The organism is Pseudomonas sp. UBA6323, assembly GCF_002439135.1.
Lineage (GTDB): Bacteria > Pseudomonadota > Gammaproteobacteria > Pseudomonadales > Pseudomonadaceae > Aquipseudomonas.
Map to the genome: position 1 here is coordinate 1 of NZ_DJSX01000075.1, position 55,296 is coordinate 55,296.

Sequence of the window (55,296 nt, forward strand, 5' to 3'; positions counted from 1 at the left end):
AATCAAGGTGGGTGTAGATCTGCGTGGTGGCGATGTCGGCGTGGCCGAGCAACTCCTGCACGGCGCGCAGGTCCTGCGAGGACTCCAGCATATGGCTGGCAAAGCTGTGGCGCAGCATGTGCGGATGCAGGTGTTGGCCCAGCTCGCGTACACCCGCCTGGCGTACGCGCAGCTGCACCGCGCGCGGCCCGAGGCGTCGGCCCTGCTGGCTGATGAACACTGCCCCGTCGCCGGGGTTGGCCAGCTTGCGCAGGGGCAGCCACTGCTCCAGCGCCTGGCGCGCCAGGCTGCCGACCGGCAGTTCGCGCACCTTGTTGCCTTTGCCGCGTACGCGCACCAGGCCGGCCGGCAGGTCCAGGCCATCGAGATCGAGCCCGACCAGTTCGGACAGGCGCAGCCCGGAGGAATAGAACAGCTCGAGCATGGCCTGATCGCGGCGAGCGATGAAGTCATCCTCGACCGCGCCGTCGAGCAGCTGCGCGCTGCGATCGGCGTCCAGCGTGCGCGGCAGGCGGCGTTCGCGTTTCGGCGGGCTGAGGCCGGTGGCCGGGTCGTGGCGGCACAGGCCTTCACGCAACAGATATTGATAGAGGCCGCGGGTGGCCGAGAGCAGGCGTGCCAGGCTGCGGCTGGACAGGCCCTGCTGATGCAGGCGGGCAACCAGGCGGCGCAGATTGCGCGTGTCCAGCTCGGCCCAGTCACTCAGGCCTTCGGCTTCGCAGAATGCCTGGACCTTGCCGAGGTCACGGCGATAGCCGTCAAGGGTATGCACCGACACCTGGCGCTCGCGGCGCAGGTGTTCGAGGTAGGCATCGAGAGCAGCGGCAAGCTTCAAGCTTCAAGCTCCAAGTAAAAGCGTTCGGTCTGCCTGTTCTTGCGGCTTGTAGCTTGAAGCTTGTAGCTGCTTCTAACGTACCGACCGCAGCGGCGTGGCGAAGCTGGGCAGTACACGGGCAAGAACTTCGGCGATATAGCCGAGGAACAGCGTACCGAGCGAGCTCTTGTAGTGCTGCGGATCGGCGCTGCCGATGGCGAGAACGCCGTGCAGGCCCTGATGGGTGAGGCTGACCACGGCCGCGGAACCGACTTGCGCCGCGTCCTCCTTGCCGAACAGGAACTCCAGCTCGTGCGGGCGCAGCACGCCGCAGATGGTCTTGCCGCCGCTGAGCAGGCCGCCGACCTGTTGATGCGCTTCGGCCGAGCTGACCGAGCGACCGACCGGCAGCTTGTTGTCGCTGAACAGGATCAGGCCGACGAAGGGCACCTGGAACTCGTGGCGCAGGCTGTCTTCGACCACGCCGACCACTTCCTCGAGGCTGCCGGCATCGAGCAGATCCAGCACCAGGCGGCGGGTCTTGTCGAACAGGCGGTCGTTGTCGCGGGCTACGTCCATCAGCTGGCCGAGGCGGTGGCGCATCTCGATGTTGCGCTCGCGCAGCAGCTTGACCTGACGTTCGACCAGCGACACGGCATTGCCGGGCTGGTGCGGAATGCGCAGTTCGGGGATCAGTTCTTCATGGTCGATGAAGAACTCCGGGTGCAGGCGCAGATAGGCTGCGACCGTTTCCGAATCGAGCGGTTTGGGCGAATCCTGCTGGTCGGTCATAGGCGAACCTGTCCTTCGTATACGCGGGCAGCGGGCCCGGTCATCATAACCGGCTGACCTTCGCCTGCCCATTCGATGGACAGTTTGCCGCCCGGCAGCTCCAGTTGCACGGGCGAATCCATCCAGCCCTGGCGAATCGCCGCGACGGCCGCGGCGCAGGCGCCGGTGCCGCAGGCCTGGGTCTCCCCGGCGCCGCGCTCCCACACGCGCAGGCGCGCATGCTTGCGGTCGAGCACCTGGAGGAAGCCGACATTGACCCGCTGCGGGAAACGCGGGTGATGTTCCAGCTTCGGCCCGAGCGTATGCACCGGGGCGTTGTCGACGCTGTCGACGCGCAGCACGGCGTGCGGGTTGCCCATCGACAGCGCGGCCAGCTCGACGCTCTGGCCGTCGACGTCGACGCGATAGTTCAGCGCGGCCTGTTCGGCCTGGAACGGTACCTGTTCCGGCTGCAGGCGCGGGGCGCCCATGTCGACGCAGACCTGCCCGTCGCTTTGCACGCGCAGCTCGATGATGCCGCTCTTGGTCTCAACGCGAATGATCTTCTTGGTGGTCAGGCGCTTGTCCAGCACGAAGCGGGCGAAGCAGCGCGCACCGTTGCCGCATTGCTCCACTTCCGAACCGTCGGAATTGAAAATGCGGTAGCGGAAGTCGATATCCGGGTGGTTCGGTGGCTCGACGATTAAAAGCTGATCGAAACCGACGCCGGTGTGGCGATCGCCCCACTGCTTGGCGTGCTTGGGCTGCACGTGGGCATGCTGACTGATCAGGTCGAGGACCATGAAGTCATTACCCAGCCCGTGCATCTTGGTAAAGCGCAATAGCATGGCGTCGCCCTCAGGCCGGCAGCAGGCTTTCGCCGGCATAGAGCTCTTGGACGGTTTCGCGACGACGCACCTCGAAGGCCTGCTCGCCGTCCACCAGCACCTCGGCGGCGCGGCCGCGGGTGTTGTAGTTGGAGCTCATGACGAAACCGTAGGCACCGGCCGAGCGCACGGCCAGCAGGTCGCCTTCTTCCAGCACCAGCTGACGATCCTTGGCCAGGAAGTCGCCAGTCTCGCAGATCGGCCCGACCAGGTCGTAATTGCGCGCCTGGCCGTCACGCGGCTGTACCGGCGACACGTCCATCCAGGCCTGGTACAGCGCCGGGCGGATCAGGTCGTTCATCGCCGCATCGACGATGGCGAAGTCCTTGTGCTCGGTGTGCTTGAGGTATTCCACCTGGGTCAGCAGTACGCCGGCGTTGGCGACGATGAAGCGGCCCGGCTCGAACACCAGCGACAGGTCGCGACCTGCCAGGCGCTTGCGCACGGCGGCGATGTAGTCGCCGGCCAACGGAGGTTGCTCGTCGCGGTATTGCACGCCGAGGCCGCCGCCCAGATCCAGATGCTTGATGACGATGCCGCGCGCGGCCAGCTTGTCGACCAGCAGCAGCAGGCGATCAAGCGCATCGAGGAAGGGCTCGAGGGTGGTCAGCTGCGAGCCGATATGGCAATCGACGCCGATCACTTCCAGGTTCGGCAGCTCGGCGGCGCGGGCGTAGACCGCCTCGGCCTGCTCGATGTCGATGCCGAACTTGTTTTCCTTGAGGCCGGTGGAAATGTACGGGTGAGTGCCGGCGTCCACGTCCGGGTTGACCCGCAGCGACACCGGCGCCTTGACGCCCAGTTCGGCGGCGACCTTCTGCAGGCGCTCCAGCTCGACGCTGGACTCGACGTTGAAGCAGTGCACGCCGACTTCCAGCGCGCGGCGCATGTCATCGCGGCTCTTGCCGACGCCGGAGAAGACGATACGGCTCGGCTCGCCACCGGCGGCCAGCACGCGCTCCAGCTCACCGCTGGAAACGATGTCGAAGCCGGCACCGAGACGCGCCAGCACGTTGAGCACGCCGAGGTTGGAGTTGGCCTTGACCGCGAAGCAGACCAGGTGCGGCATGCCCGCCAGGGCGTCGGCATAGGCGCGGTACTGCCTTTCGATATGGGCGCGCGAATAGACGTAGGTGGGCGTGCCGAAGCGCTGGGCCAGCGCAGACAAGGCAACGCCTTCCGCGAACAGCTCGCCGTCGCGGTAGTTGAAGGCTTCCATGGGGCAGCTCCTGTCAGAGTTCGAAACGGTCTCGGCTGTTGCCAGCGTTTTCGTCGCCCGGCAGGTACAGCGGGCCTTTCTGACCGCAGCCGGCCAGCAGGCATACGGCGGCGAGGAGCGCGAGGGTCAGTCGCTTCATGGGACGGTCCTTGAAAATAAGCATGATTGCGCCGGAGTATACCGACCCCCCGCCACCTTGCCTATGCGCCCGGCGCCCGCCTGGCGGGGCGCCGGCTCGATTTGCGTATGCATCTGGCGCGTGCGCCGAAGGCATTCGCGCCGGCTTGGGTTAGCATGCGCTGAGCAACGAGGAGCCAAGATGGACAATCCCGCGATTCTGGCCGGCTCGGTCTCGGTCGCCTACCTGCAAGGCCTGATCGAACACCTGCAACGACAAGGGGTGGCCACCGAGGCGCTGCTCGCCCATGTCCAGCTCGGCCCTGAAGCCTTGAGCCAGCGCGATCAACGCATCGCTGCCAGTGCCTATCTGACCTTGCTGGGTGAGGGTGTGCGCCTGACCGGCGATCAATATCTGGGCCTGCACCTGGGCGAGTCGGTGCGCCCGGGCTATTACGGCGTGCTCGGCTCCCTGATCATGAGCTGCGCCACCCTGGCCGACGCCCTGCACCGCCAGGCACGCTACGCTTCGCTGGTCGGCAGTCTGGGGCGGGTCATACTCGATGACGAGCCCGTACGGCCCAATGGCGAAGCGCTGGTCGCCCATCGCTGGGAGCCGTTGCTGGCGCAGCAGCAGCGTCAACTGAGTGAGGAAACCCTGGCCGGCTGGGTGAGCTTCGGGCGCTGGATCAGCGGCCTGGATATCTCCCCAACCGAGGTGCGCTTCCAGCATTCGGCACCCGCCGATACCTCGGAGCACGCGCGTATATTCCGTTGCCCGGTGCTCTTCGATCAGCCCGACAATGCCCTGATCTTTCCCAGGCGTCTGCTGAGCGTGCCGCTGAACCAGGCGGATGCGCAGGTGCGCGGGATGCTCGATGCCTACGCCGATCGTCTGCTCGCCGAACTCAACCAGGGCAGCAGCGTGCTCGACCGCGCGCGCCTGGAGCTGGCGCGTCAGCTGCCGGAGCAGGGGCCGGATCTGGAGGCCATCGCTGCCGCCCTGGCCTTGAGCCCGCGGACCTTGCAACGGCGTCTGCGTGAGGGCGGGCTGTCGTTCAGCCAACTGGTCGACGAGACGCGCCAGCAACTGGTGCTGCACTACCTGCGTGACCCTGCGCTGGAACTGGCGGAAATCGCCTTTCTGGTCGGCTTCAGCGAGCCGGGCTCGCTGGCACGTGCATTTCGTCGCTGGACGGGAACGAGTCCGGGCGAGTACCGTCGCCACCTTTGTGCCCAGGCCGGTTAACCTGGCCTGGCATCTACCGCTAATTTCCATGCAGTCGCTGCATCTAGTGAGGACACCCCGATGAGCCTGAGCGAAGCCCGCTTTCACGACCTGGTCGATGCCACCCAGCAGGCGGTGGAGGACATCTTCGACGACAGCGGTCTGGACGTTGACCTGGAGAACAGCGCCGGTGTGCTGACGGTGCGTTTCGACAACGGCAGCCAGCTGATCTTCAGCCGCCAGGAGCCGATTCGTCAGCTGTGGCTGGCGGCCCGTTCCGGTGGTTTCCACTTCGATTACGACGAAGCCGAGGGTCGCTGGATCTGTGACACCAGCGACGAGCAGTTGGGCGAGATGCTGGTGCGCATCACCCTCGAGCAGTGCGGCACTGAGCTGGAGTTCGATGAGCTCTGAGCCGAGCGAGGCGCCGCTGGCCTCGCCGTGCCGGCGCCAGTGCTGCCTGGACGAGCGCGACCAGTGTATGGGCTGCGGTCGCACCCTGCAGGAGATTCTCGACTGGGGCGCGGCCGATAATGCGCGGCGCCGCTCGATCTGCCAGGCCGCGCAGCAGCGTTTGCAACAGCGCCAGCAAGGCCATTGACCCGCCAGTCTTGTTTATTTGTCCGGCTGTGTTAGGGTCGGTAAGACATTCAGTCGAACCCTGCCTTCGGGCGGGGTTTTGCTTTTTTATGGCTTACGCGAGGAGACCGCCCGGCATCATGAACAGCGCACCTACCATCACCATTACCCGTCTCGATCTGCAGCGTCTGGAGCGCCTGCTCGACAGCCTGGACGAGTTCGGGCCGGGCGCCGAGGCGCTGCAGGCCGAGCTGGATCGTGCCGAAGTGGTGGGGCACGACGAGGTGCCGGCAGGAGTGGTGACCATGAATTCGCGCGTGCACTGCCGCGAAGAGAGCAGTGGCAAGGATTACCACCTGACCCTGGTCTACCCGCAGGACGCCGGCGGCGATGGCAAGGTCAGCATCCTCGCACCGGTCGGCAGCGCCCTGCTCGGCCTGTCTGTCGGCCAGCACATCGACTGGCCGGTTCCGGGCGGCAAGCAACTCAAGCTGACCCTGCTCGAAGTCGAGTACCAGCCGGAAGCGGCCGGCGAATACGACCGCTAAACGGCCGTTCAGGCCGGCAGCGGCTCAGTTTTTGCCGGCCGGCATGCCGCTCCGCATTCCTGCAGATCAATGCTGCGCTCGAACAGGCGCTGCACCGCCGGTTGGTGGCTGACCGCGATTAGTGTGCAGTTCGGCAGGCGTTGGCGCAGCCGTTCGAGCAGTTGGCAGGCGGCCTTGTCATCGAGCTGGTTGGTGGCCTCGTCGAGGTAAAGCGTATCGGGCCGGTAGAGCAGGGCGCGGGCCAGCGCCAGGCGCTGCTGTTCGCCACCGGAGAGTTTCCGGCCCCATTCGGCTTCCCTATCGAGCTTGTCGATCAGATGCTCGAGACCCACATCCTTCAACACGCCGATCAGCTCGAGGCTGTTCGGGACCTGCGCTGCCGGATAGGCCAGCGCCTCGTCCAGACGGCCACTAGCCAGGTACGGCTTCTGCGGCAGCAACAGGCTGCGCCCTCCCGGTAACTGCCAGGTGCCACGGTGATGAGGCCAAAGGCCCATCAAAGTGCGAAGCAGCGTGGATTTGCCCAGCCCGCTGGCGCCGGCCAGGCGCAGCCATTCGCCGGGTTGCGCGTGCAGCGTCAGGCCGCACAGCAGCGCTTCGCCATTGGGGCGTAGGACGTCCAGGCCGCAGGTGTTGAGCGTGTCGCCATGGCTGAGTTCGACGGGTTCGAGCCGCTCCATGGCCTGCTGGAACTGGCCAAGGCGCTCCACCGTGGCGCTCCATTCCATCAGCGTGCGGTAGGAGAAGATGAACCAGCTCAGCGATTCGTATACCGCGCCGAAGGCCGTGCGGATCTGCATCAGCCCGCCAAGGGTGATGGTCTTGGCGAGAAAGGCCGGCAGCGCGATGAACACCGGAACGATCAATCTGACGCGTTCGTAGCCGACTGTGAATGTGCCGAGCTTCAGCTCCCGTTGCATCAGGCTCCGCCAGTTGTTGGCAATGGCGGAGAAACGCAGCCGCAGACCTTGCTGCTCGGCTTCCTCACCGCCATACAGGGCGATCTGTTCGGCATGGTCGCGCTTTCGCAGCAGATCGGTACGAAAGGCGGCTTCGCTGCGCTGTCGTTCATAGTTGAGACCATGCAGCGGATGGCCCAGCCAGTGCGTGACCAAGGTGCCAATCAGGGTGTAGATCACCACGGCCCAGACCAGGTAGCCATCGAGGGTCACGCTGTAATCGCCAAGCGTGAAGGTCTGCGTGCCGGAAAGCTGCCAGAGAACGCTGACGAACGCGCCGATCTGCATGGTGTTGATGAACAGCGAGACGACCAGGCCGACAGTCTTGTCCGACAGCAGATACGCGTCTTCGGCGATGCGCTGATCGGGGTGGTCCGGTTCGCCGCTGAGGCCCAGACGGTAGTAGCGGCGCTCACCGAGCCAGCGCTCGAGCAGGTAGTCGTTGAGGTGCTGACGCCAGCGCAGGATGAGCGCTTTGGTGAGCCAGTTCTTCGAAACGATGACGGCGATCAGCGCCGCGATGGCCAGTGAGTAATCACCCATCAGGGTGAGCAAAGCGCCGCCATCGAAAGTCGCCAGGGTGTCGTAGAAACGCTTGCTCCAGGCGTTGATGTAGACATTGACCTGGACGATGCCGATGCCCATGGCGAACACCAGGCCAAGCAGCGCCCAGCCCGGCCAGCCGGCGCGGCTGCCCCAGAATGGCCTGGCCAGCATGAAGAACATCCGAAGGGTTTTCACGAGTCGGCATCCTTGGGCAGCACCTGCATGCGCACTTCATTGGCCCGCGGGAACAGCTGGCGCGCCAGACGCTGCATGGGTTCGGGCTCCAGCGCGGCAGGCAATTGCCCTTGCTCGCTGAGGTAGCGCGGATCGCCCCAGGCGCGTTCGCTGAGAATCAGGCGGTGCAACTGGGTGGCGGGGTCTTTGCGGCGTTCGGCTTCCTTGCGCGCCAGGTCGTTGCGCAGGCCGGCAACGCGTTGCGCGGTTACCGCCTCCGGCAATGTGGCCAGGGTTTCCTGTGCCAGTTGCCAGAGTTCATCGGCTCGTTGTGGCGAGCTGCTGAAGTGCAGTTCGCTGTCGATGCGCTGATGATCGGCGCTCAATTCGGCCTCGAAGCGCAGGCGATAAATGCCGGTAGCGTCGCCGCGCAGGCGCTGCTTGAGCTGGGCATTGGCGATTTCACGCAGGGCTTTGATGCGCGCGGCATCGGCCGGGTTCCAGGCGTGGGGTTGGAAGCTGCTGGCATAGAGGGCCGCACGCGGCTCCATCGCGATGGCCAGCGTGGCCTGGCGCCGGCCCGGCTGGCGGGGAAGACTGGCATCGGGCAGCGGTTCGCCGCGCGGAATCGCGGCCAGGTACTGGCTGACCAGGGCGGTTAGTTCGGCTTCGCTCAGCTCGCCCATCAGATAGTAGGTGACCGGGGCTGCAGCCTGACGCTGCCAGTCCGCTTCCACCTGCTCGCGTTTGAGCGTGGCCAGGGCCTGCGCGGTTGGCTGCTGCCAGTCGTTCTCACCTTGCTTGAGACGACGCCAGGTGGCGTCCTGCTCGCTGCGCACATGGTCGCGCTGGCGTGACAGTTGGTCCCGCAGCGCCTCGATGCTTTCGCCATAGGCCTGGTCATCCAGGCTGCTGCGAACCTGACGTGCCTGATACAGCGCCAGCAGGCTGCGCACGTTTTTCACCTCGGCGCTGCCCTGGGCTTCAAGGCGGCTGGCGCCTTGCGCGAAGGACAGTTGCACACCCTCGCGTTTTTGCCAGGCGCTGAACTGTTCGTCGCTCCAGCTCTGCGGCGGGGTCTGCAACGCCAGCTGGTTGGCGATCTGCGCACGCCAGGGCACGGCGCCCTCGTGCAGGAAGCCGGCAGTGGAGTCGACCCGCAGTTGTACCTTGCCGTCTGCGCCTGGGTGGCGCAACCACACCAGGCGGTCACCGTTGCTCAACTGCCAGTGCTCCACCTGCTCGGCGGCGAAGCTGCGCCGCTGCAGCACACGGCCGGCCGGCAGATCGCTGGACAGCCGCGGAATTTCCACCTCGGCCTGAGCGACAGGCGGCAGCGGTGCAGCCAACTCCGCGCGCGCCATGGCCTGCCATTGCTGCAGCACAGTATCGGCGGTGGGCAAGTTCAGCTCCGTACCGCCAGGCGCACTGAGTTGCAACACTCGGTCCGGGCTGGCCAGCCAGCTGCGGATGCGCTGCTGCAGATCGTTCGCGCTGATGCTGTCCAGGCTGTCCAGGGCATTGCGGGCGATCACCGCGGGGTCCTGCAACACCCGTTCGGCAATGGTTGCATCGTTGAGTTGGCGTACCCAGCCATCGAAATCACGCGGGGCGGGATCATTCAGCATGCGTTCGGCGATCTGGCGAACGTCGTCCTTAGCCGTCTGCACATCTTGCTCATGCAGGGCGTGACGGTTGATCCGCTGCAGTTCACGCAGCAGGGTTTCCAGCGCTTGCGGGTGATGCTGGCCCTTGACCGAGGCGGCCACGGCCAGCACGCCGGTGCGCCGGCCGATTTGGGTCTTCACGGCGGTGAGGCTGCTGGCGGTATTCTCGTCCAACGGCTGGCGGCGCAACTGGCGCGACAGCACGCTGAGGGCCAGGCGATCGATCAGGCGCTCATGGCCGCCGGCCACGGTCTGCTCGCGGCTGTCGAGTTGCTGGAAGCGAAACAGCAGGGCCACCTGGTTGCTGCCGCTCTGGCTGTCCTGCACGCGAAACACCTTGAGCTTGTCGTCCAGCGGCAGTTCCAGATGCTCGCGGCTCGGCACCTGGCCGCGCTGAGGCTTGGCGAAAGCCTGTTCGATCTGCGCGATGATCTGCTGCGGCTCGAAGTCGCCGACCACGTTAAGCACCATGTTGTTGGGCAGGTACCAGCGTTGCTGGAAAGCCTGCAACGCGCTCAGCTGCGCCTGCTCGATGGCCTGGCGGTTGCCGATGGTGCGGTGCGCCGGGTAACGCGAGCCGGTGCGTTGGGCCGCGGTGCGCTTGGCGTTCATACGCTGCGCCACGCCGAGGCCGCCGCGCCATTCCTCGATGACGATGGGGCGCTCGCGCTGCAGATCATCCGCTGTGAAGTCGGCGGCGAAAGCCATGGTCGCCAGGGTCTGCAGTGCCAGCTCCGTACTCTTGACGCCATTGGGCGGGCTGAGCAGGTACTGGGTGCGCTCGTAACTGGTCACCGCATTGAAGTGACGGCCTTGCTGCCACCCCGCCTTCAACAGGCGCTGGCGCGCGTCCAGCGTGTCGCCGCCATGGCTGTAGAACGCCAGGTGTTCGAGCATGTGGGCGACGCCGACCTGGTCGTCGGCCTCGTCCACCGAGCCGGCATGTACCGTCAGGCGTACATCCAGACGGCCCTTTTGTTCATCGAGGCGTATCAGGTTGTAGCGCAGGCCGTTGGGCAGCTCGCCGCGCGTGACGATCGGATGCCATTGCAGCGGCGCGTCGCCGTCGGGCAGGGAGGTGCAGGCACCGAGCAGCAGCGCTGCCAGTGCCGTGATCCCNNGGATTTTCACGGGATGCATGGGCGCGAGCCTTATTAGAATTGATAGCCGACTTCGAGCCAGTACTGGCGGCCGGTCTCGTAGCTGGTGGTGCCGGCTCTGTCGCTGACGATGGTGTTGATCTTGTCGGTGACGTTGGTGATGTCCACCGCGACATAGGTCGACTGGGTGCCGCCAAGCGGCAGTGTCCACTTGATTCTGGTATCCCAGGTTGGCGCGGCGGGTACGCTGCCGACTTCGTAGTTCTCGTAGTCGGCGCCATCGATGGTGATGGTATCCGGGCTGGCGCGGAAAATCTGATCGTAGGGGCCGCGGTAGCGCAGGAAGTTGGTCCAGGTCAGGTTCAGCGCCGGGATGCTGGTCACCGTATTCAGGCGCACGGTCCACGGGCGGTTGAAGTTGTCGGCCGGCAGTTCGCTATAAGGCATGAGGCTGCCGTCGAAATAGACGTCGTCGTCCGCCAGGCGGCTTTCGTTGAGAGTGTTCTCGTAGCTGTTCTGCGCGCTGCGTGTGCGGTTCCAGTCCAGGCCCAACAGAAAGCTGGTCTGGGTGCCTGCGAACCTCAGGTTTTGCAGCGGGTTGACCGTCAGGGTGACGGTCTCGTTGCGGCTTTTTCCGGCATTGGTGTAGGTGTAATAGTCGGCAATGCTGCTCACGCCGTCACCCTCTTCCAGTCCCAGGTAGCGAGCGCGGCTGCGCACGACCTGATCCTTGCCGTCGCGGTGCACGTACTTGAGTTCGAATTGCATGCCCAGCGCTTGCTGGGCGAAGCCGATCATCCATTCGTCGTCGTAGGGAATGTCGATCTTGCGGAAGCTGCTTTGATCGACGCCAAAGTTGGTCCAGGGGCCGAAGTCGAGGATGGTGTCGGTATTGGAATTCAGGCGCGTGGCCCGCCAGCGCAGAGACTCGCGGCCATCGGCGAGGCGATATTTGAACAGGTTGCGCCCGTAGTAACGGTTGGCGCCGACGGTCAGCACGCTGCGCTCGTCGCCGAAGAAGTCGTAGCTGGCCGCGAAGCGCGGCGCGATGGTCTTCTTGTCCATGTAGTTATCGGCGTCGAAGCGTACGCCAGGGAGCAGTTTGAGATTGCCGATCTCGATGTCGTCCTGCAGGTAGAGCGCATAGTCGATCTGTTCGGCTTCCACCTTTCCCGCTCTGACGTTGTTCAGCAGGCCAAAGTACTGGCGCTCGGGCTTGCCGGTGGCATCGACACTGACCGAGCAGTACTCCGTATCGAGCGTGCCACTGGCGGTGACGCAGCTGGTGCCAGCGGTCGCCGTGGTGCGCCTGAGCACCGAAGCGCCAAAGGCATCTTCCATCACTTCGTAAGATGCCTTCTGCCTGCGTACTTCCAGGCCAAACCCCAGCGTATGGGTCGCGGCCGCGAAGTTGAACGGATTGGCTATTATGTCCAGGTTGTACTCGAAGCCGGTTTGCCGCTGTTCGAGATCGCCCATGCCGCCTTCGACACTCGTGGAGCCAGCACCGCGCAGCGGGTTGCCCCAGTTCTTGTCCTGCGACCAGCGCCACTGCTTGTGAACGTTGCTGTCGGTGTCGCGCGAGCTTTGCACCATCTTGTAGGCGAGCTGATGGGTGTAGGTGAAGGTGTCGCCCGTCCAGACGGTTTTGAGGGCAGCGGTCTGGCCTCCCTGGTCGATTCGAAAACCGGAGTTTTTCTGGTTGTTCTTGAAAAAGGTGTTTTCAGCCGGCGCATCGACCAGGGTCAACGTCATGTCCAGACGGTCATGGGGCGTCCAGAATGCCTTGATCATCTTGTTGTCGATGTTGCGCTTCTGGTCCTTCTTGACCTGGTCGCCCGTGCTTTCAAAGCCTCCGTCGTAGGTATACAGCGGAATCTCGGAGTTCTTGCGCACGAAGCTGCCGAGCAGCCCGAAGTTATCGGTGACATGGCCTTCGAGCAGAACTCGGGTGGTGAGCTTCCTGAATTCCGGCTGGTTGGAGTAAGTGCTGGACTTGGCGAATTCCTCTTCGCTCATCTCGTCATGGTTGATGTGGTATTCGGTCCAGTCGGACTTGGTCATCTGCGCGGAAATCTTGCCATGGAAGTCGTGCGTCGGTCGGCGGGTGATCGCGTCGATGACGCCGCCGTTGAAGCGCCCGTACTTGGCCGAGACGTTGGAGTCGTAGACCCGCACCTCTTCAAGCAGGTCGGCGTCAAGAGCGATGCCGAAGGCGTTGCTGGGCAGGCCATAAGCGTTGTTTATGTCGTTACGCGAGCCACTGCTTGCCCCTGGGTCGAGGTCATTGTTGATGCTGACGCCATCGACCATGAAGTTGTTCTGATAGAACTTGGCGCCGTTGATGCTGATGTCCGCCGGGTTGATTTCGCCGGGTGTATTGGAGCTCTGCTGGGTGGTATCGAAGCGCACGCTGGGGTGCATCTTGAGCATGGTGGTCATGTCGCCATTGGCACCGGCGAAGTTCTCGATGGCGCGGCGGTCGATCACGGCTTCGCCCTGGTAGGCACTGTCCGATCTGCCCATCACCACCGAGTTGCTCAGTTCCAGCACATCGCTTTGTCTGTCGAGCTGATGGAAGGTCAGCAGCCCTTGCTCAAAGCTCCAGCCGATGTTGCTGCCGGTAAGCATTCGTTGCAGGGCCTGCTCAGCGCTCATCTGCCCTTTGACCTGGTTGCCATGCCGGCGTGCGAGCAGGTAAGGGTCGGCACTGATCTGAATGCCACTTTGCTGGGCGAAGGCGATCAGCGCGTCGCCCAGGGGTTGGGCGGAAATGTCGAAGTCATGCTGTTGTTGCAGCTGGGCGCTCACGCTGTCATTGGCTAGCGCGTGGCTGGTCGCGATAGGCAGGGCGCCACACTGGACCAGAATGCCCAGGCTGATGGCCCGAACCAGTTTCTGGCGATGGATGGCGGGAGTTCCTTGCCGCTGCAACTGCTTGTCCATGTTTTCCCCGAACGGGCCAAAGGCCCAAATGAAAGCTAATGCGAATCCGTATCGATTCGAGTTCGAGGCAATGACGTTCCGGCGCGATAAATTTTCAGAAATTTTTCAATTATTTTCGTATGAACGAAAAAGACGCCGCACGGAGCGGCTCAGGGCTGGTCTTCGACGATGCGCAACCAGCCGGTCCAGGTGCTGACCCGGCCCTGATAGGGTTGCACCACGGCGCGCAGGGCCGCGTCCGGATCGTTCAGGTCGTAGACGCCGGTAATGCGTTTCTCGCCGAGGGTTTCGTTGCGCAGAACCAGCGTGCCGGGTAGGTGAGGGCGCAGTTCGTCGAGCACGTCGGCAATCCGTGCATCGCGCGCTACCAGCTTGCCGTGCTGCCAGGCGGCGATCTGGCTGACCGGGAGCTTGTCGAGGCTCACCTCGTCATCGCTGCGCCAGCGTAACCGCTGCCCCGACTGCAGCGATTCCGCTATCAGGCTATCGCCCTGCGCGACGCGCACCGAACCGTGCTGCACCGCCACGGCCAACTTACCGGGACGGATGGCGACGTTGAAGGCGGTGCCGGTGACGGTGATCTGCAACTGATCGGCATCGACGGTGAAGGGGCGGCTCTTGTCCGGCGCCACTTCGAAGAACGCCTGGCCGCTGAGCAGGCGGACTTCACGTCGATTGCCGTCGAACTCGACGGCAATCGCCGATTGGCTGTCCAGTCGTATGCGGCTGCCGTCGTCCAGCTCGATGCTGCGCTGCTCGCCGAGACCGGTGCGGTAGTCGCTGTGGTAACTCAGGTAGGCGTCCGGCGCGATGAATACCACCATGCAAGCAGCCAGCGAACCTGCGAGCAGGGCGGGCCAGCGGCGGCGACGGGATCGCAGCGGGCGTGCTGCCAGCGGGATTGCCGTCACTGGGGGCGCGACATCGGCAGGCGCTTCAGTGGCTGCAGACTGGGCCATGCCGGTCAGCCGCCAGACCCGTTCGGCCTTGCGGTAGGCCTCGACATGGTTGGCATCGCTGGCCAGCCAGGCGGCCAGCTCGCTGCGCAACGCGGCATCCTCCGGGCGCTGCTGGATGCGCAGCAGCCAGTCCAGAGCGATGTGTCTGAGGTTGCCGGTCATGGTCGTTCCGGGGTGTCCTGAAAAGTGGGCAAGGGTCGCACAGTGGCGGCCATACGAGCAAAAGACGGATCAGCGCAGCGGATTTTCAGATCAGCCATTGGCCTGCTCCAGGCGGTCGGCGCAATGACACAGCGCCTGGTGCACCAACTGATGCGCCAGGCCGACTGAAATGTTCAGTGTCGCGGCGATATGCTGCAAGGTGTGGCCTTCCAGGCGGTGCATTTCGAAGGCGCGCCGCACGCGTTCCGGCAGTTCGGCCAGGGCCGCATTGACGATGCGCAGCTCGTCGCTGCTGGCAGCCTGCTGCTCCGGCCCGGGCTTGTGGTCTGACAGTTCTTCGAGCAGGCGTTCGCCATCGGCCTGCTGGCGCTCGCTGGACACCCGGCGGATCAGGTCGAAGGCGAGATTGCGAACGATGCGATAGAGATAGCCGACCGGCTGATTGATCGTTGCCTCTTCGTCGGCGCGGCCGTTGAAGCGCAGCCAGGCTTCCTGAACGACATCTTCGGCCTGGGCGCGGCAGCCGAGTATGGGGGCGGCGTAGTCTACCAATGCATTGCGATGGGCGAGGTAGAGGTCGAGTTTCGAGTTGGGTGATGAGGACACGATACGGGCTGCCGGCGGCTGCGGACATTGGGAGCGTCACAGCGAGCCGGCATCATATCTATAATGAGAATCTTTATCAAAAATACGTCTAAAGGGTTCGCAGCGCCTGGTTCAGAGCTTCTTCCAGGCTGGTCTTGAAGCGTAGGTAGTTCACCATCGAGGGGTGGCGGTCGCCTTGTACAGCGGACAGATCGAGGTCGGTGATGTAGCACGGGTAGCGCTCTTCGTCGCGGCGCTGGGCAAGGATATGGCGTGCCACGCTGGCGAACAGCGAGTCGCCGTATTCCAGTTCGGAAAACTCGCGATGGTTGCAGTACAGCGTGACATGGCGCTGGCGGCCGTCGCCCGGCTCGACGATGGCCTGCACATCGTAGAACGGATGGCTGACCTGGGACTCCGGCGCCGGCCTGCGCTCGAGGCGCTGGGCGCGCAACGGCGCAGCCGGTAGCAACTGATAGTAGAGGATTTCCAGTGCCGGCTGATTGTCGCTGCCATCGAGCGGCAGCATGGCGTTGCGCCGATACAGCAGCGACTGCAGAAAGCGCTGCAGCGGCGTGAGCAGGCTTTGCTCGTCACGAAACGGCAGGCGTCGGCGCCACAGGGCGTTGTGCTCGTCGAGCAGGGTCAGCTCGGCTTCGCCGCTGGTTTCGTGCAGGCGGTAGAACACCTGGATGCACTGTGGCCGCCCCATGGGCAGGATCAGCGCCAGGTCGTCGCCATCGAGTGCATGGCGGTCCAGGCGCAGCGGGCTGTAGATGTCCTGTTCGGCGCCGAGGTGATCGAGCAGTGCGGGCAGATCGCCCAGCGCGGCATGGCTGACCTGGCCGGGCTTCAGTTGCAGCACGTGGTAATGCTGACGCACCTGCACCAGGTAGCGCGACTGGCGACCTTCGGCGTAGCTTTCGAGCAGATCGCGCAGCAGCTCTTCGACCCGCTCGGCGATGGCCTGGGCACGATTGCGGCAATAGCAGCGCACGACCACCTTGGGTTGCGGGCCGCCCAGCGGCAGGCTGTTGAGCAGGTCGCGCAGGCAGTCGAGCAGCGCGTCCTGGCCGTCGTAGCGGCTGACCTGCAACTCGTTCCAGCTGTTGAGCACGATCTGGTCGAGGGTCAGCACCAGGTTCTCGCGGACTCCGGAATATCCCAGCGCGTCGGTGCGCCCGGTGGTCATGTGCACGTTCATCTGGCTGTGCTGTTTGAGCGGGTCGACGCCGACATTGACCAGCAACAGCACTTCGCCGGGGACGCTGGCGCGCAGCAGGGCCGCCTCCTCCACGCTAGGCAGGGGCAACGGGAAGCTCTGCTGCAGGCTGCCGATCAGGTTGGACAGCTCGTACTCGGTGAGGTCGCTGGTGCCCGGGTGCAGCGACAGGCGCGTGCTGCTGTCGATCACGCCGTTGCGATGGCACCAGGCAAGCAGCTCGATCAGTTCGCGCGAGCGCTTCAGCGGCGCGAAGTCGGCCCACTCCTGAGCGCCCAGGCTGCCATTGAACAGCGCCCAGAGGTTTTCGTTCGGCGCCTCGGGGCTGGGATACTGGACCAGGGTCAGGGTGTCTTCGGCCAGGTCCGGGGCGATGCCGGGGTTGATGAACTCCACCTTGCCGGCCTTGCGCTCGAATGCGGCGTACAGACGTCTGCCCAGTACATTCAGGTCGCGGTTGTTCAGCGAGCTGCCGGCCTGGGCGCTGCGGGCGAACTGCGAGAGGAAGCGGTAGCTGTAGGTCAGCTCGTTGACCAGCACACGCCGTTCGGCGGCGACCTGGCGCACCTTCCACTGGCTGCGGCTGTCGAGCACGCTGAGCTGGCGAGTCTGCCAGCCCCACTCGTCGGTCAGGCGTTCCAGTAACAGGCGCTGCCAGCTCTTGGTGCGACCGCGGGTCGGCGGGCGGCTGATCTTCTTGTTCACCTTGAGGTACAGGCAGCGGCGGATCAGCTCGAGCCTTTCCCGGTCGTCCCGTGCGCTGAGATATTCCTCCAGGCGGCGGTAGACGACGATATAGGGGTCGAGTTCGTCGAGGTCCAGGCGGCCTTCGAACACCGCCTGCTTGAAGCGCAGCGCCAGGCATTCGACCTTCGGGTGTTCGCTGGCGTAGACCTCGGTGAGCAGCAGCTTGAGCGCGGACTTGTAGGGCGACTCGATGCCCTTGTACAACTGCCACATGCCCGCGCCGATGAATTCTTCCGGCGGGATGTGCGCCAGATGGCCGAGGTCGAGTACGTCTTCGGCGCGCACGAAACGCTTGCTCAGCAGAGTGCGGCAGTAGTCGTGATAGCGCGCCTCCTCGTAAACCGGCACCAGCCACCAGATCGGCGTGCGTCCGCCGAGCCAGATCGCGGTGCGGTAGAACTCGTCGAGCAACAGATAATGCTGGGTGGTGCCGCAGTCATCCGAGGTCAGTTGCGCCTCGCGTGCGCCCTGGGTGAAGCGTTGCGGGTCGACCAGAAAGACATGCACTTCGGCGCCCTGGGTGGCCGCCCAGCTTTCCAGCTGGTCGCATTTTTTGCGCAGGTCCTGCAGCTCCTGCGCGGTGAGATTGGGCGAGTGGCACAGCCACAGGTCCATGTCACTCTGCTCGGCTTGGGCCACGGTGCCCAGGCTGCCCATCAGGAACAGTCCATGCAGCGGCGCAGCACCCTGGCCGCGACGCGGCTTGTAGACGAAGGAGCGGGTCAGGCGCTGCACTTCGGCCAGGCTCTCGTCGTCCGGCTCGAAACCGCTGAGGCCGGCCGGTGTGCTGGCCGAAACATAACCGGGCAACAGCGGATGGTTGACGTGCAACAGCAGCGGCAACAGCTTGAGGACCAGCTGCTGACGCGTGGACAGCGCTTCCATGGCCCGTTGCAGACGGCCCTGGTTGATCTGCAGAAAGCGCGCACGCAACTGTGCCAGCACCTTGCGGTCGATGCCGTCATCGATATCGGGGCGTATTTCCTGCGTGCGCGTCATGCTCGAACTCTACTGCGGGTGCGGCAAGCCTATCAGCGGCGTGCTCGCCAGTGCAGTGCCTTGACGCTATATCGCCCGCCGCGCCTTCCCCTTGAGGCCGGCCGGCGGGCAACCGAAATTAAGCGGGGGTGGTCTTGCGGGCCGAGAGAATGGTCAGCAGCGCCTGTGCATGTTCGGCAGCGTCGATGCCCAGGCTGGTCAGGTAGCCGCCATCGGCCTGGCTCACCAGGCCTTTTTCGTAGAGGCGAGTAATGGCGCCCTGTGCCTTGAATGAGGCGTTGTTGTGCACCTTGAGCCCTTCCTGATGGTTGTCCAGGTTGTACAGGGCGAGGATTTCCAGCTCGTCGATCAGGTCAGCGTCGAATGACTTCATGGTGACTCCGTCTTGTCGTTATGGCGCTCTTGCAGTGTAGAACCCTGTAGCGCGCTCTGCCTATCGGCGAGTTGCCTGGTTCAGCTTTCTTCCGGCAGCTCCGGTAGAGCGCGCAGGGCGTGCTCGTACCAGGCGCCATCGAAGGGGCGATCCTCGCTCAGCATGGCGTCGACTTCATGAGCCAGCACCAGCGCCATCAGCTCGAGAATCTCCTCGCGCTGGTAACCGACCAGCGTCAGCTTGTTGTACACCGCCTTGGCGGCAGCCGGCTCGCCACTTTCCAGCTGGTTCTCGATCGCCTGGATCAGGGTGGCTTCGGCGAAGTCTTCGTCTTCCTGGTCGTTGTTCTGGCTCATGTCGGTTTCCTCAGTGATTAATTACCAGCGGCAAAGTCCAGCAGGGCCTGGCCGGTCAGTCGGTAGGTGGTCCACTCGCTTTGCGGGCGGGCGCCGAAGGATTCATAGAAGTCGATGGCGGGCGTATTCCAGTCCAGCACCGACCATTCGAAACGGCCACAATCGCGTGCCACCGCCAGTTGCGCCAGGTGGCGCAGCAGCGCTTTGCCAGCGCCTAGACCACGCGCTTCGGGGCTGACGTAGAGGTCTTCCAGATACAGGCCATGCTTGCCCAGCCAGGTGGAGTAGTTGAAGAAATACACCGCATAGCCGATGGGCTTGCCGTCGTACTCGCAGATCAGGCCATGAGCGGTGCTGCCATCGGCGAACAGGCTGTCGCGGATGCCGGCGGCGTCAGTCTTCACCTCGTGCTCGGCCTTCTCGTAGATGGCCAGATCGGTGATGAAGCGCAGGATCAGCTCGGCGTCGTCAGGGGTGGCGGGGCGGATGTCTATAGGCATGGAAATGTCTCGTGGCAGCGTTCAGCTGTAAGTGACGGTCAGCCACGTCAGGGGCAGGCCAACCAGGCAGAGGACGCCGAACGTTGCGACCCAGGCGCTGCGCGAACCCATCGGTTCAGCCACGCGTAGCGGCAGGCGCGGGTAGCGCCCTAATGTCAGCAGTCGTAGTGCCAGCCAGCCGGTCGAATAGAAGACGTAGCCGATGATGATCTCAAGCGCGATCTCGGCCAGTAGCGCCAAGCCGCGCAGCAGTAATTCAGGCATGGGAACTCCTTTTCCCGTTTCTCGCCAGGAGCCGCTTAACGACTTGCCAGCAGTTCGCGACCGCGTGCCACCGCCGCACGCACCTGCGCCGGCGCAGTGCCGCCGATGTGGTTGCGGGCGTTCACCGAGCCTTCCAGGGTCAGCACGGCGAACACGTCCTGCTCGATCTGGTCGCTGAACTGGCGCAGCTCGTCCAGGCTCATCTCGGCCAGGTCCTTGCCGCTGTCGACGCCGTACTTCACCGCGTGGCCAACGATTTCGTGGCAGTCGCGGAACGGCAGGCCTTTGCGCACCAGGTAGTCGGCCAGGTCGGTGGCGGTGGAGAAACCGCGCAGCGCCGCTTCACGCATGATGGCGTGCTTGGGTTTGATCGCCGGGATCATGTCGGCGAAGGCGCGCAGCGAATCGCGCAGGGTGTCGGCTGCGTCGAACAGCGGTTCCTTGTCTTCCTGGTTGTCCTTGTTGTAGGCCAGCGGCTGGCCTTTCATCAGGGTCAGCAGGCCGGTCAGGGCGCCGAACACGCGGCCGGTCTTGCCGCGCACCAGCTCGGGTACGTCGGGGTTCTTCTTCTGCGGCATGATCGAGCTGCCGGTGCAGAAACGATCCGGGAGGTCGATGAACTGGAACTGGGCGCTGGTCCACAGCACCAGTTCTTCGGAGAAGCGCGACAGGTGCATCATCGCCAGCGAGGCGGCGGCGCAGAATTCGATGGCGAAGTCGCGATCCGATACGCCGTCCAGGGAGTTGCCGCCCACGGCGTCGAAGCCCAGCAGTTCGGCAGTGATTTCACGCTGAATCGGGTAGGTGGTGCCGGCCAGCGCAGCGCTGCCCAGCGGCATGCGGTTGGTGCGCTTGCGGCAGTCGACCAGGCGCTCGTAGTCGCGCGACAGCATCTCGAACCAGGCCAGCAGATGGTGGCCGAAGGTCACCGGCTGGGCTGTCTGCAGGTGGGTGAAGCCGGGCATGATGGTCTCGGCTTCGCGCTCGGCCTGTTCCAGCAAGCCCTGCTGCAGGCGGGTGATTTCCGCCAGGATCAGGTCGATCTCGTCACGCAGCCACAGGCGGATGTCGGTGGCTACCTGATCGTTGCGCGAGCGGCCGGTGTGCAGCTTCTTGCCGGTCACGCCGATGCGGTCGGTCAGGCGCGCTTCGATGTTCATGTGCACGTCTTCCAGGTCCACGCGCCAGTCGAAGCTGCCGGCTTCGATCTCGCCCTGAATCTGCTTGAGGCCATCGATGATCGCATCGCGCTCGGCGTCGCTGAGCACGCCGACCTTGGCCAGCATGGTGGCGTGGGCGATGGAGCCCATGATGTCGTGGCGGTACAGGCGCTTGTCGAATTCGACCGAGGCGGTGAAGCGGGCGACGAAGGCGTCGACGGGCTCGCTGAAGCGGCCGCCCCAGGATTGGTTGGTTTTTTCGCTGCTCATGGTTCGGGCTCTGGATCGGGCTGACCTAATTGCTGGCCAGCATGGCGGACAAAGTGGGTCGATAATAGCAGGGTCGGCGGACGTTTCGCCGGGCCGCGTTCGCCGTCGGGCGGTCGCTGGCGTTGTCGGTTGCTTCACAATTTTGCGCTGAAGGCGGCATTTCGGTGCTTTATTTCGTCCGGCTGGAGCCGTCTCGCTTGCCGGCCCGCAAGGCGACACGGAAACTGCGTCGATGCACACACAATCGCTTGCCAAGAATAAATCCAACACCGCCATCGACGACTTTTTCGTCCCGGAACTGTGCCAGCCGGAAGCCCTGCTGAGCATGGTGCTGCTGGCCGAGCTGCTGGTACTGGTGCTGGTGCTCGCCGAACCGATGACGCCGGGCTTCGACTGGGTGCGCCTGGCCCTGACCTCGCTGTTCGTGCAATGGATCGTGCTGCTCTCGGCGGCCGTGCTATGTCGCCTGCGGCCGCTGCTGGCGCGTCTGCGTCCGGCGCTGGCGGGCGGCCTGTGCTGCGCTCTGGTGGTGCTGCTGACCCTGGGTTGCACGGCGGTGGCCGACTATTACGAACTCGGCGGGCCGCTGCCGCGCGCCGGCGAGGTGAATCTTTACCTGCGCCATGCGCTGATCAGCCTGATCATGTCCGCACTGCTGCTACGCTATTTTTATCTGCAGAGCCAATGGCGGCGGCAGGAGCAGGCCGAACTGCGCGCGCGCATCGAATCGTTGCAGGCGCGGATTCGTCCGCATTTCCTGTTCAACAGCCTCAACAGCATCGCCAGCCTGGTCACGCTCGACCCGTACAAGGCCGAGCAGGCGGTGCTGGATTTGTCCGATCTGTTTCGCGCCAGCCTGGCCAAGCCCGGCACGCTGGTTGCGTGGAAGGAGGAACTGGAACTGGCGAAACGTTATCTATCTATCGAGCACTATCGGCTCGGTGAGCGACTACAGTTGCAGTGGGAGGTCGAGGGTGTGCCGGAGGATCTGCCGATTCCCCAGCTGACCCTGCAGCCTCTTTTGGAGAATGCGCTGATCTATGGCATCGCGCCACGTATCGAAGGTGGCCTGGTGCGGGTTGAAGCGCATTACCAGGATGGTGTGTTCAGCTTGTGTGTCAGCAATCCGTATGAAGAGCGGGGCGAGCAGCACCCGTCGCGGGGAACGCAGCAAGCGCTGAGTAATATCGATGCGCGTCTGGCGGCACTTTTTGGCCCCCGCGCGAGTCTCAGCGTGGAGCGCCGTGACGGCCGTCATTACAGCTGTCTACGCTATCCTTGTGCGAGACTCACGCAGGAAGCCAGAGCAATATGAATGTCCTGATCGTCGATGACGAACCCCTTGCCCGTGAGCGCCTGAGCCGCATGGTCGGTGAGCTCGAGGGCTACCGGGTCCTGGAGCCCGCCGCCAGCAATGGCGAGGAAGCCCTGACCCTGATCGATAGCCTCAAGCCGGATGTGGTCCTGCTGGATATCCGCATGCCCGGGCTCGACGGCCTGCAGGTCGCCGCGAAACTCTGCGAGCGCGAAGCACCGCCTGCGGTGATCTTCTGCACGGCGCACGACGAGTTCGCCCTGGAGGCCTTCCAGGTCAGCGCCGTTGGCTATCTGGTCAAACCGGTGCGGCCCGAGAGCCTCAACGAGGCCTTGAAAAAGGCCGAGCGGCCCAACCGCGTGCAACTGGCCGCCTTGACCCGCCCAGCCGCCGAGACCGGCGGTGGCCCGCGCACCCATATCAGCGCCCGTACCCGCAAGGGCATCGAGCTGATCCCGCTGGATCATGTGGTCTATTTCATTGCCGACCACAAGTACGTGACCCTGCGCCACGAGGGCGGCGAAGTGCTGCTGGACGAACCGCTCAAGGCGCTGGAAGACGAGTTCGGTGACCGTTTCGTGCGCATCCATCGCAATGCGCTGGTGGCGCGCGAGCGTATCGAACGCCTGCAGCGCACCCCGCTCGGGCATTTCCAGCTGTTCCTCAAGGGGCTGGGGGGCGATTCGCTGGTGGTCAGCCGCCGCCATGTGGCCGGCGTACGCAAGTTGATGCAGGCACTCTGACACTCTGAGCTGCGCGCCAGGGCGTCATCGTCTTCGCAGTGACCGACAAACCTGCGGCCTATGGCCGCCTGGCAGCGCCCGTAATGGGCGAGCCTGTTATGATTCGCGGCAATCCGTTTTCTGGAATTGCCCCATGTCCCGCGAAATCCGCATCGCCACCCGTAAGAGCGCCCTGGCCCTGTGGCAGGCCGAGTATGTCAAAGCCCGACTGGAGCAGGCCCACCCTGGCCTGAAGGTTAGCCTGGTGCCCATGGTCAGCCGCGGCGACAAGTTGCTCGACGCGCCGCTGGCGAAAATCGGTGGCAAGGGGCTGTTCGTCAAGGAGCTGGAAACCGCGTTGCTGGAAAACGAGGCCGACATCGCCGTGCACTCGATGAAAGACGTGCCGATGGATTTCCCCGAGGGGCTGGGCCTGTACTGCATCTGCGAGCGTGAAGACCCGCGTGACGCCTTCGTCTCCAATACCTTCGACAGCCTCGACGCGCTGCCGCCCGGCAGCGTGGTCGGCACCTCCAGCCTGCGCCGCCAGGCCCAGCTGCTGGCGCGCCGGCCCGACCTGAAAATCCAGTTCCTGCGCGGCAACGTCAACACCCGTCTGGCCAAGCTCGATGCCGGCGAATACGACGCCATCATCCTCGCCGCTGCCGGTCTGATCCGCCTGGGTTTCGAAGATCGCATCCGCAGCTCGATCAGCGCCGAAGACAGCCTGCCTGCCGGCGGACAGGGCGCCGTGGGCATCGAGTGCCGCAGCGCCGACAGCGACGTGCACGCCCTGCTGGCGCCTCTGCATCACCGTGAGACTGCATTGCGCGTCACCGCCGAACGGGCGCTGAACAAACACCTCAATGGCGGCTGCCAGGTGCCTATCGCCTGCTATGCCCTGCTCGAGAACGACCAGCTGTGGCTGCGCGGCCTGGTTGGCCAACCCGACGGAGGTCTGTTGCTGCGGGCCGAAGAGCGCGCCGCCAGCAGCGATGCCGAAGCGCTGGGCGTACGCGTGGCTGAGGCGCTCCTGGCGCAGGGTGCCGAGGCCATTCTCAAGGCCGTTTACGGTGAGGCCGGTCACCCTTGAGCGCCTGGCGCCTGTTGCTGACGCGTCCTGCCGAGGACTGTGCGGCGCTGGCGCAGACCTTGGCGGCGCAGGGAGTCGCCAGTCACTGCATGCCGCTGCTGGCCATCGAGGCGTTGGCCGAAACCGCTGAGCAACGCAGCACCTTTGCCGAGCTGCAGCGCTATTGCGCCGTGATCGTGGTCAGCAAGCCGGCCGCGCGGATTGGTCTGCAGTTATTGGCGCGGCATGCAGCACCTGACCTGCCCTGGTTCAGTGTCGGTGCCGCCACCGCCGCGGTGCTCGCCGAGCAGGGCTTGCGTGTGTATTTTCCCGACTCTGGCGATGACAGCGAAGCGCTGCTCGCACTGCCTGCGCTGCACCAGGCTATCGCCACGACAGCTGCGCCGCGCGTACTGATCCTGCGTGGCGAAGGTGGCCGAGAATTTCTCGCCGAACGCTTGCGCAGCCAAGGCTTGGCGGTCGACTATCTGCCACTGTATCGCCGTGTGCTGCCGCAGTACGCGCCGGGCGAGCTCGGCCAGTGCGTGCGAGCGGAACGCCTGAACGGCCTGGTTGTCAGCAGTGGACAGGGTTTCGAACATCTGCTGCAGCTGGCCGGCGATGACTGGCCGGCGTTGGCTCGGCTACCCTTGTTCGTACCCAGCCCGCGCGTTGCCGAGCAGGCGCGCCATGCGGGTGCGGAAATCGTTGTGGACTGTCGCGGCGCCAGTGCCGCGGCCTTGCAGGCAGCGCTGGAGCAGTTTCCGGCTGCCGCCCTCTAAAAGGACGGATACGTGAGCGAAGCATCCACCCCGAAGACGCCAGAAGAAAAACCGGCCAGCGAAGCCGTGAAAAGCACGCCAACAGCTCAACCTGCTCAGGCATCCCGCAGTGGCGGGGGCAGCGGTGTTGCCGCCTTGGCCTTGCTGATCGGCCTGGCAGGCGCCGGTGCTGGTGGCTGGAGCCTCTGGCAACTGCACGAAATGCAGGGCAGGGACCAGCAGCAGGCCGATGCTCTGCAGAGTACCCGCGACGACACTACGAAGAATTTGAAGGATCTGGGCCAGCGCCTGGATTCGCGTTTGGCTGACCTGCCCAGTGCAACCGAACTGGAGGAGCGCCGCCGCTTGCTGGCCAACCTGCAGAGCGACCAGCAGCGTTTGAGCCAGCGCCTGGAAAGCGTGCTCGATGGCAGCCGCCAGGATTGGCGCCTGGATGAGGCCGAGCACCTGCTGCGTCTGGCGACCTTGCGCTTGTCGGCGTTGCAGGATGTGGCCAGTGCCGAGGCGCTGGTGCTGGCGGCTGACGATATCCTCCGCGATCAGGACGATCCCGCCGCCTTCGCTGCCCGCGAGCAGCTCAGCCGCAGCCTGGAAGCGCTGCGCACTACGGAGCGACCGGATCGCGTCGGCCTGTTCCTGCAACTGGGCGCCCTGCGTGAGCAGGCCGCCACGCTCAACCCGCTGGCGCCGACCCTCGAAGGGCAGGGCGACGTGCTCTCCGAGCTGGCGGCCGAGGGCGATGGCAGCGCCTGGTGGAGCGAGTGGGCGAAGAAGCTTTCCGACTACTTCCGTATCGAATTCGATGCCGATCGCAACGTACGGCCGCTGCTCTCCGGGCAGAGCCTGTCGCAGGTTCGCCTGAGTCTGTCGCTGGCCCTGGAGCAGGCGCAGTGGGCCGCGCTGCACGGTCAGACCGGTGTGTACCAGCAGTCGCTGAAGCAGGCCGAGGACATCCTCGACGCGCATTTCAATCTGGATAACCCGGACAGTCGCGCCCTGCGCCAGCGCTTCAGCGAGCTGGCCGATGCCAGCATCGAGGTCAAGGTGCCGGATCTGAGCGAGTCGCTCGATGCACTGCAGGCCTACCTGCAACGCAAGCAGGCGCAACGTCGGCAGGGGGCCGCCGCGGCCGGGGAGGCGCAATGAAACGCTTGATCTGGCTTCTGTTATTGCTGGCTATCGCTGTCGGGCTCTACCTGCTCAGCCTGGCCATCGAGGCTGACCGCGGTTATGTGCTGTTCGCCTACAAGGGCTTCCGCTACCAGTCCGGCCTGTGGGCATTCCTGGGCCTGCTGGTGGTCGTGGTGGTGCTCTACTACCTCATCAAGTGGACGTTGCGTCTGTTGCTCAGCTCGACGCGGATGGCCAACCCCTGGTCGCGCCTGCACCGCACTCGCCGTGTGCGCCAGGCCTCCGAGCAGGGCACGCTGGATCTCGCCGAAGGCCGCTGGGCACGCGCCCAACGCCAGCTGACCCGCGCCGCCGAAGCCGATAGCCAGCCGCTGATGTACTACCTCGGCGCTGCCCGGGCAGCCGGCAAGCTTGGTGAGCACGAACAGAGCGACGCACTGCTCGAGCGGGCGCTGAACAAGCAGCCGCAGGCCGAGCTGGCGATTGCCCTGACCCACGCCGAGCTGCAGCGCAAGCGCGGCGACAGCGACGCGGCGCTGGAAACCCTGCAGGCCATGCGTGAGCGCCATCCGGGCCATCACCTGGTGCTGCGCCAGTTGCAGCGTCTGTATCTGCAGCGCCAGGACTGGTCGGCACTGCTCGGCCTGTTGCCGGAGCTGCGTAAGGAAAAGGCGCTACCCGCCGCAGAGCTCGACGAGCTGGAGCGCGAAACCTGGCGTGGGCGCCTGGCCGAAGTCGGGGAGCTTGGGTTGGCGCAGGGAGAAACTGCTCTGCAGCCCCTGAGCAAGGCCTGGAACCAGCTGTCGGCCAGCCTGCGCAACGAGCCTGAGCTGATCGCCACCTATGTCGAGCAACTGCGTCGTCTGGGCGCGCAGGAAGAAGCTGAGGCGGTGCTGCGTGACGCGCTCAAACGAGGCTATGACAGCCGCCTGGCGCGTTTCTATGGCGTGCTGCGTGGCGCCGATCCGGCGCGTCAGCTGCAGACAGCCGAGCTCTGGCTCAAGCAGCATCCACAGGACCCGGCCCTGCTGCTGACCCTGGGCCGCCTGTGCCTGCAGAACCAGCTGTGGGGCAAGGCGCGCGACTACTTCGAGACCAGCCTCAAGCTCGAGCGTCACCCGGAAACCTGCGCCGAACTGGCGCGCCTGCTGGCGCAGTTGGGTGAACTGGAGCGCAGCAACCAGCTGCTGCTGGAAAGTCTTGGCCTGTTGCACCAGGGCCTGCCGTCGCTGCCGCAACCGCAGGGTGCCGCGGTCTGAATGGATGCGGCCGATTGCCGCGCTTGGCCATCCGTGCGGACGGAGGGGCGTTCCGGCATGATGAACAGCCTGTTATGAGCCGTGGGGCGCCTTGCAAGGCGCCCTCGCTTTACTCTACCGTACGCCCTCGATTTCCCTTACGGAGCCACCATGCAATTGGCCAGTCCGCGTCCCCTGTTTTTTCTGGCATTCATCGGCTGCGTACTGCTGATGGCGGCTGCGCTGTACCTGGAGCATGTCGTCGGCCTGGAACCCTGCCCGATGTGCGTATTGCAGCGCATCTGCGTGATCCTGTTCGGCGTGGTCTGTCTGATCGCGGCGATCCATGGCCCAGGGCGTCTCGGTCGACGCATCTACGCCGTGGTGGCCTTGCTGTTCGCTGGCGCCGGTGCCGCCACCGCAGGTCGGCAGATCTGGCTGCAGAGCGTGCCGGCCGATCAGCTCGAAGCCTGTCTGCCGAGCCTCGAGTTCATGATGGAAGCCCTGCCCATGCAGGACATCGTGCGCCTGGTGTTCCAGGGCAGCGCAGACTGCGCCGAAGTGAAGTGGACGCTGTTCGGCATGAGCATTCCCGAGTGGAGCCTGATTGGCTTCATCGGCATGCTGCTGTTCTGCCTGTTCCAGCTATTGCGCCGCAATTGAGCATGTGAATCGCATGAAGCCACGGAGTTCGTGGCTTCTCGATTAAACGCCCGTATGAAAGTTTCTCGCGCCTATGCCTTGATGGTGTCTGCCAGCGGGCATAATCTGGCTCGCACGCACCGTCGGAAAAACGCCATTTTGCGGTTGCCTTTCCAAGAGCAAGCTTCGATTGACGGAAAATCGTCAGGAATGACTTTTAGCGTCGCGCAGCCAATGGTTCGAGGGATGGTCGCCAGGGATGGGGCCCTTAAAGAAAACGTCTCGGGAACGGGCGTATAACAGGCATTATCGATAAGGGAAACGAGGTTCATCATGCTCGAGAGTTGTCGGAACGCACAGGAACGTTGGGGCGGGGTTCACCAACTGATCGATCGCTGGCTGGGTGAGCGCCGCGAACTGGTGCTGGCCTATACCGCTCTGAATAAGGCGCCGCAGGCTCCAGCCATCAATTGCGAGTCGTTGCAGGGCTTCTGCGAGCTGCTGGTGGACTACGTCTCGGCCGGCCACTTCGAGGTCTACGAGCAGTTGACCAGCGAGGCCAAGGCCTTCAACGACCAGCGCGGCCTGGAACTGGCCAAGCAGATCTACCCGCGCATCGAAGCCATCACCGAGGTCGCGCTGGCCTTCAACGACCGCTGTGACAACGGCGACAGTCGTGACAACGCCTCGCTGGTGGTCGAGCTCAACCGCCTGGGACAGCTGTTGCACGAACGTTTCGAGCTGGAAGACTGCCTGATCGAGGTGCTGCACAACGCCCATCAGGAACAGGCTGCCGAAGCGATCTGACCGCTCGATGTCAAAAAGCCCGGTCTGAGTCCGTAATGCTGTTCAATTAAGGTTGCACACGATTGGCTCCCCTCTCCCATTTATGGGAGAGGGGCTGGGGGAGAGGGCAGAAGACTCCGCAAACTGCCAGTTTCCCCCCTCTCCCTAAGCATCTCCCTGGAGGGGCGAGGGGACTGATCGAGCTAGACCGTTTCTTAAGTGAACAGCATTCCGGATCTGAGTCCGGGCTTTTCATTGTGGATCAGGGCGGCGCTCAGTCGGCTACGTCCAGCAGGCGCAGGTCGAAGACCAGAGGCGCATGGGGCGGTATCAGATCGCCCGCGCCGTCTTCCCCATACGCCTGAGCTGATGGAATCACCAGGCGCCAGTGAGCGCCCTTCGGCATCTGCAGCAGTGCGCTGCGCCAGCCGGCGATCAGGCTGTCCAGACGAAACCACTGCGGTGTGCTGCTCTCGTCGAAGACGCTGCCATCGGCCAGCTCGCCGCGATAACTCACCTGCACTCGGCTGCGGGCAGTGGGCTTGGCTCCGCTGCCAGGTTTCAATTCGGTCACCAGCACGCCGTTGGCCAGCGCCCGCACGTTGGCGCGGCGACTCTCCTCGGCGAGAAAGCGCTGCTCGGCTTCGATGGCCTTGGCATGGCGTTGCGGCGAGGCTTCGATACGGGCTTCATGCTCATCGAGCAGTTGCTCGATACGGCTGGCTTCGAGCCGCAGCGGCTTACCCTCATAGGCCTGGCGCAAGCCTTCGAGCAGTTCGCTCAGCGGCAGGTCGGGCACCTCTTCATGCAGGCGTTCGCCGAGGCGCACACCGAGGCTATAAGCCAGGTCCTGCTGGTGCTGGTCGGCCTGCACACCCAGGCTGCAGCACAGCGCGAGTGTGGCGAGTACGGCGCGGCTCATGACGATCTCTCCCGATGAATGTGCCAGCGATTATGCCAGGCGCGCGATGCCCGTGCTGCGATCGCCAAAAGGCCTATGGCGGGGCGTCTCGCCTGCGTCTAGTATGGGCGCATCCACATCCGCCTGGAGGCGCGCCATGTCGGCCAAGAAGAAGTCCGTGACCACCCCGCTGCACCTGTTGCACCAACTGTCTGCCAGTCTGCTCGAACATCTGGAGAATGCTTGCTCGCAAGCGCTGATCGACGCCGAGAAACTGCTCGCCAAACTGGAGAAGCAGCGCGGCAAGGCTCAGGAGAAACTGCACAAGGCGCGCAGCAAGCTGCAGGACGCCGCCGTTGCCGGCAAGGCCAAGGCGCAAGCCAAGGCCAAGAATGCCGTCGCCGAGCTGGAGGAGCTGCTCGATGGGCTCAAGGCCAGCCAGAGCGAAACCCGTACCTACATCGCCCAGCTCAAGCGCGATGCTCAGGAAAGCCTGAAGCTGGCGCAGGGCGTTGGCAAAGTGAGGGAAGCCGCCGGCAAGGCGCTGGACGCACGTGAAGCCAAGGCCGCAGCGCCGGCAGCCAAGCCTGCCAGCAAGCCGGCCGTTGCAAAGAAACCCGCTGTCGCAAAAGCACCGGTGAACAAGGCCCCGGCCAAACCCGCTACTGCCAAACCGGCCAGCAAACCAGCCGCCAAGACGGTAGCGGCCAGCAAGTCGGCTGCCAAACCCGCGGTCGCCAGCAAGCCAGCGGCTAAACCTGCTGCCAGCAAGCCTGCAGCGGCTAAACCGGCCGCGCCCAAGGTTGCCGCCAAACCTGCTGCCGCCAAGCCGGCGGTCAAACCTGCCGCAAAGCCAGCCGCCGCGAAAACGCCGGCGAAGCCAGCAGCGGCCAATAAGCCAGCAGCCAAGCCAGCTACCGCCAAATCCGTAGCGGCCAAACCTGCTGCGAAGCCTGCCGCCAAAACCACGCCTGCCAAGCCTGCTGCTGCGAAGAAGCCGGCTGCAGCGAAGAAGGCCCCGGCCAAGCCTGTAGCAGCCAAGCCAACTGCCGCACCGGCAGCGCCAGCAGCTCCGGCTGCCCCGGCGACGCCCGCTGCGCCTACCGTAAGCAGCGGCAGCAGCACCCCGAGCGCCTCCTAAGGCGAATTGACGGCGCCGCGCAGCACCTGCAGCGCGGCGCTGTCGTTTTCGGCCAGGCGAATCAGCCAGTCGTCTCTACCTGCCTCGCCAGGCCAGCTCTCGGCCACCGTCTGCAGCCGTTCGAGCAATACCCGCTCGGCCTGCAATTCCAGTTTCTTGATCTGTTCGCGCAAGGCCGCCAGCTCGGCATCTTCGCCTGCTGCCCTGCGCCAGTGGCGGCGTGTCTGGCGCAAGGGCGAGATCACCTCGCGCTGCCAGGGCGCGGCCACTTCCGTTAGGGCGCGCAGGCGTTCCTCCAGGCAGCGCACGCCGCGTTGCTGCAGCCAGGCGCCAGTCAGCAGCAGGCAAACGTCGCTGCCCGCTTCCTGCAGTTCCAGGCAGGCCTGTTCCACACCTGGTCTGGCATAGAGTTCGAGGGCGAAATTCCACAGATCCTGCACGCGGCCTCCGGGGCGATTTGATAGACTCCGCGGCCATTATGATCCGACTCCAGAACCTCACTCTACAGCGTGGTCCGCAACGCCTGCTCGAAGGCGCCGAGCTGACCCTGCACGCCGGTCACAAGGCCGGTCTGATCGGTGCCAACGGCGCCGGTAAATCCAGCCTGTTCGCCCTGTTGCGTGGTGAGCTGACACCGGATGCCGGCGATTGCCTGCTGCCCGGCGACTGGCGTATCGCCCATATGCGCCAGGAGGTCGACACCCTCGAGCGGCTGGCCGTGGACTACGTGCTCGACGGCGATCACAACCTGCGCCGCGTGCAGGCCGAGTTGGCCGCAGCCGAGCAGAGCCACGACGGCGCCGCCATCGCTCGTCTGCACAGTGAACTGGACAGCGCCGACGGTTATACCGCCGATGCCCGCGCGCGCAAGCTGCTGGCTGGGCTGGGCTTCGAGAACGCGCAGATGGATCGCCGCGTCGGCGACTTCTCCGGTGGCTGGCGTATGCGCCTGAACCTGGCCCAGGCGTTGATGTGCCCGTCCGATCTGTTGCTGCTCGACGAGCCAACCAACCACTTGGATCTGGACGCGATTCTCTGGCTCGAAGGTTGGCTGCAGAGCTACCCAGGCACCCTGCTGCTGATTTCTCACGACCGCGATTTTCTCGACGCCGTGGTCGATCACGTTGCCCATGTCGAGCAGCGCAAGCTGAACCTGTATCGCGGCGGCTATACGGCCTTCGAGCGCACTCGCGCCGAACGCCTGGCCCAGCAGCAACAGGCCTACGAGAAGCAGCAGGCGCAGCGCGCGCACATGGAAAAGTACATTGCCCGCTTCAAGGCCCAGGCCACCAAGGCCCGCCAGGCGCAGAGCCGGATCAAGGCGCTGGAGCGCATGGAAGAGCTGAGTGCGGCGCACGTCGACTCGCCCTTCGACTTCGTCTTCCGCGAGGCCGACAAGATCTCCACGCCGCTGCTCAGCCTCAGCGAAGGCCGCCTGGGTTACGGCGACAAGACCATCCTGCAGCAGGTCAAGCTGAGCCTGGTGCCGGGTGCGCGCATCGGCCTGCTCGGCCCCAACGGCGCGGGCAAGTCGACGCTGATCAAGAACCTATCGGCCGAGCTGCAGCCGCTGGCCGGCAGCCTGACCCGCGGCGAGAACCTGGTGATCGGCTACTTCGCCCAGCACCAGCTCGATGCCCTGGACGACAAGGCCAGCCCGCTGCTGCACCTGCAGCGCATCGCACCGAGCGAGCGCGAGCAGACGCTGCGCGATTTCCTCGGCGGTTTCGATTTCCGTGGCGCGCGCTGCGACGAGCCGGTGGTGAATTTCTCCGGTGGCGAGAAAGCGCGCCTGGCTCTGGCATTGATCGCCTGGGGCAAACCCAACCTGCTGCTGCTCGACGAGCCGACCAACCACCTCGACCTGGAAATGCGCCTGGCGCTGACCATGGCTCTGCAGGAGTTCGCCGGTGCCGTGGTGGTGGTCTCGCACGACCGCCATCTGCTCAAGAGTACTACCGACGAGTTCCTGCTGGTCGCCGATGGCCGCGTGGCGCCGTTCGACGGTGATCTCGATGATTACGCCCGTTGGCTGGTCGACTACCGTCAGCGCCAGGCACCGCCCAGCGCAGCGGCCGAAGGCGCTGCAGACAAGACCGACAAGCGTGCCCAGCGCCAGGCTGCCGCTGCGCTGCGTCAGCAACTGGCGCCGCACAAGAAGCAGGCCGAGAAGCTCGAGCAGGAACTGGGCAAGGTGCAGGAAAAGCTCGCCGCGGTGGAAACCCAGTTGGGCGACAGCGGTCTGTACGAAGCTGCGCGTAAGGACGAACTGCGCCAGCGCCTGGCCGAACAGGCGCAGCTCAAGGCGCGTGAAGCCGAGTTGGAAGAGGCCTGGCTGCTGGCGCTGGAAACCCTGGAGGCGTTGCAGCAGCAACTGGAGGAAGCCGAGTAATGGAACAGCTGGAACTGCTGATGGCCTGGCGCGAGCCGCTGATTCGTGCTGGCCAGGTACTGCTGATCATCCTGCTGGCATGGATCGCTCAGCGCATTCTCACTCGCGCCATCAGCCGCCTTGGCGCGCGCTACAGCCTGTTGCCGGCAGAAGTGTTGCAGCCGCTGCGCGGCCTGGTGCGCTGGCTGATCATGGGCAGCGCACTGCTCATGGTGCTGGAGCGCCTGGGCGTATCGGCGAACGTGCTGTGGACGGCGCTGACCGGGTTCACCGCTGTCGCCGCGGTGGCGTTCTTCGCCATCTGGAGCGTGCTGTCGAACATGTTCTGCGCGCTGCTGATCTTCACCATGGGCCCGTTTCGCCTGGGCGATACCGTCGAGGTCATCGACAGCGCCGACAAGCCGGGGGTGAAAGGGCGGGTGATCGCCATCAACCTGTTCTACACCACCTTGCAGGACCTCGACGAAAACGCCGCCGGCGCATTGTTGCAGGTGCCCAACAGCCTGTTCTTCCAGAAGTCGGTGCGCCGCTGGCGCTGAACGCGGGGGCAGGAGTAGGCTGTAGCGCTTTCTCCCTGATTTCCGCTTTTCGAGGTACGCATCATGGCATTGGAAACCTGGCTCGCTTTCTTCGTCGCCTGCTGGGTGATCAGCCTGTCGCCGGGCGCCGGTGCCGTGGCCTCGATGTCAGCCGGCATGCAGTACGGCTTCTGGCGCGGCTACTGGAACGCGCTCGGCCTGCAGCTCGGTCTGGCCCTGCAGATCGCCATCGTCGCTGCGGGTGTGGGCGCGATCCTGGCCACCTCGGCCCTGGCCTTCAGCCTGATCAAATGGTTCGGCGTGGCCTACCTGATGTTTCTCGCCTACAAGCAGTGGGTCGCTCTGCCCAGCGATCTGGATACCAGCGCGGCCGAGCGTCCCATTGGTCGGCCACTGACCCTGGTGCTGCGTGGTTTCCTGGTCAATTTCAGCAACCCTAAGGCGATCGTCTTCATGCTTGCGGTGCTGCCGCAGTTCATCAACCCGCATGCGCCGCTGGTGGGGCAGTACCTGGTGATGGGCGTGACCATGATCGCCGTGGATCTGATCGTCATGGCCGGCTACACCGGCCTCGCCTCACGCGTACTGCGCCTGCTGCGCACGCCGCGCCAGCAGCGGGTGATGAATCGCAGTTTCGCTGCGCTGTTCGCCGCCGCTGCCGGCCTGCTGGCCACGGTCAAGCGCGCCGCCGTCTGACACCCTCGCCCAATCCTGTAGGCGCGAACGAGCGGTATTCCGCTTTATTCGCGATCCGAGCCGGGCATGTAGCCAGGCCCGATCGCGAATAAATTCGCTCCTACCAAGGCGATGGCCTGGCCTGAGCGAAGGCGGTTTAGTCAGTTTGTTACCAAATATTTCATATTTTTCTTGTCTGTGCGGGCTCGTCCGGCAACAATTTAATGCCACCCATTCTCGTTTGGGATGCATTAATGATCCGCTTCCGTTCCCCCCTTTCCTGGCTGATGCTGCCACTGCTGGCCTGCCTCAGCTTTCTCGCCGTCGGCGAGCCTTTGGATGGCGCCGCCCAGGCGCTGCACCTGATTGGTTATATCGGTGCTGATTACCCTGCCACCGTCGCGGGCGGTCAGGTCGTCGATGCTGGCGAATACCAGGAGCAACTGGAGTTTCTCGATGTGCTGCAGGGCTTGATCGTCGCCCTGCCGGCTCAGGCCGGACGTGCCGAGCTGGAGCAGGGCGTGGCCGATCTGCGCCAGGCCGTTACCCAGCGCAGGCCTGGCGAAGAGGTTTCCAGCTCGGCACGCCAACTCGGCACAAGCCTGGCCGATCTTTATCAGGTGTCACTGACGCCGGTACTGACGCCGGACCCGGAGCGTGGTGCGCCGCTCTACGCCCAGCACTGCTCGGTGTGTCATGGCGATAGCGGCCTGGGCGAAGGGCCGGCCGGCATCGGTCTGGAGCCGCCACCGGCCAATCTGCGCGACGCCGCGCGCCTGGATCGGCTGAGCCTTTACGATCTCTACAACACCCTCGGCCTGGGCATCGAAGGCACCGACATGCCGGCCTTCGCCGATCAGCTCGATGACCGTCAGCGCTGGGACCTGGCCGTTTATATCGCCGGCTTCACCGCTGTGCCGGCGCAGGGCAAGGCACGTTTCGCCATGAGCGAGCTGGCCGGCCGCACGCCTGCCGAAATCGCCGCTGCTGGTGGCGATGTCGCCGCGTTCCGCGCCCAGCGCGCGCATCCGGTGCTGGAGCAGCGTGGCCCGCAACAGTTGATCGGCTACACCCGCGAAACCCTGGAGCGCAGCCTGCAGGCCTACCGCGATGGTGACCGCGAGCAGGCCTACGACCTTTCCGTCGGCGCCTACCTGGAAGGTTTCGAGTTGGTCGAAAGCGCCCTCGACAACCTCGATGCGGTGCAGCGCAAGACCACCGAGCGAGCCCTGATGGCCTACCGCCAGGCGCTGCAGGATAGCGCCGGCGTCGCGCAGGCGGCTCAGGCGCTGGAGCTAGCCAAGGTCGAGCTGGACAAGTCCGCCGCGCTGCTCGCCGATGGTGCCATGGACGGTAGCCTGAGTTTCTTCGCCAGCCTGCTGATTCTGCTGCGGGAGGGCCTGGAAGCCATCCTGGTGCTGGCGGCGATTCTCGCCTTCCTGCGTAACACCGGGCAGCAGCAGGCGGTGCGCAGCGTGCACATCGGCTGGGGACTGGCGCTGCTCGCCGGGGTCGGCACCTGGGCGGTGGCAGCGTACGTGATCGACGTCAGCGGCGCCCAGCGCGAACTGCTCGAAGGGATCACCGCGCTGTTCGCGAGCGTGGTGCTATTGTGGGTCGGCGTGTGGATGCACGACCGCCGCCATGCTGCGGCCTGGCAGGACTACATCAAGAGCAGCCTGGTCGGCGGCGGTGGCCGATTCGGCTTTGCCGTGCTGGCGTTCTTCTCGGTTTATCGCGAGCTGTTCGAAGTCATCCTGTTCTACGAAACCCTCTGGCTGCAGGCCGGCCCTGCCGGTCACGGCGCGGTGCTGGCCGGCGCTGCCGCCGCGCTGGTACTGCTGATCGGCCTGGCCTGGGTGATCCTGCGCGGCTCGCGCAAGCTGCCGCTGGCCACCTTCTTCGGCATCAATGCGGTGTTGCTGTGCGTGCTGTCCGTGGTCTTCGCCGGCCATGGCGTGGCGGCGCTGCAGGAAGCCGGCGTGCTCGGTACGCGCCCGGTGGCGTTCTTCGAGTTCGACTGGCTGGGCATCCACGCCGACGCCTGGAGCCTGTCCGCTCAGGGCCTGGCACTGGCCGGCATCGCGCTGCTGTATGGGCGCAGCCTGTTGGGCGAGCGTCGGCGTCTGGCCGAACAGGGCTGAAAGAGTGATTCGAGGGCGGTTTCACCGCCCTCGTTGCCTCATAGCGTGAACCGCTGCCACGACAGCGAGTCTCAGTGCACCTAGGCTGGTTCCAATTTCTTTGCCGAGTGCACGCATGTCTTCCTCGATCCATTCCACTCATTACGCCGACAGCCCTGATCTGGCGTTGGCTGCTCTGCGTCATCCCTCTCTAGAGCAGGCGCTGTCGGCAGCCTGCGCTCAACTGGCCGTGCGCGAAGCTTTTCTCGCTGCGTTGCGTGATCCGGCCATTGGCTCGCAGCCAAGGTTGCTGCTGGCGGTTTCCGGTGCCGACCTGCAAGGTCAGCGGCGTTTGGCTGCGTTGGTCGCCGAGCTGCTGCCGGACGAGGTGGAGCTGGACCTGATCGAGCTGGCCGACGACAACCTGTCGCGTGCCGTACGCGAGCGCTGCGAGCCGTTCTATAAGTCCTGAGGCGTCCGCCTGCTGGCATACTGCGCGCTGGTTTCTCTGCGGAAGTTGCTGCATGCGCGTATGGATCGACGCCGATGCCTGCCCTCGGGCGGCGCGGGATCAGGTGGTCAAGTTCGCCCTCAAGCGGGGTTTCGGGGTGGTGCTGGTGGCTGGACAGGCCGTGGCCCGGCCGAATTTCGCCTGCGTGAAACTGATCGTGGTGCCCAGCGGGCCGGATGCGGCGGACGATCATCTGGTCGAGCATGCCGTGCCCGGTGAACTGGTGATCTGCAGTGACGTGCCGCTGGCCGACCGTCTGGTGAAGAAGGGTGTTGCCGCGCTCGACCCGCGTGGCCGCGAGTTCGACGAGCGCAACATGGGCGAGCGCCTGGCGGTACGCAACCTGTTCACCGACCTGCGCGAGCAGGGCCAGGTCGGCGGCGGTCAGGCGCCCTATTCGGAGAAGGATCGCCAGGCCTTCGCCAATGCGCTGGACCGCATCCTTACGCGTTTGAGTCGCTAGCCAGGCTACGCACCGCTTATGTGGGAGGCGCTTTAGCGGCGATCAAGGTGGCGCCAGTCGCGGCTGAAGCCCCTCCCACAATGTGCGTTGCCACTACCCGCACAGATAGGTGCCGGTGCCCACGGCCACCAGCACGTCTTCATCGTTATGCAGCTCCATGCGGATCACCGCCACCTTGTTGCCGGCGCGCAGCGGCATGGCCGTGGCGGTGAAGCGCTGGCCACGTCCGGGGCGCAGGTAGTCGATGCGCAGGTCGATGGTGCCGAGCTTGGACAGCTTGCTCATGCGCTCGGCTGCCGGCAGGTGCTGGTGGTTGGCGAACGCACCGATCAACGCCATGGCGCCGCCGCAGACGTCGAGCAGGGAGGAAATCACGCCGCCGTGCAGGATGCCGTGGACGAAGTTGCCGATCAGCTCGGGTTTCATCGGCAGGTGCATGGTCACCTGCGCCTCGCTCAGTTCGGCGATCTCGATGCCGAGTAACTGGTTGAACGGGATGCGCTGGAAGAAGGCAGTCACCGCCTGTTGCAGGTCGGTGTCCAGGGTGAAGGGGGCTGACATGCGTGGTGGCTCCGTCGATCGGTACCTGTCACGCTGACGCAGCTTGAAAGCTTTGGCCAGAGGCAATGCCGGACTGCCTTGAGCAATGTCCGGATCGGCCTGTCGTGTGGCTTTTGTAGGAGCGAATTCATTCGCGATGTGCCTGGCATGACGCCTGCGACCTTCGCGGATGAATCCGCTCCTACCTCCCGCCTCGACTCAGTGGTGCGTCAGCTCCAGCACGCGGTCGACCATCTTGTTGATGCCCGATGCTGCCTCGGCGATGGATTTGGCGAGCATGTAGGCGGGCGTGGTCACCAGCTTGCGCTCGCTGTCTTCGATGATCTCGCTGACCTCGCACTCATGGTGCTCGGCGCCCATCTGGGTCAGGGCGGTGGCGGTGTCGTGATCGCTGCCGATGGTGCATACCACCCCGGCACCGAAGATCTTCGCCGCCAGTACCGGGGCGATGCACATCAGGCCGACCGGCTTGCCGGCATCGACGAACGCCTTGCAAGCCGCCAGCACGTCAGGCTGCACGGTGCAGCCGGCGCCGCTGGTGGCGAAGTCGGAGAGGTTCTTCGCTACGCCGAAGCCGCCGGGCAGGATCAGCGCGTCGAACTCTGCCATGTGCAGCAGCTTGACGTCCTTGATCTGGCCGCGGGCGATGCGCGCCGATTCCACCAGCACGTTGCGTGTTTCGTTCATCTCGTCGCCGCTGTAGTGATCGACCACGTGCAGCTGCGGCACGTTAGGGGCGAAACACTGGACTTCGGCACCACGCTGGTCGAGGCGCAGCAGGGTGATCACGCTTTCATGGATCTCGGCGCCATCGTAGACGCCACAGCCGGACAGAATCACTGCCACTTTCTTGCTCATGCTCGACTCCTGGTGAGGAAAGACGCGACCTTGAAACGGGCGCGGGTATTACCAATGCTGGGGTTGTCGCCAAATGCCACTCGGACTGTCATTTGCCGCCGCGAAGCCTGACGAAGCTGCGCATAGGATGAATAACAGCTCATTCCCGACACAAGTACAACGATATGGTGCAGTCATGAATTACGTTCTTTACGCAATGCCCTTCTTCTTCCTGCTGATCGGCCTGGAATTGCTCGCTGACCGCTGGCGCGGCATGCGCACCTATCGCCTGGCCGATGCCCTTAACAGCGTCAGTGCCGGCGTACTGTCCCAGGCCACCGGGATTCTCACCAAGGTGGTCGTCCTGCTGACCTACGCCTTCGCCTGGGAGCAGCTGGCGCTGTTCGAGTTGTCCGAAAGCAGTCTCTGGGTATGGCTCTTCGCCTTCGTCTTCTACGATTTCTGCTACTACTGGAACCACCGCCTGGGCCATGAGCGCAATGTGCTCTGGGCCGCCCATGCGGTGCACCACCAGAGCGAGGACTACAACCTCTCCACCGCGTTACGGCAAACCAGCACCGGTTTCATCTTCGGCTGGATCTTCTATCTGCCGATGGCCGTGGTCGGTGTACCGCCGCTGGTCTTCCTCAGCGTTGCCGCCCTGAACCTGCTGTATCAGTTCTGGGTGCATACCCGGCATATCCCCAAACTGGGCTGGTTCGAGTGGCTGTTCATCACCCCGTCCAACCACCGCGTGCATCATGCACAGAATCCTATCTACATGGATCGCAATTACGGCGGTGTGTTCATTGTCTGGGATCGAATTTTTGGCACCTTCCAGGAGGAGCTCGACGAAGAACCGGTGGTCTTCGGCGTGACCGTGCCGCTGGCCAGCTGGAACCCGCTGTGGGCCAACCTGCAGGTCTACGCCGGGCTATGGAGTGATGCCAGGCGCGCCAGTTCCTGGTGGGACAAGCTGCGCATCTGGTTCATGCCTACCGGTTGGCGCCCGGCCGACGTCGCGGCGCGTTACCCGCAGGCCAAGGCGGACCTGAGCCATTTCCGCAAGTTCGAGGTACCGCTGGGGCGCGGCGCGCAGGTCTACGCGCTGCTGCAGTTCGTCTGCTACCTGCTGGCCGTCGTGTGGCTGCTGGCGCAGGGCGATGCGCTGGCCACCGGCGCCGTGCTGCTGGCCTGTCTGTGGATGGCCCTGGGCCTGTACAGCATCGGCATGTGGCTGGAGAACCGCAGCCATGCCTGGCGTCTGGAGTGCCTGCGTCTGGCGATCAACCTGCCGGCATTCTGGCTGGCCGGCGAACTCGGCATGCTGACGTTGGATGCCACCGCCTGGGCCTGGCTGATCGGCTACAGCCTAGTCAGCATGCTTGGATTGTGGCTGGTGCCGCGCGTAGGGCGGACCGGAACGCCGGCCGCTCGTAGCGAAGCGAACAGTCCGCACATTGGCGCATGACCTGATATCCACATGAGTCGTGAAGCTGCAGCGGCGTACTGCCTGCGGCGAGCGGATCGCCGCCCGGTACGCCCTACGCGCTGATGGGTATCTGGCTGGCGCGCGGCTCAGCCGCGCCGGCGCTGACGCCACCGGTATAGCCAGGCGAGGGAAAGCAGCAGCACCACGGCCGCGAGCAGGATGACCTGGTAGTTGCGCAGTGCCTCAAGCAGGCCGCCCATGGCATTGCCCAGGCTGTAGGCCAGCAGGCTGATGCCGCCGGCCCAGACACCGGCGCCGATGGCGTCGAGCAGCAGGTAGCGGCGCCAGGAATAGCCGGACAGGCCGATGGTGAGCGGCATCACCGTGCGCAGGCCGTAGAGAAAGCGAAAGCACAGCACCCACAGATCCGGGTAACGCTTGATAAGCGCGCTGGCACGTTCGCCCAGCGGTTGCCAGCGCGGTTTGCGTTCTAGCAGCGCGCGGCCGTGACGGCGGCCAAGGTAGTACCACAGCTGATCGCTGGCGAAGGTGCCGAGGAAGGCGCACAGCGCCACCCATTCGATCTCCAGTACGTTGCGCACGGCCATGTAGGCGGCCAGCAGCAGGGATACCTCACCTTCGAGGAAGGTGCCGAGTACCAGTGCCGGGTAGCCAAACTGGCGGATCAGGTCTTGGAGCATGCCGTGAGCTCATCGATGCAGGTGCTGAAGACTACTCTGACCACGAGGAGGCCGGAAGGTGGCGCGTCATGCCACAATGCGCGACTGGCTGTGCGACTCGCCGTCGCACGCGGTCATTTGGCCGTCATCATTTGGTCATAATGGTCGCTTATAACCGTCACACTGGCCCGCTCGTGCGGGCTCTGGAGTCTGCCGTGAGCGTTACCCCCGCCAATCGTCTGTTCCCCGCCACCCGCCTGCGTCGCAATCGCCGCGACGATTTCTCCCGTCGCCTGGTGCGCGAGAATCGCCTGAGCGTCGATGATCTGATTCTGCCGGTGTTCGTCCTCGACGGCGAAAACCGCCGTGAAGCCGTGCCATCGATGCCGGGCGTCGAACGCCTGTCCATCGACCTGCTGCTGAAGGAAGCCGAACATTGGGTGGCGCTGGGCATTCCGGCGCTGGCGCTGTTCCCGGTTACCCCGCTGGAGAAGAAGTCCCTGGATGGGGCGGAAGCCTGGAACCCGGACGGTATCGCCCAGCGCGCGATCCGCGCCCTGCGTGAAAAATTCCCCGAGCTCGGTGTGATCAGTGACGTCGCTCTCGACCCGTTCACCACCCACGGCCAGGACGGCATTCTCGACGACTCCGGTTATGTGCAGAACGACATCACCGTCGATGCGCTGGTCAAGCAGGCGCTGTCGCATGCCGAGGCTGGTGCCCAGGTGGTGGCGCCGTCGGACATGATGGATGGCCGTGTGCAGGCGATCCGCGAGGCGCTGGAGCTGGCCGATCACGTCAATGTGCGCATCATGGCCTACTCGGCCAAGTACGCCAGCGCCTACTACGGCCCGTTCCGCGACGCGGTGGGTTCGGCGGCCAACCTCGGCAAGGGCAACAAGCTCGGCTACCAGATGGACCCGGCCAACGGCAACGAGGCGCTGCATGAAGTGGCGGCCGACCTGGCCGAAGGCGCCGACATGGTCATGGTCAAGCCCGGCATGCCCTATCTGGACATCCTCTGGCGGGTCAAGGATGCCTACAAGGTGCCGACCTTCGTCTATCAGGTCAGTGGCGAGTACGCCATGCACATGGCGGCGATCCAGAACGGCTGGCTGAGTGAGGCGGTCATACTGGAGTCACTCACCGCCTTCAAACGTGCCGGTGCCGATGGCATCCTCACCTATTTCGCCGTACGGGCGGCAGAACTGCTAAAACAAGGGCGATGACGCTCTCAGGAACCCAGCGATGAACAGCGAAGGACTCAACAGCGAAGTGCTCGACAACAACCCGCCTCAGGCCGAGGTGGTCGCCGAGACGCCAGTGGTGGAAACTCCGCCGCCGGCCCCGATCCCCAGCCTGGATGACAGCAGCCTGTACATCCACCGTGAACTGTCGCAGTTGCAGTTCAACATCCGCGTGCTGGAGCAGGCGCTGGACGAGTCCTATCCGTTGCTCGAACGCCTGAAGTTCCTGCTGATCTTCTCCAGCAACCTCGACGAGTTCTTCGAGATTCGCGTCGCCGGCCTGAAGAAGCAGATCAACTTCGCCCGTGAACAGGCCGGCGCCGATGGCCTGCAGCCGCACCAGGCGCTGGCGCGGATCAGCGAGCTGGTGCACGAGCAGGTCGAGCGCCAGTACGCCATTCTCAACGACACGCTGTTCCCGGCGCTGGCCAAGCACAACATTAACTTCATCCGCCGCCGTTACTGGACGACCAAGCTCAAGGCCTGGGTGCGCCGCTACTTCCGCGACGAGATCGCGCCGATCATCACGCCTATCGGCCTTGATCCGACGCACCCCTTCCCGCTGCTGGTGAACAAGAGCCTGAACTTCATCGTCGAGCTGGAGGGTGTCGATGCCTTCGGTCGCGACTCCGGTCTGGCCATCATCCCGGCGCCGCGTCTGCTGCCGCGTATCATCAAGGTACCGGAAGACGTTGGCGGGCCCGGCGACAACTACGTATTCCTTTCGTCAATGATCCACGCTCATGCCGATGACCTGTTCCAGGGCATGAAGGTCAAGGGCTGCTACCAGTTCCGCCTGACCCGTAACGCCGACCTGTCGGTGGATACCGAGGACGTCGAAGACCTGGCGCGTGCCCTGCGCGGCGAGCTGTTCAGCCGTCGCTATGGTGATGCGGTGCGTCTGGAGGTGGTCGATACCTGCCCGAAACACCTGCGTGACCACCTGCTCAAGCAGTTTGGCCTGACCGAGGGTGAGTTGTATCAGGTCAACGGCCCGGTCAACCTGACCCGCCTGTTCAGCATCACCGGCCTGGATAACCACTCGGACCTGCAGTACGCCCCGTTCACCCCGGTGATCCCCAAGCTGCTGCAGAACGCCGAGAACATCTTCAACGTGGTCAGCAAGCAGGACATCCTTCTGCTGCATCCCTTCGAGTCCTTCACCCCGGTCGTCGACCTGCTGCGCCAGGCTGCCAAAGACCCGCACGTGCTGGCGATCAAACAGACGCTGTATCGCTCCGGGGCCAACTCGGAGATCGTCGATGCGCTGGTGGAAGCCGCGCGCTATGGCAAGGAAGTCACCGCAGTGATCGAGCTGCGCGCGCGCTTCGACGAAGAGTCCAACCTGGCCCTGGCCAGCCGCCTGCAGGCGGCCGGTGCGGTGGTGATCTACGGCGTGGTGGGCTTCAAGACCCACGCCAAGATGATGCTCATCCTGCGCCGCGAGAACGGCGAGATCGTCCGCTATGCACACTTGGGCACCGGCAACTACCACGCCGGCAACGCCAAGCTGTACACCGACTACAGCCTGCTCACCGCCGACGTGGCTCTGGGCGAGGACGTGTCGAAGCTGTTCAGCCAGCTGATTGGCATGGGCAAGACCCTGCGCATGAAGAAACTGCTGCACGCGCCCTTCACCCTGAAGAAGACCCTGCTCGACCTGATCGCCAAGGAAACCGCAGCTGCAGCCGAAGGCAAGCCGGCGCACATCATCGCCAAGTTCAACTCGCTGACCGACCCCAAGGTGATCCGCGCGCTGTACAAGGCCAGCCAGACCGGGGTGAAGATTGACCTGGTGGTGCGTGGCATGTGCTGCCTGCGCCCGGGTATCGCCGGGGTGTCGCACAACATCCAGGTGCGCTCGATCATCGGTCGCTTCCTCGAGCATACGCGGGTGTTCTACTTCCTCAATGGCGGTGACGAGAAGATCTACCTGTCCAGCGCCGACTGGATGGAGCGCAACCTCGACAAGCGCGTGGAGACCTGCTTCCCGGTGGAGGGCAAGAAGCTCATCACCCGGGTGAAGAAGGAGCTGGAAAGCTACCTGACCGACAACACCCAGGCCTGGGTGCTGCAGCCGGACGGCCGCTACCTGCGTCAGCAGCCCACCGGCAACCAGAACCCGCGCAGCGCGCAGTCCGGCTTGCTGGAAAAGCTCACCGCCCCGGTCGTGGTCGCTCGCTAAAAGCGGCCGCTTGCGGCCTTCTGATGACCCTCTCCCGCTTGCGGGAGAGGGTGGCCGAAGGCCGGGAGAGGGTTGAGGCCGCGTGTTGAAGCTTTTGAAGACACTGCTTCCTGCGCCGATGAACGCCTGATCACTGGCGATCGGGCCGGGGCGCGGAGCGGGTGCCCGAAGGCCGGGAGAGGGCTGGGAAGGCCGCGGGCGATAGTTTGGATAACTGCTCCTGCGCCGTTGAGGGCTTGATCGCTAGCCCTCTCCCCCGGCCCCTCTCCCGCAAGCGGGAGAGGGGAGAAAGCAGCCCGGCCGCATGTTTCGTAGGTGCGCTGCCCCCTACACCGATGTGCGGCCGCAGCCCCTTACCTCTCCAGGCACAGGGGTAACTGACAGCTTTGCGGTGTTCTCAGCCCTCTCCCGTGAATGGGAGAGGAGCAAGACCAGAGCCTTGCCTTCCGCCTTTTCCCGGATTGCATCCGGGCTACGCTATCCCTACAACCTTGCCCGCACCTGCTTCGGGCTGATGCCGAACGCACGCTTGAACGCCGTGGAGAAGTTGGCGGCGCTGCTGTAGCCGGCGATCCAGGCGGCCTGGCCGACACTCACGCCCTGACGCTCCAGCGCCTCGCGTGCCTGTTGCAGCTTGCGCTGGCGCTGATACTCGAACAGCGAGGTGCCCTTGGCCGCCTGGAACTGACGCTGCAGGGTGCTGGCGCAGCAGCCGACCTCGTGGGCGATATCTTCCAGTGACCAGCCATCGGCCTCGCCGCTGTGCAGCAGTTCCAGGGTGCGGCGGATGCGCTGGTGCTCGTGCGGGCGCAGATTCGGCACTGCCTGAGTCGGCTGCCGGGTCATCAGGCTCAGCGCTTCGCCGGCGATCTCCAGAGCACGGCTTTCCAGGTAAAGATTTTCCAGCAGGCGATTGCCGCAGCCGGGATGCAGTACCTGTTCGGCCATCGTCAGCAGGCGTGGCGACGGTTGCCAGCGCAGTACATTGAGTGGCCGGTAATTGCCCTGCAGCAAAGCCTTCAGCTGCGCCTGGCCATCGAAGCCGCTCGATTCGAACCACTCCGGCGCCAGGCTCACCGAAACCTTGCGAATGCGCTGGCCGCGGCGTGCGCGACGGGCGAAGAGCATCGGCTCGTTGAGCGCGATGGTCACTCCCTCGCCAGCAGCGCCGGATCCACCGAAGGTGAAGGGCCGACCGTCGTAGCTGACCTCGCTGCGCCCCTGCAGGAAGAGGATGAAATTCAGGTGCGGGCGCGCCTCGGTCTGGGTGGCGAAGTCCTGCAGTTCCTGGCAATCCGAGCAATGCAGCGACAGGCCGCTGCGCAGCCTGCGCCAGCTCAGGTGACCTTGGAACAGGCGGTCACGCGTGCGCTCGCCGTCCACCAGGCGAATGTGTTCATCGGCCAGGTTGGCCAGTTCTGCGGCGCGGACGATGGGGGCGTGGCTGGTCATCGATGACACCTCTGCATGCCTCTGGCGCAAAGAACAAATCCCCGCGCACAAACCTCTTGTTACAAACAGGGTGGCAGACTACGCCTCGCTATTTATTGATGCAAATCATTCGCATTGAATGTTGTGCCGGCGCATCATGCCGTGCACATCGGGGAGGGGGCATGTACCTGCAAACGCGTCATCATTCACTCAAACCCTTGGCCATCGCCATGCTGCTGGTTGTGCCGGCATTGGCAGCGGCTGCCGAGGAGCCGTTGCAACTGCAGGCCACCGAGGTGCTTGGCACCGCGCAGGAGGAGCTCAAGCAGGCGCTCGGCGTATCGGTGATCACCGCCGAGGACATCCAGAAAGCGCCGCCGGCGAACGATATCGCCGAGATCATCCGCAAGCAGCCGGGCGTCAACCTGACCGGCAACAGCGGTTCAGGCGCGCGTGGCAACAACCGCCAGATCGATATCCGTGGCATGGGCCCGGAGAACACCCTGATCCTGATCGATGGCAAGCCGGTGAGTTCACGCAATGCCGTGCGCTATGGCTGGCGCGGTGACCGCGACACCCGCGGCGATACCAACTGGGTGCCGGCCGAGCAGATCGAGCGTATCGAAGTGCTGCGCGGCCCGGCCGCTGCGCGCTATGGCAGCGGCGCTGCCGGTGGCGTGGTCAACATCATCACCAGGCAGGCCGGCCTGGAGCATCACGGCAACCTCAGCCTGTACGCCAACATGCCGCAGCACAGCGAGGAAGGCGCCACCCGGCGTTTCAACTTCGGTCTCAGCGGCCCGCTGGCGGAGAACATTTCCTATCGCGTCTACGGCAACCTGAACAAGACCGACTCGGACGACGCGGACATCAACGAAGGCCGCGCCGTCAGCACCAGCAACGCCGCGCTGGCGGGCCGCGAAGGTGTGCGCAACCGCGATGTCGACGGCACTCTGAGCTGGCGCCTGGACGAATCGCAGACCCTCGACCTGCAGGCCGGCTTCAGTCGCCAGGGCAACATCTACACCGGCGACAGCATGAACAACCTGAGCAGCAACGCGGGGATCAACAGCGCGCGCGCCGATTGGATCGGCCGTGAAACCAATCGCATGCTGCGCAACACCTACGCCATCACCCATCACGGCGACTGGGACTTCGGCAGCACGCTGAACTACCTGCAATACGAGCGCACGCGCAACAACCGCCTCAAGGAAGGCCTGGCCGGCGGTCCTGAAGGTGCTATCAATGGCAACGAGTTCGGCACCATCGAGCTGCAAAGCCTGACCGCGCACAGCGAAGTCAGCCTGCCGCTGACAGCCCTGTTCGAGCAGGTGTTGACCCTCGGCGCCGAGTGGAACGAGCAACGCATGGAGGATGGCGTGTCCGATCTCGCTGCGATCCAGAGCATCGGCTATCCGACTCGTTTCGCCGGCAACATCGCCATGCGCACCGCATCGCTGTTCGTCGAGGACAATATCGAACTGCGCCCGGGCACCATGCTTACGCCAGGGCTGCGCTACGACCACAACAGCATCAGCGGCAGCAACTGGAGCCCATCGCTCAACCTGTCGCATCGCCTGGACGATAACTTCACCCTCAAGTCCGGTATCGCCCGCGCCTACAAGGTACCCAATCTGTATCAGAGCAACCCGTCCTATGCCCTGTACAGCAACGGTATCGGTTGCTGGGATTTCGTCGCCGGCGGCCCGGGCTGCTTCCTGGTGGGCAACGAGAATCTTGAGGCGGAAACCAGCGTCAACAAGGAGCTTGGCCTGGAGTTCGAGTCTGGTGAATATCAGGCCAGCCTGACCTGGTTCCGCAACGATTACCGCGACAAGGTCGAGGCCGGCCGCGTTCCGGTCGGTACGGTGGACTTCACGCAGGGCAGCGCTACCCGAGTGGCCAACGTGTTCCAGTGGAGCAACATTCCGCGTGCGGTGGTCGAGGGTTTCGAGGGCAACCTGAAGATGCCGCTAGCAAGCAGCCTGAGCTGGAACACCAACTTCACCTGGATGCTGCAATCGAAGAGCAAGGAGACCGGCGAGCCGCTGTCGATCATCCCCGAGTTCACCGTCAACTCGACGCTGGACTGGCAGGTCAGCGACCCGCTGTCGTTACAGACCACAGTGACCTGGTATGGCCGGCAGACGCCGGGCAAGTACGACTATCAGGGCAACGTGCTGACGGGCGACGCGCGCCGCGAAATCTCGCCCTACGCCCTGGTCGGCATCGGCGGCAACTATGCCATCGACAAGAATTGGAGCGTCGGCGCCGGCATCAGCAACCTGTTCGACAAGCGCCTGTACCGCGAGGGCAATAGCCGCGAGGCCGGCGCCTACACCTACAACGAACCGGGGCGCACCTTTTACGCCAGCATCAGCACCAGCTTCTGAGCGGACGAGGGAGTGGTTCAAGCCACTCCCTCGCCCTTGCGACAACCACGACAAAAGCGGGCCCACCCGCCACCACCTGATGAGCCTTACTGCATGATTCGATTCCAAGGTACCGCGACCACCGCTTCGGCCTCGCTGTACATGACCAAGCTGTGCAAGCACTTTCGCCACAAGATCGCCGTGGAGTTCGACGAGCGCAGCGCCGATGCGCAATTTCCCTTTGGCCGCTGTCTGATGCACGCCGAAGCCGATGCGCTGCATTTCGACTGTCAGGCCGACGATGCCGAGGCTGCCGCGCGCATCCGTTTCGTCCTCGACGATCATCTAGTGCGTTTCGCCCGCAAGGAGGGCCTGGCGATCATCTGGAGCGAAGAGGCCAGCGATGAGAGCTAGCGTTGCCCTGTTCGTCCTGGCGCTGTGCGCGTCGCTCGGCGTGGCGGCCGAAAGCTGGCAGCCGGCGACGCTGGTGCAGGCCGAGATGCGTGACCTGCAGTCGCGGCACACCGGGCGCAGCTATCGACTGTATCTGTCGAAACCGCAAGGTGAGGCGCCGGCGCAGGGCTACCCGGTGGTCTATGTGCTCGATGCCGAACTGTTCTTTCCGCTGCTGGCGCAGCAGGCGCTGATGTATACGCCGCATGCCGCGCGTGACGGGCGCGAGGCGGTGCTGGTGGTTGGCATCGGCTATCCGGGGGATGCGCCTTTCGACATTCCGGCGCGGGCCGAGGACTACACGCCGCCAGCGCCGAACCTCGGCGATAGCCATACCCGCGAGGGCGGCGCCGAACGGTTTCTGGATTTTATCGAGGATGAGGTCAAACCCCTGGTGGCGTCACGCTACAAGGTCGATACACGACGCCAGACCCTGTTCGGCCACTCCTACGGCGGCCTATTCACGCTCTACACCTTGCTGTCACGGCCACAGGCGTTCCAGCGCTACGTTGCTGCCAGCCCGTCGTTGTGGTGGCACCGGCGCTACGCCTTCGATCTGCTGGAGACCTTCGCCAGTCAGGAGCCGCGTCCGAACGTTCGCCTGATGCTCAGCGTCGGTGCGGCCGAGCAGCCAGCGGCCGATGCGCCGCTGCTGGATGCGCGACAAAAACACCTGGCCGAGCGGCGCATGGTCGATAACACTCGGGAATTTCAGCAGCGCCTCGGCGCGCTGGGCATGAACGCGCAATTGCTGCTGACGCCTGGCGAGGATCACGCCGGCAACGCCTTCGTCAGCAGCCTGCAGGTGCTGGATTTCGCGCTGCAGCGCTAGGGCGGGTGAGGCCGGTTTCACCCGCCCTACGGTACTCCCGATCAACGCACGCTCAATGTCAGCCGGTAGAGTGCGCCGTGCGCACCGCCTGATCAGCGCACGCTCAGGGTCAGGTCGATGCGCTTGAGCCACTCGGCCTCGGCTTCGAAATCCGCCTGGGTCAGCGGGTTGGCCGCCAGCCAGCCTTCGGGGAAGACGATCTCCAGACTGTCGTCGCCGGCCTTGAACTGCACCTGTGGCATATCCTGCGTACCGCGGATGTGATGGAACAGGATGGCGAAGCGCAGCAGCACGCACAGGCGCATCAGCTTGATGCCTTCCTCGCCGAAGTCGGCGAACTTGTCCTTGGGAATGTTGCGCCGGTGGCCGCGCACCAGCAGGGCGAGCATCTGCTGATCCTGGCGCGAGAAACCGGCCAGGTCGGAGTGCTCGATCAGGTAGGCACCGTGCTTGTGGTACTGGTAGTGAGCGATATCCAGGCCCACCTCGTGCACCTTGGCGCCCCAGCTCAGCAGCTCGCGGTGCCAGACGTCGGTCAGCCCCCAGTCGCTGGCGACCTTGTCCAGCGCCGACAGCGCCTTGGCTTCGACGCGGGCGGCCTGGTCGGTATCGACGTGGTAGCGCTCCATGAACGCGGCCAGGGTGCGCTCGCGCACGTCCTCGTGCTGGTGACGGCCGAGCAGGTCGTACAGCACGCCTTCGCGCAGCGCGCCTTCGGAGTGGCTCATGCGCTGGATGTCGCAGGCATCGAAGATGGCTTCGAGAATCGCCAGGCCGGCGGGGAAGATGCTGCGACGATCCGGCTTGATGCCGTCGAGGTCGAGCTTGTCCACCTCGCCGAGCTTGAACAGCTTGCGCTTGAGCCAGGCCAGGCCCTCGACCGTGACCTCGCCATTGCCCAGGCCGGCGGCCTTGGTCGCCAGACCGATGGCCTTGATGGTGCCGGAGGCGCCGACGGCGTCCTCCCAGCCGAGACGGCGCAGGCCCTGTTCGATGCCCATCAGTTCCAGACGGGCGGCGGTATAGGCCTGGGCATAACGCGCCGGGGTGATCTTGCCGTCCTTGAAATAACGCTGGGTGAAACTGACGCAGCCCATCTGCAGGCTCTCGCGCAGCAGCGGCTCGAAACGCTGGCCGATGATGAATTCGGTGCTGCCGCCGCCGATGTCGGCAACCAGGCGCTTGCCGGGGGTGTCGGCGATGCTGTGGGAGACGCCGAGGTAGATCAGGCGCGCTTCCTCTCGGCCGGAAATCACCTCGACCTGATGACCGAGAATCTCCTCGGCACGGCGGATGAAAACCGCGCGGTTGCGCGCTTCGCGCAGGGCGTTGGTGCCGACGATGCGCACGGCGCCTTCCGGCAGGCTGTTGCTGAACTGGGCGAAGCGGCGCAGACAGTCCAGGCCGCGTTGCATCGCTTCCTCGCTGAGCTGGCGCTCGTCATCCAGGCCTGCCGCCAGCTGGACCTTGTCGCCGATGCGCTCGAGGATGCGGATTTCGTGATTGTCGGCCTTGGCCAGCACCATATGGAAACTGTTCGAGCCCAGGTCGATGGCGGCGATCAGGGGAAAACTCTCGGCAGGGGCTTGGGGCATGATTGCGGCATCTCGTTCGATTTCCGCGCATCCTGCCACGACTGAGCGCATGAGCCAACGCATTCGGATGTCGCATGAAACTGGTCTAGACCTGTGGTTATCGCAGGTTCAGCACGCTCAGCGGCTGTTTCAGAGGCTGTTCGTCGCAGTTGTGACCCTCGCCGCCGCGGTCCACCACCAGGAAGCGTCCTGGGTGTTGCAGGCACAGCAGCGGGTGGTGCCAGGTGCCGCGGGCGTAGTTCACGCCCTGGTCTGGCGCACTGATGAACGCACGTATTTTCGACTCGTCCAGCTCACCGGGCGGAGCGACGACGATCAGCATGCGCCCGCCGTCCACCGGATAGAACGCCTGGCTGCCCAGCGGGTGGCGTTCGAGCATGCGGATGGCGATGGGCGCATGCCAGGCCTTGCCTTCGAACAGGTTGACCAGGGTGCGCGGCGCCTCGCCGGCCAACTCCACTTGCGCCAGATCGTGGTAGCGCGTGGTGGTCCCAGCGTTGATCGCGAAGGCGTTGGCGCCGGCCGTTTCGATCACCTCACCGAAGGGCGCGAAGGCCTCGCGGGTCAGCGGCTCGACCTGCAGCGGCAGCGGCGCTGGCGCGTTCACAGGTTCACCGAGCCGATGAAGTTGCGCAGCTCTTCGGTCCGCGGGGCAGCGAACAAGGCTTTCGGATCGCCGATCTCGTGCACCTTGCCCTGGTGCATGAACACCAGCTTGTCGCCGACTTCGCGGGCGAAGCGCATCTCATGGGTGACCATGATCAGGGTCATGCCCTCGCTGGCCAGTTGCTTGACCACCGCCAGCACCTCGTTGACCAGTTCCGGGTCGAGCGCCGAGGTGATCTCGTCGCACAGCAGCACCCTGGGCGACATGGCCAGGGCGCGGGCGATGGCCACGCGTTGCTGCTGGCCGCCGGACAGGCGCTCGGGGTAGGCGTCGAACTTCTCCGCCAGGCCGACGCGCTCGAGCATCTGCCGGGCGATCCGCTCGGCCTCGGCACGCGGGGTCTTCTTCACTACCTGCGGCGCGAGCATGACGTTCTCGCCGACGGTCAGGTGCGGGAACAGGTTGAACTGCTGGAACACCATGCCGACCTTCTGCCGCAGGCTGCGCAGGTCGGCGCGGGCGGCGTCGATGTACTCGCCGTCGACTTCGATCACGCCGTCTTTGATCGACTCCAGTCCGTTCAGGGTGCGCAGGAAGGTGCTCTTGCCCGAGCCGCTGCGGCCGATGATGGCGACCACTTCGCCTTCCTCGACCTTGAGGTCGATGCCCTTGAGCACATGGTTGTCGCCGTAATACTTGTGCAGGGCGGTGACGTTAAGCAGTGACATTCAGCCTCCTTTCCAGGCGGTATGCAGCGAGCGAGAGCGGGTAGCAGAGCAGGAAGTAACCGAGGGCGACGAAGCCGTAGACCATGAACGGCTCGAAGGTGGCGTTGGCCAGCATGCTGCCGGTCTTGGTCAGTTCGGTGAAACCGATGATCGAGGTCACCGCGGTGCCCTTGACCACCTGTACGGAGAAACCGACGGTGGGCGCCACGGCGATGCGCAGCGCCTGTGGCAGCACCACATGGCGCAGGGTTTCCAGGCGGCTCATGGCCAGGCTTTCGGATGCCTCCCACTGGCCACGGCTGATCGACTCGACACAACCACGCCAGATTTCGGCGAGAAAGGCGCTGGTGAACAGCGTCAGCGCAGTGGCCGCAGCCAGCCAGGGCGACACGTCCACCCCGAGCAGGGCGATGCCGAAGAACACCAGGAACAGCTGCATCAGCAGCGGCGTGCCCTGGAACAGTTCGATATAGCCGCGGGCGAGCATGCGCGGCGCCGACAGTGGCGACAGTCGCGCCAGCAACACCAGCAGGCCGGTGATGCCGCCACAGACGAAGGCCACCAGCGACAGCAGCAGCGTCCACTGCAGGCCGGTGAGCAGATTGCGCAGGATGTCCCAGAGGGTGAAGTCCATCAGCGGGCCCCCATGACGAAGCGGCGGCCAACCCAGGCCAGCAGTTGGCGAACCAGAATGGCCATGACCAGATACAGCGCCGTGGTCAGCAGGTAGGTCTCGAAGGCGCGGAAGTTGCGTGACTGGATGAAGTTGGCGGCGAACGACAGCTCCTCGGTGGAGATCTGCGAGCACACCGCCGAACCGAGCATGACGATGATGATCTGGCTCGACAGCGCCGGCCACACCTTGCCCAGTGCCGGGCGCAGTACCACATGGCGGAAGGTCTCGAAGCGGCTCATGGCCAGTGCGCTGGCGGCCTCGAGCTGGCCGTGCGGTATGGCCTGGATGCCGGCGCGGATGATCTCCGTGGAGTAGGCGCCGAGGTTGATCACCATGGCCAGCACCGCCGCTTCCCACTCGCTCAGGCGTACGCCGAGCGAGGGCAGGCCGAAGAAGATGAAGAACAGCTGAACGATGAACGGCGTGTTGCGGATCAGCTCCACATAGACGCCAAAAAACCGGTCGAACGGGCGGATGCGCCAGGCGCGCAGTATCGCCCCGACGATGCCGAGACCGACCCCCAGCAGGGTGCCGATCGCCGTCAGCGCGAGGGTGAAGGCCGCGCCTTGCAACAGCAGGTCGCTGTGCTGCAGGACTGCGGCGAAATCGAACTGGTACGCCATGGCTCAGTTCCCCGCGCGGCTCAGAGGTCGGCCGGCAGCGGTTGCTTCAGCCACTTCTGGCTCAGTGCCTCGAGGCTGCCATCGGCCTTGGCGTCGGTGATGATGGCGTTGACCTTGTCCCGCAGCGCGGCCTGGTTCTTGTTCACGCCAACGTAAACCGGCGAATCCTTGAGCTTGATCTTCATGTTCGGCACACGCTTGGGGTTCTTCTCGGAGATGGCCACCATCACCACGTTGCCGCTGGCGATCAGCTCGACCTGGCCGGAGAGGTAGGCGGCGATGGTCGAGTTGTTGTCCTCGAAGCGCTTGATGGTGGCGCCTTTCGGCGCGACGTTGCTCAGTTCGATGTCTTCGATGGAGCCGCGGGTGACGCTGATCGTCTTGCCGGCGAGGTCGTCGAGGCTGGCGATGGCGGTGTCTTCCGGGCCGAACACGCCGAGGTAGAACGGCGCGTAGGCCGCGGCGAAATCAATCACCGCCTCACGCTCGGGGTTCTTGCCGAGGCTGGAGATCACCAGATCGACCTTGCCGGTGGTGAGGAAGGGGATGCGGTTGGTGCTGTTGACCGGGGTCAGCTCCAGTTTCACCGCCAGCTTGTCGGCCAGCAGCTGCGCGGTGTCGATATCCAGGCCGCGCGGCTTCATGTCTGGGCCGACCGAGCCGAACGGCGGGAAATCCTGTGGTACGGCGACTTTCAGTACGCCGGCCTTGCCGATGTCCTCCAGTGCATCGGCGTGAACGGTGCTGGCGCCGAAGGCCAGGGCGGCGAAGAGGGTACCCAGCAAGGTGCGGTGAAAGGTGCGCATGTCGAACTCCCGATCGATGAAGGAAAACTCAAGTGTTTTGCTTGGCTCATGCACTGCATCGCCTGTGCCAGGTTCAGGGAATTCAGGGCTCTCATCGCTACAGGCGAGTGACGATAAGGTCTTACTGGTCTGAACAGTTGGCATTGCTGACCAAATGGTCAGAAGCGCTCCTGTGCCATCTCGGTGCGTTCTCTGGTGAGCTGTGCCACAAGGGGGCGTCGCTTGCCTGGAGCGCTATTCAGGCCTTACAAAGGCGGCTTCACTGGACTGACCGGCCCGAACAGCCATGAATGCTTCTGCTCCCCGCGCGGTACCCGAGTACGCCCTGCAGGCGATCCGCCGTCTGATCGAGGAGGAAGGCTATCGTCCTGGCGATGCGTTGCCCTCGCAGCGCGACCTGTCCGAGCGCCTGGGTGTCAGCCGTGCCTCGCTGCGCGAGGCGCTTTCATCGCTCAGTGCTCTGGGCCTGGTCAGCGTGCAGGCCGGCAAGGGCGTATTCGTCCAGCAGGCGCCGAAAGTGGAGGGGGCTGGTGGTTTCGTCTGGCCGTTCGCCGCGCAGGTGTCGGCCGCCGACACCTTTCAGTTGCGCTTCGCTCTGGAGGGATTCGCCTGTGGCCTGGCTGCCGGGGTGATGACCGCCGAGGAG

54 protein-coding genes (1 of these 54 only partly in view) are annotated in these 55,296 nt (G+C 64.6%); 26 read left to right on the forward strand and 28 right to left on the reverse strand.

What is annotated here, in order from left to right:
• The 5 genes from B3P22_RS17700 to lptM all read right to left on the reverse strand — a co-directional run.
• Window positions 1-835: tyrosine recombinase XerC (locus tag B3P22_RS17700; RefSeq protein ID WP_296271890.1), on the reverse strand; the 835-nt coding region annotated here is incomplete at its 3' end.
• A gap of 72 nt (window positions 836-907) precedes the next feature.
• Window positions 908-1,606: a DUF484 family protein gene (locus B3P22_RS17705; RefSeq protein ID WP_296271891.1), complete on the reverse strand. Its 699-nt coding sequence runs from the start codon at window positions 1,604-1,606 to the stop codon at window positions 908-910.
• Window positions 1,603-2,433 (reverse strand): diaminopimelate epimerase, encoded by an 831-nt coding sequence (gene dapF, locus B3P22_RS17710; RefSeq protein ID WP_197858996.1) that lies wholly within the window; start codon window positions 2,431-2,433, stop codon window positions 1,603-1,605. Before dapF ends, B3P22_RS17705 begins: the two co-directional genes overlap by 4 nt.
• A 10-nt stretch (window positions 2,434-2,443) precedes the next feature.
• Complete coding sequence (gene lysA / locus B3P22_RS17715) at window positions 2,444-3,691, reverse strand: diaminopimelate decarboxylase (protein WP_296271892.1); 1,248 nt, start codon at window positions 3,689-3,691, stop codon at window positions 2,444-2,446.
• Window positions 3,692-3,704: 13 nt separating this feature from the next.
• On the reverse strand, window positions 3,705-3,830 hold the full coding sequence (gene lptM, locus B3P22_RS17720; protein ID WP_003242379.1) for an LPS translocon maturation chaperone LptM: 126 nt from the start codon (window positions 3,828-3,830) through the stop codon (window positions 3,705-3,707).
• A gap of 180 nt (window positions 3,831-4,010) precedes the next feature.
• Here lptM and B3P22_RS17725 point away from each other — a divergent pair, with 180 nt between their 5' ends.
• The 4 genes from B3P22_RS17725 to rnk all read left to right on the forward strand — a co-directional run bounded on the left by B3P22_RS17725 (window position 4,011) and on the right by rnk (window position 6,163).
• Window positions 4,011-5,057: an AraC family transcriptional regulator gene (locus B3P22_RS17725; RefSeq protein WP_296271893.1), complete on the forward strand. Its 1,047-nt coding sequence runs from the start codon at window positions 4,011-4,013 to the stop codon at window positions 5,055-5,057.
• Window positions 5,058-5,117: 60 nt separating this feature from the next.
• Window positions 5,118-5,450 (forward strand): iron donor protein CyaY, encoded by a 333-nt coding sequence (gene cyaY / locus B3P22_RS17730; RefSeq protein WP_003458550.1) that lies wholly within the window; start codon window positions 5,118-5,120, stop codon window positions 5,448-5,450.
• Entirely contained in the window at window positions 5,440-5,637 is a 198-nt protein-coding gene (locus B3P22_RS17735; protein WP_275545679.1) for a DUF1289 domain-containing protein, read from the forward strand. The genes cyaY and B3P22_RS17735 overlap by 11 nt, the downstream gene beginning before the upstream one ends.
• A 118-nt stretch (window positions 5,638-5,755) precedes the next feature.
• The gene (gene rnk / locus B3P22_RS17740) at window positions 5,756-6,163 is read left to right on the forward strand and encodes a nucleoside diphosphate kinase regulator (RefSeq protein WP_197859000.1); all 408 of its coding nucleotides are present in this window, start codon (window positions 5,756-5,758) and stop codon (window positions 6,161-6,163) included.
• An 8-nt stretch (window positions 6,164-6,171) separates the two neighbouring features.
• On the opposite strand, the gene B3P22_RS17745 is transcribed toward rnk, so the two are convergent.
• The 11 genes from B3P22_RS17745 to argH all read right to left on the reverse strand — a co-directional run bounded on the left by B3P22_RS17745 (window position 6,172) and on the right by argH (window position 21,152).
• Window positions 6,172-7,863 (reverse strand): ABC transporter ATP-binding protein/permease, encoded by a 1,692-nt coding sequence (locus tag B3P22_RS17745; protein ID WP_296271894.1) that lies wholly within the window; start codon window positions 7,861-7,863, stop codon window positions 6,172-6,174.
• On the reverse strand, window positions 7,860-10,649 hold the full coding sequence (locus B3P22_RS17750; protein ID WP_296271895.1) for a M16 family metallopeptidase: 2,790 nt from the start codon (window positions 10,647-10,649) through the stop codon (window positions 7,860-7,862). The genes B3P22_RS17745 and B3P22_RS17750 overlap by 4 nt, the downstream gene beginning before the upstream one ends.
• 14 nt (window positions 10,650-10,663) lie before the next feature.
• Entirely contained in the window at window positions 10,664-13,555 is a 2,892-nt protein-coding gene (locus tag B3P22_RS17755) for a TonB-dependent receptor (protein ID WP_296271896.1), read from the reverse strand.
• 149 nt (window positions 13,556-13,704) lie between these two features.
• A complete protein-coding gene (locus B3P22_RS17760) occupies window positions 13,705-14,676 on the reverse strand; it encodes a FecR family protein (protein WP_296271897.1) in 972 nt (323 codons plus the stop codon).
• A 90-nt stretch (window positions 14,677-14,766) separates the two neighbouring features.
• A complete protein-coding gene (locus B3P22_RS17765) occupies window positions 14,767-15,282 on the reverse strand; it encodes a sigma-70 family RNA polymerase sigma factor (RefSeq protein WP_296271898.1) in 516 nt (171 codons plus the stop codon).
• Window positions 15,283-15,370: 88 nt separating this feature from the next.
• Window positions 15,371-18,229: a class I adenylate cyclase gene (locus B3P22_RS17770; protein WP_296271899.1), complete on the reverse strand. Its 2,859-nt coding sequence runs from the start codon at window positions 18,227-18,229 to the stop codon at window positions 15,371-15,373.
• 118 nt (window positions 18,230-18,347) lie between these two features.
• The gene (locus B3P22_RS17775) at window positions 18,348-18,602 is read right to left on the reverse strand and encodes a TIGR02647 family protein (protein ID WP_197859007.1); all 255 of its coding nucleotides are present in this window, start codon (window positions 18,600-18,602) and stop codon (window positions 18,348-18,350) included.
• Window positions 18,603-18,682: 80 nt separating this feature from the next.
• Window positions 18,683-18,958: a hypothetical protein gene (locus B3P22_RS17780; protein WP_296271900.1), complete on the reverse strand. Its 276-nt coding sequence runs from the start codon at window positions 18,956-18,958 to the stop codon at window positions 18,683-18,685.
• Window positions 18,959-18,975: 17 nt separating this feature from the next.
• The gene (locus tag B3P22_RS17785; protein ID WP_296271901.1) at window positions 18,976-19,458 is read right to left on the reverse strand and encodes a GNAT family N-acetyltransferase; all 483 of its coding nucleotides are present in this window, start codon (window positions 19,456-19,458) and stop codon (window positions 18,976-18,978) included.
• Window positions 19,459-19,479: 21 nt separating this feature from the next.
• Window positions 19,480-19,722, reverse strand: a complete 243-nt coding sequence (locus B3P22_RS17790; protein ID WP_296271902.1) for a hypothetical protein — start codon at window positions 19,720-19,722, stop codon at window positions 19,480-19,482.
• Window positions 19,723-19,757: 35 nt separating this feature from the next.
• Window positions 19,758-21,152: an argininosuccinate lyase gene (argH, locus tag B3P22_RS17795; RefSeq protein ID WP_296271903.1), complete on the reverse strand. Its 1,395-nt coding sequence runs from the start codon at window positions 21,150-21,152 to the stop codon at window positions 19,758-19,760.
• A 232-nt stretch (window positions 21,153-21,384) separates the two neighbouring features.
• On the opposite strand from argH, the gene B3P22_RS17800 reads away from it, so the two are divergent.
• The 8 genes from B3P22_RS17800 (at window position 21,385) to B3P22_RS17835 (ending at window position 28,861) form a co-directional block, all read left to right on the forward strand.
• Entirely contained in the window at window positions 21,385-22,467 is a 1,083-nt protein-coding gene (locus B3P22_RS17800) for a sensor histidine kinase (RefSeq protein ID WP_275545661.1), read from the forward strand.
• Entirely contained in the window at window positions 22,464-23,210 is a 747-nt protein-coding gene (locus tag B3P22_RS17805; RefSeq protein ID WP_296271904.1) for a LytR/AlgR family response regulator transcription factor, read from the forward strand. Before B3P22_RS17800 ends, B3P22_RS17805 begins: the two co-directional genes overlap by 4 nt.
• 133 nt (window positions 23,211-23,343) lie before the next feature.
• Window positions 23,344-24,282, forward strand: coding sequence for a hydroxymethylbilane synthase (gene hemC / locus B3P22_RS17810; protein WP_197859014.1), 939 nt, complete (start codon window positions 23,344-23,346; stop codon window positions 24,280-24,282).
• Window positions 24,279-25,043, forward strand: coding sequence for a uroporphyrinogen-III synthase (locus tag B3P22_RS17815; protein WP_296271905.1), 765 nt, complete (start codon window positions 24,279-24,281; stop codon window positions 25,041-25,043). Before hemC ends, B3P22_RS17815 begins: the two co-directional genes overlap by 4 nt.
• A 12-nt stretch (window positions 25,044-25,055) precedes the next feature.
• Window positions 25,056-26,189, forward strand: coding sequence for a uroporphyrinogen-III C-methyltransferase (locus B3P22_RS17820; RefSeq protein ID WP_296271906.1), 1,134 nt, complete (start codon window positions 25,056-25,058; stop codon window positions 26,187-26,189).
• Window positions 26,186-27,433: a heme biosynthesis HemY N-terminal domain-containing protein gene (locus tag B3P22_RS17825; RefSeq protein WP_296271907.1), complete on the forward strand. Its 1,248-nt coding sequence runs from the start codon at window positions 26,186-26,188 to the stop codon at window positions 27,431-27,433. Before B3P22_RS17820 ends, B3P22_RS17825 begins: the two co-directional genes overlap by 4 nt.
• Window positions 27,434-27,583: 150 nt before the next feature.
• Window positions 27,584-28,075 (forward strand): disulfide bond formation protein B, encoded by a 492-nt coding sequence (locus B3P22_RS17830; protein WP_296271908.1) that lies wholly within the window; start codon window positions 27,584-27,586, stop codon window positions 28,073-28,075.
• Window positions 28,076-28,387: 312 nt separating this feature from the next.
• Complete coding sequence (locus B3P22_RS17835) at window positions 28,388-28,861, forward strand: Rsd/AlgQ family anti-sigma factor (protein ID WP_017361229.1); 474 nt, start codon at window positions 28,388-28,390, stop codon at window positions 28,859-28,861.
• A 253-nt stretch (window positions 28,862-29,114) separates the two neighbouring features.
• Here B3P22_RS17835 and B3P22_RS17840 read toward each other — a convergent pair whose 3' ends face one another.
• Window positions 29,115-29,762, reverse strand: coding sequence for an FKBP-type peptidyl-prolyl cis-trans isomerase (locus tag B3P22_RS17840; RefSeq protein ID WP_275545657.1), 648 nt, complete (start codon window positions 29,760-29,762; stop codon window positions 29,115-29,117).
• Window positions 29,763-29,898: 136 nt separating this feature from the next.
• Here B3P22_RS17840 and B3P22_RS17845 point away from each other — a divergent pair, with 136 nt between their 5' ends.
• Window positions 29,899-30,882, forward strand: coding sequence for an AlgP family protein (locus B3P22_RS17845; protein WP_296271909.1), 984 nt, complete (start codon window positions 29,899-29,901; stop codon window positions 30,880-30,882).
• On the opposite strand, the gene B3P22_RS17850 is transcribed toward B3P22_RS17845, so the two are convergent.
• Complete coding sequence (locus tag B3P22_RS17850; protein WP_296271910.1) at window positions 30,879-31,322, reverse strand: TIGR02444 family protein; 444 nt, start codon at window positions 31,320-31,322, stop codon at window positions 30,879-30,881. The genes B3P22_RS17845 and B3P22_RS17850 overlap by 4 nt on opposite strands.
• Window positions 31,323-31,360: 38 nt before the next feature.
• Between B3P22_RS17850 and B3P22_RS17855 the strand changes: the two genes are divergently transcribed.
• From B3P22_RS17855 to B3P22_RS17880, 6 genes are all read left to right on the forward strand, one after another.
• A complete protein-coding gene (locus tag B3P22_RS17855) occupies window positions 31,361-33,274 on the forward strand; it encodes an ATP-binding cassette domain-containing protein (protein ID WP_296271911.1) in 1,914 nt (637 codons plus the stop codon).
• Window positions 33,274-33,813 (forward strand): mechanosensitive ion channel family protein, encoded by a 540-nt coding sequence (locus B3P22_RS17860; protein ID WP_197859022.1) that lies wholly within the window; start codon window positions 33,274-33,276, stop codon window positions 33,811-33,813. The genes B3P22_RS17855 and B3P22_RS17860 overlap by 1 nt, the downstream gene beginning before the upstream one ends.
• Window positions 33,814-33,876: 63 nt before the next feature.
• A complete protein-coding gene (locus B3P22_RS17865; RefSeq protein ID WP_296271912.1) occupies window positions 33,877-34,509 on the forward strand; it encodes a LysE family transporter in 633 nt (210 codons plus the stop codon).
• Between the two features lie 233 nt (window positions 34,510-34,742).
• Window positions 34,743-36,632 carry an FTR1 family protein gene (locus B3P22_RS17870; protein ID WP_296271913.1) on the forward strand — a complete coding sequence of 630 codons (1,890 nt, stop codon included), beginning with the start codon at window positions 34,743-34,745 and terminating at the stop codon, window positions 36,630-36,632.
• Between the two features lie 115 nt (window positions 36,633-36,747).
• A complete protein-coding gene (locus B3P22_RS17875) occupies window positions 36,748-37,083 on the forward strand; it encodes an enhanced serine sensitivity protein SseB C-terminal domain-containing protein (protein ID WP_296271914.1) in 336 nt (111 codons plus the stop codon).
• A gap of 52 nt (window positions 37,084-37,135) precedes the next feature.
• Entirely contained in the window at window positions 37,136-37,585 is a 450-nt protein-coding gene (locus tag B3P22_RS17880; RefSeq protein WP_296271915.1) for a YaiI/YqxD family protein, read from the forward strand.
• Window positions 37,586-37,678: 93 nt separating this feature from the next.
• Here B3P22_RS17880 and B3P22_RS17885 read toward each other — a convergent pair whose 3' ends face one another.
• Together B3P22_RS17885 and elbB are read right to left on the reverse strand one after the other, a co-directional pair.
• A complete protein-coding gene (locus B3P22_RS17885) occupies window positions 37,679-38,146 on the reverse strand; it encodes a thioesterase family protein (RefSeq protein WP_296271916.1) in 468 nt (155 codons plus the stop codon).
• Between the two features lie 198 nt (window positions 38,147-38,344).
• A complete protein-coding gene (elbB, locus tag B3P22_RS17890; RefSeq protein ID WP_296271917.1) occupies window positions 38,345-39,004 on the reverse strand; it encodes an isoprenoid biosynthesis glyoxalase ElbB in 660 nt (219 codons plus the stop codon).
• Between the two features lie 175 nt (window positions 39,005-39,179).
• Between elbB and B3P22_RS17895 the strand changes: the two genes are divergently transcribed.
• Entirely contained in the window at window positions 39,180-40,454 is a 1,275-nt protein-coding gene (locus B3P22_RS17895; RefSeq protein ID WP_279531527.1) for a sterol desaturase family protein, read from the forward strand.
• A gap of 107 nt (window positions 40,455-40,561) precedes the next feature.
• On the opposite strand, the gene B3P22_RS17900 is transcribed toward B3P22_RS17895, so the two are convergent.
• Window positions 40,562-41,116, reverse strand: a complete 555-nt coding sequence (locus B3P22_RS17900) for a DedA family protein (protein ID WP_169970949.1) — start codon at window positions 41,114-41,116, stop codon at window positions 40,562-40,564.
• Window positions 41,117-41,310: 194 nt separating this feature from the next.
• Between B3P22_RS17900 and hemB the strand changes: the two genes are divergently transcribed.
• Entirely contained in the window at window positions 41,311-42,324 is a 1,014-nt protein-coding gene (gene hemB, locus B3P22_RS17905) for a porphobilinogen synthase (RefSeq protein ID WP_055984533.1), read from the forward strand.
• Window positions 42,325-42,343: 19 nt separating this feature from the next.
• A complete protein-coding gene (gene ppk1 / locus B3P22_RS17910; protein ID WP_296271918.1) occupies window positions 42,344-44,527 on the forward strand; it encodes a polyphosphate kinase 1 in 2,184 nt (727 codons plus the stop codon).
• 483 nt (window positions 44,528-45,010) lie between these two features.
• On the opposite strand, the gene B3P22_RS17915 is transcribed toward ppk1, so the two are convergent.
• Window positions 45,011-45,979: a helix-turn-helix transcriptional regulator gene (locus tag B3P22_RS17915; RefSeq protein WP_296271919.1), complete on the reverse strand. Its 969-nt coding sequence runs from the start codon at window positions 45,977-45,979 to the stop codon at window positions 45,011-45,013.
• 161 nt (window positions 45,980-46,140) lie between these two features.
• On the opposite strand from B3P22_RS17915, the gene B3P22_RS17920 reads away from it, so the two are divergent.
• The 3 genes from B3P22_RS17920 to B3P22_RS17930 all read left to right on the forward strand — a co-directional run bounded on the left by B3P22_RS17920 (window position 46,141) and on the right by B3P22_RS17930 (window position 49,615).
• Window positions 46,141-48,351, forward strand: a complete 2,211-nt coding sequence (locus tag B3P22_RS17920; RefSeq protein WP_296271920.1) for a TonB-dependent siderophore receptor — start codon at window positions 46,141-46,143, stop codon at window positions 48,349-48,351.
• Between the two features lie 93 nt (window positions 48,352-48,444).
• Window positions 48,445-48,744 carry a DUF2218 domain-containing protein gene (locus tag B3P22_RS17925; protein WP_296271921.1) on the forward strand — a complete coding sequence of 100 codons (300 nt, stop codon included), beginning with the start codon at window positions 48,445-48,447 and terminating at the stop codon, window positions 48,742-48,744.
• The gene (locus tag B3P22_RS17930; RefSeq protein ID WP_296271922.1) at window positions 48,734-49,615 is read left to right on the forward strand and encodes an alpha/beta hydrolase; all 882 of its coding nucleotides are present in this window, start codon (window positions 48,734-48,736) and stop codon (window positions 49,613-49,615) included. Before B3P22_RS17925 ends, B3P22_RS17930 begins: the two co-directional genes overlap by 11 nt.
• Window positions 49,616-49,707: 92 nt before the next feature.
• Here the strand turns inward: B3P22_RS17930 and ppx are convergent, their stop codons facing one another.
• The 6 genes from ppx to B3P22_RS17960 all read right to left on the reverse strand — a co-directional run bounded on the left by ppx (window position 49,708) and on the right by B3P22_RS17960 (window position 54,650).
• On the reverse strand, window positions 49,708-51,210 hold the full coding sequence (gene ppx / locus B3P22_RS17935) for an exopolyphosphatase (protein WP_017363859.1): 1,503 nt from the start codon (window positions 51,208-51,210) through the stop codon (window positions 49,708-49,710).
• 97 nt (window positions 51,211-51,307) lie between these two features.
• Window positions 51,308-51,817 carry an ureidoglycolate lyase gene (locus B3P22_RS17940; RefSeq protein WP_296271923.1) on the reverse strand — a complete coding sequence of 170 codons (510 nt, stop codon included), beginning with the start codon at window positions 51,815-51,817 and terminating at the stop codon, window positions 51,308-51,310.
• A complete protein-coding gene (locus B3P22_RS17945) occupies window positions 51,814-52,545 on the reverse strand; it encodes an amino acid ABC transporter ATP-binding protein (protein WP_296271924.1) in 732 nt (243 codons plus the stop codon). The genes B3P22_RS17940 and B3P22_RS17945 overlap by 4 nt, the downstream gene beginning before the upstream one ends.
• The gene (locus B3P22_RS17950) at window positions 52,532-53,182 is read right to left on the reverse strand and encodes an amino acid ABC transporter permease (RefSeq protein WP_178101819.1); all 651 of its coding nucleotides are present in this window, start codon (window positions 53,180-53,182) and stop codon (window positions 52,532-52,534) included. Before B3P22_RS17950 ends, B3P22_RS17945 begins: the two co-directional genes overlap by 14 nt.
• A complete protein-coding gene (locus tag B3P22_RS17955; RefSeq protein WP_017363855.1) occupies window positions 53,179-53,844 on the reverse strand; it encodes an amino acid ABC transporter permease in 666 nt (221 codons plus the stop codon). The genes B3P22_RS17950 and B3P22_RS17955 overlap by 4 nt, the downstream gene beginning before the upstream one ends.
• A 20-nt stretch (window positions 53,845-53,864) precedes the next feature.
• Complete coding sequence (locus B3P22_RS17960; protein WP_017363854.1) at window positions 53,865-54,650, reverse strand: transporter substrate-binding domain-containing protein; 786 nt, start codon at window positions 54,648-54,650, stop codon at window positions 53,865-53,867.
• Between the two features lie 286 nt (window positions 54,651-54,936).
• Between B3P22_RS17960 and B3P22_RS17965 the strand changes: the two genes are divergently transcribed.
• Window positions 54,937-55,296: the 5' portion of a FadR/GntR family transcriptional regulator gene (locus B3P22_RS17965; RefSeq protein ID WP_197859038.1), read on the forward strand. 345 nt of this gene lie beyond the right edge of the window; only the first 360 of its 705 coding nucleotides appear in the window; the start codon lies at window positions 54,937-54,939; its stop codon lies beyond the right edge, outside the window.

What these genes read in the sequence shown, in the direction of transcription:
- B3P22_RS17705 (WP_296271891.1), bottom strand. Translation starts at nt 1,606, where the DNA reads ATGACCGACCAGCAGGATTCGCCCAAACCGCTCGATTCGGAAACGGTC.
- dapF (WP_197858996.1), bottom strand. Translation starts at nt 2,433, where the DNA reads ATGCTATTGCGCTTTACCAAGATGCACGGGCTGGGTAATGACTTCATG.
- lysA (WP_296271892.1), bottom strand. Translation starts at nt 3,691, where the DNA reads ATGGAAGCCTTCAACTACCGCGACGGCGAGCTGTTCGCGGAAGGCGTT.
- lptM (WP_003242379.1), bottom strand. Translation starts at nt 3,830, where the DNA reads ATGAAGCGACTGACCCTCGCGCTCCTCGCCGCCGTATGCCTGCTGGCC.
- B3P22_RS17725 (WP_296271893.1), top strand. Translation starts at nt 4,011, where the DNA reads ATGGACAATCCCGCGATTCTGGCCGGCTCGGTCTCGGTCGCCTACCTG.
- cyaY (WP_003458550.1), top strand. Translation starts at nt 5,118, where the DNA reads ATGAGCCTGAGCGAAGCCCGCTTTCACGACCTGGTCGATGCCACCCAG.
- B3P22_RS17735 (WP_275545679.1), top strand. Translation starts at nt 5,440, where the DNA reads ATGAGCTCTGAGCCGAGCGAGGCGCCGCTGGCCTCGCCGTGCCGGCGC.
- rnk (WP_197859000.1), top strand. Translation starts at nt 5,756, where the DNA reads ATGAACAGCGCACCTACCATCACCATTACCCGTCTCGATCTGCAGCGT.
- B3P22_RS17755 (WP_296271896.1), bottom strand. Translation starts at nt 13,555, where the DNA reads ATGGACAAGCAGTTGCAGCGGCAAGGAACTCCCGCCATCCATCGCCAG.
- B3P22_RS17760 (WP_296271897.1), bottom strand. Translation starts at nt 14,676, where the DNA reads ATGACCGGCAACCTCAGACACATCGCTCTGGACTGGCTGCTGCGCATC.
- B3P22_RS17770 (WP_296271899.1), bottom strand. Translation starts at nt 18,229, where the DNA reads ATGACGCGCACGCAGGAAATACGCCCCGATATCGATGACGGCATCGAC.
- B3P22_RS17775 (WP_197859007.1), bottom strand. Translation starts at nt 18,602, where the DNA reads ATGAAGTCATTCGACGCTGACCTGATCGACGAGCTGGAAATCCTCGCC.
- B3P22_RS17780 (WP_296271900.1), bottom strand. Translation starts at nt 18,958, where the DNA reads ATGAGCCAGAACAACGACCAGGAAGACGAAGACTTCGCCGAAGCCACC.
- B3P22_RS17785 (WP_296271901.1), bottom strand. Translation starts at nt 19,458, where the DNA reads ATGCCTATAGACATCCGCCCCGCCACCCCTGACGACGCCGAGCTGATC.
- B3P22_RS17790 (WP_296271902.1), bottom strand. Translation starts at nt 19,722, where the DNA reads ATGCCTGAATTACTGCTGCGCGGCTTGGCGCTACTGGCCGAGATCGCG.
- argH (WP_296271903.1), bottom strand. Translation starts at nt 21,152, where the DNA reads ATGAGCAGCGAAAAAACCAACCAATCCTGGGGCGGCCGCTTCAGCGAG.
- B3P22_RS17800 (WP_275545661.1), top strand. Translation starts at nt 21,385, where the DNA reads ATGCACACACAATCGCTTGCCAAGAATAAATCCAACACCGCCATCGAC.
- B3P22_RS17805 (WP_296271904.1), top strand. Translation starts at nt 22,464, where the DNA reads ATGAATGTCCTGATCGTCGATGACGAACCCCTTGCCCGTGAGCGCCTG.
- hemC (WP_197859014.1), top strand. Translation starts at nt 23,344, where the DNA reads ATGTCCCGCGAAATCCGCATCGCCACCCGTAAGAGCGCCCTGGCCCTG.
- B3P22_RS17825 (WP_296271907.1), top strand. Translation starts at nt 26,186, where the DNA reads ATGAAACGCTTGATCTGGCTTCTGTTATTGCTGGCTATCGCTGTCGGG.
- B3P22_RS17830 (WP_296271908.1), top strand. Translation starts at nt 27,584, where the DNA reads ATGCAATTGGCCAGTCCGCGTCCCCTGTTTTTTCTGGCATTCATCGGC.
- B3P22_RS17835 (WP_017361229.1), top strand. Translation starts at nt 28,388, where the DNA reads ATGCTCGAGAGTTGTCGGAACGCACAGGAACGTTGGGGCGGGGTTCAC.
- B3P22_RS17840 (WP_275545657.1), bottom strand. Translation starts at nt 29,762, where the DNA reads ATGAGCCGCGCCGTACTCGCCACACTCGCGCTGTGCTGCAGCCTGGGT.
- B3P22_RS17845 (WP_296271909.1), top strand. Translation starts at nt 29,899, where the DNA reads ATGTCGGCCAAGAAGAAGTCCGTGACCACCCCGCTGCACCTGTTGCAC.
- B3P22_RS17855 (WP_296271911.1), top strand. Translation starts at nt 31,361, where the DNA reads ATGATCCGACTCCAGAACCTCACTCTACAGCGTGGTCCGCAACGCCTG.
- B3P22_RS17860 (WP_197859022.1), top strand. Translation starts at nt 33,274, where the DNA reads ATGGAACAGCTGGAACTGCTGATGGCCTGGCGCGAGCCGCTGATTCGT.
- B3P22_RS17865 (WP_296271912.1), top strand. Translation starts at nt 33,877, where the DNA reads ATGGCATTGGAAACCTGGCTCGCTTTCTTCGTCGCCTGCTGGGTGATC.
- B3P22_RS17870 (WP_296271913.1), top strand. Translation starts at nt 34,743, where the DNA reads ATGATCCGCTTCCGTTCCCCCCTTTCCTGGCTGATGCTGCCACTGCTG.
- B3P22_RS17875 (WP_296271914.1), top strand. Translation starts at nt 36,748, where the DNA reads ATGTCTTCCTCGATCCATTCCACTCATTACGCCGACAGCCCTGATCTG.
- B3P22_RS17880 (WP_296271915.1), top strand. Translation starts at nt 37,136, where the DNA reads ATGCGCGTATGGATCGACGCCGATGCCTGCCCTCGGGCGGCGCGGGAT.
- B3P22_RS17885 (WP_296271916.1), bottom strand. Translation starts at nt 38,146, where the DNA reads ATGTCAGCCCCCTTCACCCTGGACACCGACCTGCAACAGGCGGTGACT.
- elbB (WP_296271917.1), bottom strand. Translation starts at nt 39,004, where the DNA reads ATGAGCAAGAAAGTGGCAGTGATTCTGTCCGGCTGTGGCGTCTACGAT.
- B3P22_RS17895 (WP_279531527.1), top strand. Translation starts at nt 39,180, where the DNA reads ATGAATTACGTTCTTTACGCAATGCCCTTCTTCTTCCTGCTGATCGGC.
- B3P22_RS17900 (WP_169970949.1), bottom strand. Translation starts at nt 41,116, where the DNA reads ATGCTCCAAGACCTGATCCGCCAGTTTGGCTACCCGGCACTGGTACTC.
- ppk1 (WP_296271918.1), top strand. Translation starts at nt 42,344, where the DNA reads ATGAACAGCGAAGGACTCAACAGCGAAGTGCTCGACAACAACCCGCCT.
- B3P22_RS17915 (WP_296271919.1), bottom strand. Translation starts at nt 45,979, where the DNA reads ATGACCAGCCACGCCCCCATCGTCCGCGCCGCAGAACTGGCCAACCTG.
- B3P22_RS17920 (WP_296271920.1), top strand. Translation starts at nt 46,141, where the DNA reads ATGTACCTGCAAACGCGTCATCATTCACTCAAACCCTTGGCCATCGCC.
- B3P22_RS17925 (WP_296271921.1), top strand. Translation starts at nt 48,445, where the DNA reads ATGATTCGATTCCAAGGTACCGCGACCACCGCTTCGGCCTCGCTGTAC.
- B3P22_RS17930 (WP_296271922.1), top strand. Translation starts at nt 48,734, where the DNA reads ATGAGAGCTAGCGTTGCCCTGTTCGTCCTGGCGCTGTGCGCGTCGCTC.
- ppx (WP_017363859.1), bottom strand. Translation starts at nt 51,210, where the DNA reads ATGCCCCAAGCCCCTGCCGAGAGTTTTCCCCTGATCGCCGCCATCGAC.
- B3P22_RS17945 (WP_296271924.1), bottom strand. Translation starts at nt 52,545, where the DNA reads ATGTCACTGCTTAACGTCACCGCCCTGCACAAGTATTACGGCGACAAC.
- B3P22_RS17955 (WP_017363855.1), bottom strand. Translation starts at nt 53,844, where the DNA reads ATGGCGTACCAGTTCGATTTCGCCGCAGTCCTGCAGCACAGCGACCTG.
- B3P22_RS17960 (WP_017363854.1), bottom strand. Translation starts at nt 54,650, where the DNA reads ATGCGCACCTTTCACCGCACCTTGCTGGGTACCCTCTTCGCCGCCCTG.